The sequence below is a fragment of the Pseudomonas cavernae genome (assembly GCF_003595175.1).
GTDB classification, from domain to species: Bacteria; Pseudomonadota; Gammaproteobacteria; order Pseudomonadales; family Pseudomonadaceae; genus Aquipseudomonas; species Aquipseudomonas cavernae.
Window position 1 is genome coordinate 3,243,515 of record NZ_CP032419.1, and the last position, 57,013, is coordinate 3,300,527.

Here is a 57,013-nt window from a genome sequence, read left to right on the forward strand (position 1 = left end):
GCCTGGCTCTGGGACCTCGACAGCGGCCAACTCAGCTGGTCGCGCGGCGCCAAGGCGCTGTTCGGCTTCGACCCGCGGCGCCCGCTGCCGACCCGGATCGACTATCTCGCGCTGGTTCCGGTCGAGGAGCGGCCCGCCGTGCAGCAGCTCTTCATGGACGTCCAGGCCGGCAAACCGCGCAACCCGACCTTCAGCCACCGCATTCGCTGGCCGGATGGCAGCCTGCGCTGGGTGGAGATCAGCGGCAGCCTGCAATACGACGCCAATGGCCAACAGCTGGTGATTGGCGTTGTCCGCGATATCACCGAGCGCAAGCAACGCACCGAAGCACTGCGCAGCAGCGAAGAAAAGTTCAGCAAGATCTTCCTCAACAGCCCCGACGCGGTGGTGATCTCCGAGCACGACAGCGGGCGCTTCATCGACTTCAACCCAAGCTTCGAACGCCAGTTCGGCTGGAGTCGCGAGGAGGCCCTGGGGCGAACCCCGCATGACCTGAATATCTGGACCGACCCGCAGGATCGCCAGCGCCTGCTCGACACCCTGGATCAGGAGGGGCAAACGGACGGGCTGGAAGTCTGCCTGCGCAGCCGCGACGGCAGACTCAGTACCCACCTGCTGTTCGGCAGCGTAATCGAGCTGCATGGGCAGATCTGTCTGGCCCTGACGGCACGCGACATCACCCAGCTACGCGCCCAGGAACGCGCCCTTAAAGACAGCGAAGAGCACCTGACCCTGGCCCTGCAAGCTGCCAACCTGGGAACTTGGGACCTGCATATTCCCAGTCAGACCCTGCAGTTCTCGGCGCGCGCCGCGGAACTGCACGGGCTGCCCATATACCCGCTGCACGATACCCTGCCGGCGTTCCTCGGCAGTTTGCCGGAGGAAGATCGCAGCAACCTGAAGCAGGTCTACTGCGACCTGATGCTAGGCAAGCGCCCGGACTATCACCTGGTCTACCGGAGCAAACTGGCCAGCGGCGAGACCCGCTACCTGGAAAGCACCGCCCGCCTCTACCGCGACGCCGCCGGCAAGCCGCTGCGACTGGTCGGCATACTGGCCGACATCAGCGAGCAAGTACTGCGCGAGCTACGCCTGGCGGCCTCCGAAGAGAAGTTTTCCAGCCTGTTCCAGACCATCCCCTACCCTGTCTGCGTGGTCCGCGCACGCGACAATATCTGCATCGAGATCAACCCTGCCTTCACCGCGACCTTCGGCTGGACACCCGAAGCCGTGAATGGCCGCGCGGGCATCGAAATCGGCATCATGCCGGACCAGCACCATCGCCTCGAACTGCACCGACGCATGTTTGCCGAGCGCGAGCTGGACAACGAGGAAACCCACCTGGTGACGAGGGATGGACGTCCACTCGTCTGCACCATCTCCTGCCGCTACATCCAGGTCGACGGGGAGTCCTGCATCACCACGACCTTCCGCGACGTCACCGAACAGAAGCGCGCCGAAGCCGAACTGCGCGCCAGCGAAGAGAAGTTCGCCCGGGCCTTCCACTCCAGCCCCGACGCCATCACCATCACCGCACGCGAGAGCGGCCGCTATCTGGAGGTCAACGAAGGCTTCTGTCGACTGACCGGCTATCGCGCCGAGGAAGTGCTCGGCCGCTCGCCCGCCGAACTGAACATCTGGGCCGGCGGCTTCGACCGCCAGCGCATGCTCGAACGCCTCGAGCGCGACGGCCATATCCGCCACCACGAACTGGCAATGCAGCACCGCGACGGCAGCACCCGCCTGGTCGATGCCTCCATCGAGCCCCTGGAGCTCAAGGGCCAACGCTGCCTGCTGCTGACCGCCCGCGACATCGGCGACCTGAAGGACGCCCAGGCACAGATCCACCACCTCGCCTACCACGACCCGCTGACCAACCTGCCCAACCGTGCCTTGCTGATGGACCGCCTGACCCAGCAGATCGCCCTGCTGCAGCGTCACCAACTGCGCGGTGCCCTGCTGTTCCTCGACCTCGACCGCTTCAAGCACATCAACGACTCGCTCGGTCACCCGGTCGGTGACGCGGTGCTGCAGATGATCAGCGCCCGCCTGGCAGCCAGCGTGCGCCTGGAGGACACCGTGGCGCGCCTGGGTGGCGACGAGTTCGTCATCCTGCTGACCGGACTGGAAGGCAAACGCTCGCAGGTGACCCGCCAAGTCCGCCAGGTTGCGGAAAAACTCCGCAAGCTGCTGGCCGAGCCGATGCTGCTCGACGGCCATCGCCTGCAGGTCACGCCGAGCATTGGCATCGCCCTGATCCCCGATCATGGCAACGCCCCGGCCGATCTGCTCAAGCGCGCCGATATCGCCCTGTATCGGGCCAAGGATTCCGGGCGCAACACCATCCAGCTGTTTCGCACCACCATGCAGGCGGCGGCCAGCGAGCGCCTGCGCCTGGAGAACGACTTGCGCCAGGCCTTGCAGCGCGGCGAGTTCGAACTGTATTTCCAACCCCAGGTCGACGCCCGCAACGGCCAGGTGATCGGCGCCGAAGCCCTGCTGCGCTGGCAACACCCGACGCTCGGGGTGCAATCGCCGGTGCACTTCATCCAAGTGCTGGAAGACAGCGGGCTGATTCTCGAGGTGGGCGACTGGGCGCTGAGCGAGGCCTGTCAGGTGTGCGCGCAACTGCTCGATGACCAGCTGATCGGCGCCCAGGACTTCAGCCTGTGCGTCAACATCAGCCCCCAGCAGTTCCGCCAGAGCAACTTCGTCGAACAGACCGCTGCCCGCCTGCGCGACACCGGTCTGCCGCAAGCCATGCTGAAGCTGGAGATCACCGAAGGCATCGTCATCCAGAACCTCGACGACACCATCGCCAAGATGCACCGTTTGAAGAAGCTCGGCGTCAGCTTCGCGATGGACGACTTCGGCACCGGCTATTCCTCGCTGACCTACCTCAAGCGCCTGCCGGTCAACGTGCTGAAGATCGACCAGTCGTTCGTTCGCGACGCCACCAACGACCCCAACGATGCCGAGATCATCCGCGCCATAGTCGCCATGGCCCGCAGCCTGTGCCTGGAAATGATCGCCGAAGGGGTGGAACAGCAAGAGCAACTGGACTTCCTCCAGCAGCAGGGCTGCCACCTGTATCAGGGTTACCTGTACAGCAAGCCGTTGCCGCTGGTGGAGTTCCGCGCCCTGCTCGCCCACGCCCGGCAGCGGCCGGCCTGAACGAAACAGGGCGCCCGAAGGCGCCCTGCTCGACTAGCGCGGAGCCTCGTCTCAGCTCTCGAGCGCCGGCCGCTCGGTGCTGATCGGAATGCGCTTGGCCTTCGCCTCCTCCGGCACGATGCGCAGCAGATCGATGCTGAGCAGACCGTTGGCCAGCCCGGCGGACTTCACCTCGATATGGTCGGCGAGGCGGAACGATAGCTTGAAGGCGCGCTGGGCGATGCCCTGGTGCAGATAGGTGACGCCTTCGGCGCTCCTGGCGCGCTTGCCGCCGGTGACGGTCAGCACCCCACGCTCGACTTCCAGCTCCAGATCGCCGTCCTGGAAACCGGCCGCGGCGATGACGATGCGGTATTGGTCGTCGCCATGCTTCTCGACGTTGTAGGGTGGGTAGGAACTACCGGCTTCGTTACTGCGCAGGGCCGACTCGAACAGATCGTTGAAACGGTCGAAACCGATGGACTGACGGAACAGCGGAGCCAGGGAAAGGACATTGCTCATAAAAATCTCCTGAGATTCAGCGAGTGATTAAGTGCGGGACCCGACTTCGGCATCCCGACGCTTAACTAATTAAGGTCGCGGCAAGAGATTTCAAGGGTGTCCAAACTGGCCGCAGCGGCTCAGGCGTTGGCCGCTGCCTCGAACTCGCCCCGCACGGGCTCGTTCCAAGCCACTCCGAGCAAGGCATCGATGCGCCGGCAATCGTTCTCGCGGCGGATCGCGTCGAACAGCCCCACCGCCTCGGGATAGCTGCGGGTCAGCAGGCCGACCCACTGCTTCAGCCGCCCCGGCGCGTAGCGTGGCGACAACTTGCGCCGCGCCTGCAGCCAGAAGTCATGCAGCAGCGGCAGCAATTCGGCCCAGCCCATCGCCACCACCGCCGTGCCGGCGCGGGCAGCGGCGATCTGCCGGGCCAGGTCCGGGCGCGCCACCAGGCCGCGGCCGAGCATGATGTCCTCGACCCCGCTGACCTCGCGGCAGCGCCGCCAGTCCTCGAGGCTCCACACCTCGCCATTGGCGAACACCGGCACTTTGACCGCCTCCTGCACCCGCGCCACCCACTCCCAATGCGCCGGCGGCTTGTAGCCCTCGACCTTGGTGCGCGCATGCACGACGATCTGCTGCGCGCCGCCGTCGGCCAGGGCGCGGGCGCAATCCAGGGCATCGTCCTTGTGGTCGAAGCCGAGGCGCATCTTCGCCGTCACCGGAATCGCCGCCGGCACGCTGCGGCGCACCTCGCGGACGATGGCATGCAGCAGTTCCGGCTCCTTGAGCAGCACCGCACCGCCGCGGGACTTGTTCACCGTCTTGGCCGGGCAACCGAAATTGAGGTCGACCACCGGCGCCCCCAGCTCGGCGGCGAAAGCCGCGTTGTCGCCCAGGCACACCGGATCGGAGCCGAGAAACTGCACGCGCAACGGCGTGCCGGCGGCGGTCTGCGCACCGCCGAACAGCTCGGGGGCGAGCTTCCGGTAGGTGGAGGCTGGCAGCAGGCGCTCGGTGACGCGGATGAACTCGGTCACGCACCAGTCGATGCCGCCGACGCGGGTCAGCACATCGCGGAGGATCTCGTCGACCAAGCCTTCCATCGGCGCCAGGGCGATTTGCATGGAATAGGGCTTCCCAGGAAAAGGCGCGCAGTTTACCCGCCTTCCCCGCCGCAGGCGAAACCCGTGGCAAAGACCGGCGCCGGGTTAGCCACTCCCGTCTATGGCCGTCAGAGCTGCAGCGGATAGGGCTCCAGCACCGCCCGGCCATAGCCCTCGAGGAACTCCTCCGGCATGCGCTTGGGTTTGCCGCTGGACAGCTCGATGCAGACGAAGGTGGTCTGCGCGCGCAGCAGCGTGGTCGCATCGGCCGGGCGGACCAGCTGGAAGCGCCGGGTCATCTTCAGCCGCTGGTCGGATTCGATGATCCAGGTGCCGACCTGCAACTCGTCGTCCTCATAGGCACTGGCCAGGTAGTCGATCTCGTGGCGCAGTACCGCCATGGCGCGGTCCAGGCGGCGGTATTCGGTCAAGTCCAGGCCCAGGCTCTGCGAATGGCGCCAGGCGCAGCGCTCCATCCAGGTCACGTAAGCGGCGTTGTTGGCGTGACCGAGGCCGTCGATATCGTCGGCGACGACCTTGAGGTCGATGGTGAAGGGGGTGGGCAGGTCCCAGCTCATGCGTGGTGCTCCAAGCTGCTAGCGAGTTCACGGGCCTCGGCGGCCAGTTGAGTGATCTGGTCCCAGGCGCGAGCGCGGATCAGGTTGGCCGGGGCGATCCAGGTGCCGCCGACGCAGGCGACATTGGGCAGTCGCAGGAAGCTCAACAGGTTGTCCGGCGTCACCCCGCCGGTGGGGCAGAAACGGATACCGGTGAACGGGCCCTTGAAGCTCTTCAGCATCTTCACGCTGGTGTTGCCATTGGCCGGGAACAGCTTCAGCGAGCGGTAGCCGTATTCCAGCGCCAACAGCACTTCCGAGGGCGTCATCACTCCCGGCAGATAGGGCAAGCCGGAGTCCTCCGCCGCCGCCGCCAAGCGCTCGGTGCAGCCGGGGCTGACGGCGAACTGGGCGCCGGCCTCGCGCGCCTCGACGAACTGCTCGGTGTGGATCAGGGTGCCGGCACCGATCAGCAGCTCCGGCAGCTCCTTACGGATCGCCGCCACGGCATCCAGGGCCCGCGGCGTACGCAGGGTCACTTCCAGCACGCGAATACCGCCAGCGTGCAGCGCACGCGCCAGGTCGAGCGCCAGGCTGACATCCTCGATCACCAGCACCGGCAATACCGGGCGGGCCTGTTGCAGCACCACATCCATTCTCAGGTTCACGTTCTTCACTCCAGGCTATCCCACAACAACGCCGTCGCGCCCTGGTCGGCCGGACCGACCAACTGGCGCTGCGCCGCAAACAATTCCAGGCCGAAACCGGCGGCCAGCCCGTGGCTGGCAACGGCTGCCTCGCGGGCCTGCAATACGCCCTCCTCGACCTCCACCCGCAGCACGCTCTGGCGCGCATCGAGCTCGATCCAGTCGCCGTCGCGCAGCTTGGCCAGCATGCCGCCGCGCGCGGCTTCCGGGGTCAGGTGCAGAGCACCGGGCACCAGCCCGGAGGCGCCGGAGAGACGCCCATCGGTGACCAACGCCACCTGCTGGCCGGCCTGCTGCAGATTGGCCAGCAGCGGCATCAGCTTGTGCAACTCGGGCATGCCGTTGGCGCGTGGGCCTTGGAAGCGCACCACCAAAACCAGGTCACCGGTCAGCTCGCCGCCGGCATAGGCGGCCTGCACCGCCTCCTGGCTGTCGAACACCCGCGCCGGCGCACGCACCCGCCAATGCGCCGGATCGACCGCCGAAGTCTTGAGCATGGCCCGGCCGAGGTTGCCGCGCAGCAACACGAAGCCGCCGTCGGCGACGAAAGGCTGCTCGACGCGGCGAACGATGTCCGGAGCCGGGCTTGCCTGCGGCAGTTCGCGCCAAGCCAGCCGCCCCTCCTCCAGCCAGGGCTCGCGCGCATAGTCCTGTAAACCTTGGCCGGCGACGGTCGGCACGTCTGCATGCATCAGTCCGGCGCCGAGCAGCTCGCGAATGATCCAGGCCGGTCCGCCAGCCGCCTGGAACTGATTCACGTCGGCCGCGCCATTGGGATAGACCCGCGCCAGCAGCGGCACCACGCGGGACAGCTCGGCGAAATCCTCCCAGGTCAGCTCGTAACCGGCGGCGCGGGCGATGGCCGGCAAATGCAGGCCATGATTGGTCGAACCGCCGCTGGCCAACAGCGCGGCCACGGCATTGACCAGCACCCGCGCATCGATCTGTTCGCCGAGCGCCAGGTAGCGTTCGCCCTGACGACTGTTGCGCGCCACCAGGCGCGCGGCCTCGTCGGTGATCGCCTCGCGCAGCGGCGTGTGCGGATGCACGAAGGCGCTGCCCGGCACGTGCAGGCCCATGGCCTCCATCAGCAGCTGATTGGTGTTGGCGGTGCCGTAGAAGGTGCAGGTGCCGTCCTGGTGATAGGCGGCCTGCTCGGCGGCCAGCAGTTCGTCGCGGCTCGCCTCGCCGCGCACGAAGCGCTGGCGGATCGCCGCTTTCTCCTTATTCGCCAGCCCCGAGTGCATCGGCCCGGCCGGCACGAATACCGCCGGCAGATGGCCGAAGGTCAGGGCGCCGATCAGCAGACCGGGGACGATCTTGTCGCACACGCCGAGGTACAGGCCGCCATCGAAAATGGCGTGGGTCAGGCCGATGGCCGTGGCCTGGGCAATCAGGTCGCGGGAGAACAGCGACAGCTGCATACCCGCCTCGCCCTGGGTGATGCCATCGCACATGGCCGGCACACCGGCGGCGAACTGCGAAGTGGCACCCACCCTAGCCAGTGCCGTCTTCAGCCGCTCCGGGTACTCGCGCAGCGGCGCATGGGCCGAGAGCAGGTCGTTGTAGCTGGAAACGATGGCGATATGCGGCGCGCCACCCTGCGTCATGATCAGCCGCGCGTCATCCGCCTGCGCAGCGAGGGCATGGGCAAGATTGGAACAACCCAGCTTGCGCCTCGGCTCACGTTCGGCCGCCCTGCGCAAACGCTCCAGATAGCGCTTGCGGCGTGCGGCAGAACGCTGCTCCAGCGCAGCAGTGACCTGTTCGATGACGACATGCAGCATGGTGACTTCCAAATCGCGACCCACTCTATTTGCCAGTGTAACGGCTTAGAGCCTGTTCAGGACCTCGCGAGCCAAGGCCATTTTTAACGCCATATGGCCGACGCGCAGCAGACCCTGGGCAGGTTCTCAAGGCGCCCAATAGATCCTCAATGACTGGCGGCCCTGCCAGGCCAGCGCATGCACCGGCCAAGCGCGGCTATGCGGCTGATCCGCCAGAACCGCATCGAGCAACCGGCGTTTGCCCTCGCCGAAAGCCAGCAGCCCCAACCAAGCACTGTCGCACAGCATCGCCAGATTCAATGACAGACGCTGGCGCGGCTCGCTGGGGGCCAGACCGAGCACCGCGGCCGGCACGGCCTGCGGATCCAGCGCCGCCGCCAATCCAAGCATCTCGGGAAACAGCGAAGCGAAGTGACCGTCCTCGCCCATGCCCAGCAGCACCGCAGCGAAGGGCCGCCAGTCCGCCAGTTGCCGCGTCCAAGCACTGACCGCGGCCTCAGCTGTCGCCGCCTGACGCGGATCGAGGCTGGCGGCTTGCGGTAATCCGGCCTGGAGCAAACGCCAATTGCTCTGTGGGTCGTCGCTGGGCACCCAGCGTTCGTCAGTCGGGCTCAGGTATACCCGCGCCCAGTCCAGCGTCTGTTCGCGCAATTGCGGCAGCAAGGTTTGCGGGCTGCTGCCACCCGGCAGCAACAGGCTCGCACGCGCCTGGGTTGCCAAGGCCTGGCGCAACTGCGCCGCCAGATCGACCGCCAACTGGCTGACGCAGTCTTCGCGCCCGGGAAACGACAGCAATAGGGGGGAGTTCATGGCACCAGCCGATCATCGTCGCGGTAACAGCCGACATGATGCGCCAATGCCGTCTTGCGCCCAAGCCAGATGACGAGTCAGACACTAGGCCCGCTGCACCAGCGATTGCCAAAAGCGAAATGGGGCCGCAGAAAAACAAAAGGGCCATTCCGTGAAGAATGGCCCTTCTAAAGTCCCGCAAAGCAGGAAAAATGGCGTCCCCTAGGGGACTCGAACCCCTGTTACCGCCGTGAAAGGGCGGTGTCCTAGGCCACTAGACGAAGGGGACGAAACCTTCGAAGAACAAGGCCAGCACTAGGCTGGCCTTGTTTAGTGATTGGTGGAGCTAGACGGGATCGAACCGTCGACCTCTTGCATGCCATGCAAGCGCTCTCCCAGCTGAGCTATAGCCCCGAATTTAACGTCTCTCGACAAGTAACGCCGAGGCGTTACTGCTGGAATAATGGCGTCCCCTAGGGGACTCGAACCCCTGTTACCGCCGTGAAAGGGCGGTGTCCTAGGCCACTAGACGAAGGGGACGCAAACCCTTCTGAAACATCAGCCAGCCTTACGACTGACCGTGGCACCTCTCATTGAGAAGTGGTGGAGCTAGACGGGATCGAACCGTCGACCTCTTGCATGCCATGCAAGCGCTCTCCCAGCTGAGCTATAGCCCCGTCTCGAGGACGGGGCGCATATTAGGGGTGAGCCCGCAGGCTGTCAACAGAATTTTTCCGCACCACCTGAAAATTTTCATCGCAAGAACAATCACTTACCCCAATACAGCGGCGGCCGCACTTGCGACACGCGGCCGGCGCACAACTCAAGGAATGGCTGCGTAGAGCTTTTCCCACTCCTTGGTTTCTTTCTTCGACACCCCACCGAGCAGCTCGATGGCCTGGCGCAGGCGGAACCGAGTGAGATCGGGGCCGAGTATCTCCATGGCGTCCAGCACCGATACCGAACTGGCTTGGCCGGTGATGGCGGCGAACATCAACGGCATGGCATCACGCAGTTTCAGCTCTAGATGCTCGACCACCGCTTGAATGCAGGCGGTGATCTTGTCCTTCTCCCACTGCCGCAGCGCCTCCAGCCTCCACAGGATCAACTGCATCACCTGACGCACCTGCTCTGCTGCCAGCTTCTTGTGCTCGAACAGCTTGGCATCCAGCTCCAAGGCGCCGGAGAAAAAGAAACCGGCCAACGGCGCGATCTGACTGAGGGTTTCCACTCGCCCTTGCACGTGCGGGGCGATCTTCAGCAAGTATTCGGGATTCAGCGCCCACTTCTGCACTTCGGCGGCGAACGTTTCGACGCTCAGCTCGCGCAGCCACTGGCCATTGAGCCAGGACAGCTTCTCCAGGTCGAAGATCGGGCCGCCGAGGGAAACGCGCTGGACATCGAAGTTCTCGATCATTTCCGCGAGGGTGAACTTCTCCCGCTCGTCCGGCATCGACCAGCCCATGCGACCGAGGTAGTTGAGCATCGCCTGCGGCAGGAAGCCCATACGTTCGTAGAAGGTGATCGAGGTGGGATTCTTGCGCTTGGACAGCTTGCTCTTGTCCGGATTGCGCAGCAGCGGCATGTAGCACAGCTTGGGCTGCTCCCAGCCGAAGTATTCGTAGAGCTTGATCAGCTTGGGCGCCGACGGCAGCCACTCCTCGCCACGCAGCACGTGGGTGATGTCCATCAGGTGGTCGTCGACGACATTGGCGAGGAAGTAGGTCGGCAGGCCATCGGTCTTCATCAGCACCTGCATGTCCATGCGATCCCAAGGGATCTCGACGTCGCCGCGGAGCATATCCGGCACCACGCAAACACCCTCGCTCGGCACCTTCATCCGCACCACATGGGCCTCACCAGCGGCGATGCGCTGCTGCGCCTCGGCTGGAGGAATATGTATGCAGTGGCCGTCGTAGCGCGGAGTTTCCTTGTTCGCGGTCTGCTCGGCACGCAGCTGATCGAGACGCTCGGCGGAGCAGAAACAGGGGAAGGCATGGCCCTTGGCGACCAGTTCGCCGGCGTACTTCTTATAGATTTCGCCACGTTCGCTCTGCCGGTAGGGGCCGTGCGGGCCACCCACGTCCGGGCCCTCGTCCCACTCGATGCCGAGCCAGCGCAGGGCGTCGAAAATCTGTTGCTCCGACTCGCGGGTCGAACGCAATTGATCGGTATCTTCGATACGCAAAATGAACTGACCACCGTGCTGTCGCGCGAAACACAGGTTGAACAGGGCGATGTAGGCGGTGCCGACGTGCGGGTCACCGGTCGGCGACGGCGCGATACGGGTACGAACGGTAGTCATGAAGGTCTCGAATCAGCAGAACAATCGAAGAGGACGCGGACGACGAGGGCCCGACATCAAAGGCCCAATGTTAGCAGGCGTGCGGTTGTGGGCTCCAGCAACTCCCCCTCCTCCAGCGGTATCTGGCTCATAAGAAAGTCCAGAAAGGATTTCACCTTCATCGCCTGGAAGCGCCGCGACGGATACACCGCATACACCTCGCTGACCGGCAGGCGCGCCTCCGGCAACAATTCGATCAGCTCGCCGCGCTGCACCGCGTACTCGCTGATCATCACCGGCAACCCAGCGATTCCGGCGCCGGCGCGCACCGCCTCGCGGGCGAAGGTGATGTTGTTGCACGATAAAACACGCTGACAGGCGATGCTCTCCCCCAGCAACGGCCAATAGCGTGGAGAATCCGAGAGCAATAACACGGCGCGATGATTAACCAGTTGCTCGATCGTCTCCGGTACGCCATGGATCGCCAGGTAGTCCGGACTGGCGCACAGGCGTCGGCGGCTCTCGAACAGCTTGCGCGCGATCAACGTGGAGTCCTGCGGGCGCCCGACCAGAATGGCGATATCCACCCCCTCCTCCACCGGATCGACGTGTCGCGAGGTGAGCTCGACCTCGGCGCGGATCTCCGGGTACTGGCGCATGAAGGCCCCCAGGACCTTGCCGAGAAACAACTGGCCGAACTCAATCGGCACGCTGATCCGCAGCAGCCCCGACGGCTCCTGCTGCAGCTGCATGACCGCATGCTCGGCCTCGGCGAAGTCCAGCATGATCTGCCTGCAGCGCTCGTAATAGGCCTGCCCCACCTCGGTCAGGCGCAACTTGCGGGTGGTGCGATTGAGCAAGCGCACCCCAAGACGCTCTTCCAGCAAGGCGATGCGCCGGCTGACGGTGGACTTCTGCATGCCCAGCCCTTGAGCTGCCAAGGTGAAACTGTGGCACTCCACCACCCGGGTAAAGACCAGGGCATCATCCAACCCCATTATTGTTCCCCATAAGCAACAAAGTTTCCGGAGTGTAGCTTCTATATAGTTGCAGGGAACACTGTTAGATTTGCTTACAGTTTCGCCTGCCCTTAGAGCCTCCGCATGCCCGCCAAACTCCAACGTCGCCTGTTTATTTTCCTCGCCCTTGCCGGTCTGGTCGTTGCTGCTTTCTTTGCCCACTGGTGGCTGATTGGGCGTTTCGTCGAATCCACCGACAACGCCTATGTGCAGGGAGAGATCACCCGCCTGTCCAGCCAGCTCGGTGCGCGCATCGACCAGGTACGGGTCGAAGACAACCAGCACGTGGAGAAAGGCGAATTGCTGGTGGTGCTGGAGGCCGACGACTTCAAGCTCGCCGTCGAGCGCGCCCGCGCCACCCTGGCCACCCGCGAGGCGGAACTCGCCCAGGCACAGAGCAAGCTGACCCAGCAGGCCAGCATGATCGCCGCCAGCCGGGCCGATGTCGCCGCCAGCCAAGCCACCCTGGGGCGCACGCAGATCGACCTGTCGCGCGCGCAGACCCTGCGCAAGCCGGGCTACGTCTCGGAAGAACGGGTCACCACGCTGACCGCCGACAGCCGTGTGGCGCGCTCGCAGGTGACCAAGGCCGAAGCCGACCTGAGCGCTCAGCGCCAGCAGGTCGATACTCTCAACGCCGAGATCAAGCGCCTGGATGCGCAGATCGCCAATGCCCGCGCGGAGCTCGCGCAGGCCGAGCTGAACCTGGCGCGCACCGAGATTCGCGCCCCGATCAGCGGCATAGTCGGCCAACGCGCCGCCCGTAACGGCCAGTATGTGCAGGCCGGCGCCTACCTGTTGTCGCTGGTACCGGACCAGGACATCTGGGTGCAGGCCAACTTCAAGGAAACCCAGATCGGCAAGATGCAGCCCGGCCAGAAAGCCGAGCTGGAGTTCGACGCCTACCCCGACACCCCCATCGAAGCCCGGGTCGACAGCCTGTTCGCCGCCTCCGGTGCACAGTTCAGCCTGCTGCCACCGGACAATGCCACCGGCAACTTCACCAAGGTGGTACAGCGCATTCCGGTGAAGCTCACCTTCGCCGCCGACAACCCGCTGCAGGGCAAGATCCGTCCGGGCATGTCAGTGACCGTCAAGGTCGCGCTCGGCTCGTCCAGCCATGGCGGCTGATGCGCTGATCCGCCCCACCGCCGAGCCCAGCCGCCGCGACTGGATCGCGGTGATGAGCATGATGCTCGGCGCCTTCATGGCGATCCTCGATATCCAGATCACCAACTCGTCGCTGAAGGACATCCAGGGCGCGCTGTCGGCCACCCTGGAGGAAGGCTCGTGGATCTCCACCTCCTATCTGGTGGCCGAGATCATCATGATCCCGATGGCCGCCTGGCTGGTGCAGCTGCTCTCGGTGCGCCGTCTCGCGACCTGGGTGTCGGCTGGCTTCATCGTCTCCTCGCTGCTCTGCTCGATGGCCTGGAGCCTAGAGAGCATGATCGTGTTCCGCGCCCTGCAAGGCTTCACCGGCGGCGCGCTGATCCCGCTGGCCTTCACTCTGACGCTAATCAAGCTGCCCGACCACCACCGTGCCAAGGGCATGGCAATGTTCGCCATGACCGCCACCTTCGCGCCGTCCATCGGCCCGACCCTGGGCGGCTGGCTGACGGAAAACTGGGGCTGGGAATACATCTTCTACATCAACGTGCCCCCCGGCCTGCTGCTGATCGCCGGGCTGCTCTACGGCCTGGAGAAAAAACCGTCGCACTGGGAGCTGCTGAAAAACACCGACTACGCCGGCATCGCCACCCTCGGCATCGGCCTCGGCTGCCTGCAGGTATTCCTCGAGGAAGGCCACCGCAAGGACTGGCTGGAATCGCAACTGATCGTCGGCCTCGGCGGCATCGCCCTGGTCAGCCTGATCACCTTCGTCATCGTGCAGCTCTCCAAACCCGCCCCGCTGATCAATCTGCGCATCCTGCGCGACCGCAATTTCGGTCTGTCGAGCATTTCCAGCCTCGGCCTGGGCATGGGCCTGTACGGCTCGATCTATTTGCTGCCGCTGTATCTCGCGCAGATCCAGAATTACAACGCGCTGCAGATCGGCGAAGTGATCATGTGGATGGGCGTTCCGCAGCTGTTCATCATTCCGTTGATTCCCAAGCTGATGAAGCTGGTTTCGCCCAAGCTTCTTTGCGCTCTCGGATTTGGCCTGTTCGGCCTCGCCAGTTTCGCCTCCGGGGTCCTCAACCTGGACTTCGCCGGGCCGCAGTTCAACCAGATCCAGCTGATTCGCGCCCTCGGGCAGCCGATGGTGATGGTGACCATCTCGATGATCGCCACTGCCTACCTGCTGCCGGAGGATGCCGGATCGGCCTCCAGCCTGTTCAACGTGCTGCGCAACCTCGGCGGCGCCATCGGCATCGCCCTGCTCGCCACCCTGCTGGATAGCCGCGCCAAGGTGTATTTCGATTACCTGCGCGAAGCGCTGGTGCCGAGCAATCCGCAAGTCGCCGAGCGCCTGGCGCTGCTCACGGAAAAGCTCGGCAGCGAGCAGGCCGCCCTGGGCAAGCTGAGCGAAACCGTGCACCAGCAGGCGATGATCATGGCCTACAATGACGCCTTCCATTTGGTTGGCATCGTGCTCGGCATCAGCATGCTGGCGGTGCTGCTGACCCGCGCGCTTCCGGCAGGCATGCAAGACAGCGCCGCTGCTCACTAATCACCTGCCGGCCCGCCCGGCAGGTTTCGTTTCAGGCCCGACATGACTGTTACCGCCGCCCGCACCCGCTCGCTGCTGATCATCGCTGCCTTCGCCGCCATCTATATCGGCTGGGGTACCACCTACCTGGCCAACCATTTCCTCCTGCGCGAGCTGCCGCCTTTTGCCATCGCCACGCTGCGCTTCGCCTTCGCCGGCGGCCTCGCACTCGCCTGGGCCCTGGTCAGCGGCCGGGCCCAGTTGCAACGCAGCGACTGGGGCAGCGCCGTGATCGGCAGTTTGCTGCTGATCAGCATCGGTCAGGGCGCCCTGCTGTATGCCAATCAGTACCTGCCGACCGGTCTGCTGGCGATGCTCTACACCACCCTGCCGTTGTGGAGCGTGGCGCTGGAGTGGCTGCTCGGCGACCGCCCGCCGCTCTGGGTGCTGTGCGGTCTGGCCCTGGCCTGCGCGGGCATCGTGCTACTGATGAACAAGGGCCTGGGCACCGCGGCCACGGGCCAGCAATGGTTCGCCGGCAGCCTGGTGGTGGCCGCCACGCTGCTGTGGGCGATCGGCGCCTGGTGGATAAGCCGACGCCCGCCCTTCGCCTCTAGATCGCTGGGGCTGAGCCTGCAAATGCTGATCGGCGCTGTACTGCTGGGGCTGTTCGGGCTCTGGCACGGCGACTGGCAGGGCGTGCAGCTGCACAGTCTGTCCGGACCTGGCTGGCTATGGCTGGCCTATCTCGTGCTGCCGGTTAGTCTCGGCGTCTACCCGGCATATTTCTGGCTGCTGCGCGAAGTGCGCCCGAGCCTGGTGTCGACCTTCGCCTTCGTCAACCCGCTGGTCGCCCTGCTGCTCGGCTATCTGCTGCTGAACGAAACCCTGAGCCTGTCCGCCCTGCTCGCCTGCCTGGCGACTCTGGCGGGGGTGACGCTGATTATCTTCGGCAGGCGCTGAGAGCCTGCTCAATAGCTACGCACTTGCTCAGGCGGCGTTGAAAACAGGCCCCTACACCTGCAGCAGCCGCTCGCGCAGCTTGTGGATCTCATCCCGCAACTGCGCGGCGGCCTCGAACTCGAGGTCGCGCGCCAGTTGGAACATCTTCTCTTCCAGTTGACGGATGCGCTTGGCGATCTCGCTCGGCGAGCGCAATTCGCTTTCGTAACGCGCACTTTCTTCCGCCGCCTTGGCCATGCCCTTGCGCTTGCTGCTGCGCGAACCTGGCACATGGGCGCCTTCGAGGATGTCCTGCACATCCTTCTTCACCCCTTTCGGCACGATGCCGTGGGCTTCGTTGAAGGCCTCCTGCTTGTGTCGGCGCCGCTCGGTCTCGCCGATTGCCCGCTCCATCGAGCCGGTCATCCGATCGGCATAGAGAATCGCCCGGCCGTTGAGGTTGCGCGCGGCGCGGCCGATGGTCTGAATCAGCGAGCGCTCGGAGCGCAGGAAGCCTTCCTTGTCGGCATCGAGAATCGCCACCAGCGACACCTCGGGCATGTCCAAGCCCTCGCGCAGCAGGTTGATGCCGACCAGCACATCGAAGGCGCCGATGCGCAGATCGCGGATGATCTCGACCCGCTCGACGGTATCGATATCCGAGTGCAGATAGCGCACCCGCACACCGTGGTCGGCCAAGTAATCGGTCAGGTCCTCGGCCATGCGCTTGGTCAGGGTGGTGACCAGCACCCGCTCCTCGACCGCCACGCGCTTGTGGATTTCCGACAGCAGGTCGTCGACCTGGGTGCTGGCCGGACGCACCTCCACCGCCGGGTCGACCAGGCCCGTGGGCCGCACCACCTGCTCGATCACCCGCCCGGCATGTTCGGCCTCGTAGGGCCCCGGGGTGGCGGAAACGAAGATGGTCTGCGGGCTGATCGCCTCCCATTCGTCGAAGCGCAGCGGCCGGTTGTCCAGCGCCGAGGGCAGGCGGAAACCGTATTCCACCAGGGTTTCCTTGCGCGAGCGGTCGCCTTTGAACATGGCGCCGACCTGCGGCACGCTGACGTGGGATTCGTCGATCACCAGCAAGGAATCGGCCGGCAAGTAGTCGTACAGAGTCGGCGGCGGTTCGCCCGGGCCGCGACCGGAGAGATAGCGCGAGTAGTTTTCGATGCCGTTGCAATAGCCCAGTTCGAGGATCATCTCCAGATCGAAGCGGGTGCGCTGCTCCAGGCGCTGCGCCTCGACCAACTTGTTGTTGGCGCGCAGGTACTCCAGGCGCTCCACCAGTTCCAGCTTGATATTGTCCACCGCCTCCAGCAGTTTCTCCCGCGGCGTGACGTAGTGGCTCTTGGGATACAGGGTGTAGCGCGGCAGTTTGCGCAGGACCTCACCGGTGAGCGGGTCGAAGGCGGCGATGCTCTCGATTTCGTCGTCGAACAGCTCGACGCGGATCGCCTCGAGGTCGGATTCCGCCGGAAAGACGTCGATCACATCGCCGCGCACGCGAAAGGTCGCACGGGCGAACTCCATGTCGTTGCGAGTGTATTGCAGATCGGCGAGACGACGCAGCAGCGCGCGCTGGTCCAGCTTGTCGCCTCGATCGAGGTGCAACACCATCTTCAGGTACGACTCGGGATCGCCCAAACCGTAGATGCACGAGACGGTGGTGACGATGATCGCGTCCGGCCGCTCCAGCAGCGCCTTGGTTGCCGACAGGCGCATCTGCTCGATGTGGTCGTTGATCGAGGCGTCCTTCTCGATGAAGGTGTCGGAGGACGGTACGTAGGCCTCGGGCTGGTAATAATCGTAATAGGAGACGAAGTACTCCACCGCGCTATGCGGGAAGAAGCTCTTGAACTCGCCATACAGCTGCGCGGCCAGGGTCTTGTTCGGCGCCAGCACCAGCGTCGGGCGCTGCACCTGGGCGATCACGTTGGCGATGCTGAAGGTCTTGCCGGAGCCCGTCACACCGAGCAGGGTCTGGTGCGACAGCCCGGCCTCCAAACCCTCCACCATCAGCCGGATGGCCTCCGGCTGATCGCCGGCCGGCTTGAAGCGGGTGACGAGTTGAAACTGGGACATGTCTAACCTCGACAAACGGCTGTGACGCTACTTAAAGGCCTGCGTCAAACCCGGTGAAATGCATGCGGCGATATCGCCGCACGCAACCTTGACCGCTATACTACCGGCCGTTCGCGCAACCCCCTAGCGCCAGTAGCTGAAGGGTTGCTAAGCCTTCCACTTCTCTTCTTCGAGCTCCCGCCCCATGAGTTTGTTCTCTGCCGTCGAAATGGCTCCGCGTGACCCCATCCTCGGTCTCAACGAAGCGTTCAACGCCGACACCCGCGCCACTAAGGTCAACCTTGGCGTCGGGGTCTATTACAACGAAGAAGGCCGAATTCCGCTGCTGCGCGCCGTCGCCGAAGCCGAGAAGGCGCGCATCGAAGCCCATGCGCCGCGCGGCTACCTGCCAATCGAAGGCATCGCCGCCTATGACAGCGCCGTGCAAAAACTGCTGTTCGGTGCCGACTCCGCCCTGCTGAGCGAAGGCCGCGTGGTCACCACCCAGGCCGTGGGCGGCACCGGCGCACTGAAGACCGGCGCCGACTTCCTCAAGCGCCTACTGCCCAATGCTGTGGTCGCCATCAGCGACCCGAGCTGGGAAAACCACCGCGCGCTGTTCGAGTCCGCCGGCTTCCCGGTGCAGAACTACCGCTACTACGACGCCGCCAGCAATGGCGTGAACCGTGCCGGCCTGCTGGAAGACCTGAAAGCCCTGCCGGCCCGCTCGGTCGTGGTGCTGCACGCCTGCTGCCACAACCCCACGGGCGTCGATCTCAACCTGGACGACTGGAAGGCCATCCTCGAGATCCTGCGCGAACGCGAGCATGTGCCCTTCCTCGACATCGCCTATCAAGGCTTCGGTGACGGCATCGAACAGGATGCCGAGGCCGTGCGTCTGTTCGCCCAGTCCGGACTGAACTTCTTCGTTTCCAGCTCGTTCTCCAAGTCCTTCTCACTGTATGGCGAACGTGTTGGCGCACTGTCTATCGTCACCGACTCGAAGGAAGAAGCGAGTCGTGTGTTGTCGCAAGTCAAACGCGTCATCCGCACCAACTACTCCAACCCACCGACCCACGGCGCCACCGTTGTCGCCTCCGTGCTCAACAGTCCGGAACTGCGCGCCATGTGGGAAGCCGAGCTGGGCGAGATGCGCGAGCGCATCCGCAGCATGCGCATGGCCATGGTCGAACAGCTCGCCAGCCAGGGGACCAAACGCGACTTCAGCTTCGTCGCCCGCCAGCGCGGCATGTTCTCCTACTCCGGCCTGACTGCCGCGCAGGTGGAACGCCTGAAAAACGAGTTCGGCATCTACGCCGTCAGCACCGGCCGCATCTGTGTCGCCGCGCTGAACAACAACAACCTCAATGCCGTTACCAGCGCCATCGCCCAGGTGCTGTAAAGGCGACAAAGGGAAGTCGGCAAAAGCTTGACTTCCCCTTCCTAATCAGTAGGATACGCAGCATTGTTCCGCGATAGCTCAGTCGGTAGAGCAAATGACTGTTAATCATTGGGTCCCTGGTTCGAGTCCAGGTCGCGGAGCCAAATAATAAGCCCCAGCCATTGGCTGGGGTTTTGCTTTTCTAGCGATCCAGAATGCAAAAAGGCCGGTCATGACCGGCCTTTTTCACAGCGTCTCGCGACTAGTTGATGCTCAGCTTTTCGCGATTTTTCTCCAGCGTTGCCGCCCCGATACCCTTCACCTCCAGCAACTCATCCACCGAAGCGAACGGACCATTGGCTTCCCGATAGTCGACGATGGCCTTGGCCTTGACCTCACCAATGCCTATCAGCTCATGCTGAAGAGTCTCGACGTCGGCAGCATTGAGATTCACTTTGCCTTCGACCGCAGCTTCCTTCGCTGGCTGCGTCGCTGAAGCAACAGGCTTGCTGGTCTGGCTTTTAGGGGATTCAGCCGCTACAGCAGCCACGGACAGGCTGGCGAAAACGGCAAACAGGAGGGAGGAAACTCGTCCTTTAAGCATCTTGAAGCTCCATTTGGTTGGGTAGTCCGCGGTACATCCTTGCCCCGCGCCCCAAACTTAGCCTCAACTGAGCGCCTATCAAAGCTCCGAGTTCTGGAACTTTGAACCACGTTGCAGATGAACCCAGTCGGTGATCTCTCTTTCCGGAGAGCATCCACTGACCGGTTCGCGGTTTTCCAGCATGAAGACCGGCGTGCCGAACATCACCAATAAAAGACCAGCACCAAGCAACACGCTCTTAACTCCCCCGACTCAACCGGCGCAAGCCCCCTCCTTTACTCCTCGTTGACGCGATCACGCAATTCCTTGCCGGGCTTGAAGTGCGGTACGAATTTTCCATCCAGGCGTACGGACTCACCGGTCTTCGGGTTGCGCCCTACCCGTGGAGCACGAAAGTGAAGGGAAAAACTACCGAACCCACGGATCTCGATGCGATCCCCAGTTGCGAGGGCCTGCGACATCTGCTCCAACATCGTCTTGATAGCCAGCTCTACATCCTTAGACGAAAGCTGCCCCTGATGAGTGACGATTCGTTCGATCAACTCCGACTTGGTCATAAGTTTTCCCTTCTTTTTCAAGCGGCTAGATCAGCTCTAGGGTGGTTTTAGCATGACCGACCAGCTTTGAACAGCCCGACATTGAGCCAAGAGAAAACCTGAAAAACAAAAAGGGCGACCGAAGTCGCCCTTTCCTATGGATCAATCAGGAATCAGCCCTGATTCTCCATTTGCGCACGAATCAGATCACCAATGGTGGTTGGACCAGTGCTTTCTACTTCCTGCTTACGCAGCTCTTTCAGCGCGTCCTTCTCGTCTTCAACGTCTTTCGACTTGATCGACAAGCTGATCACGCGACTCTTGCGGTCGACGCTGATGATTTTGGCTTCGACTTCGTCACCTTCTTTCAGCACGTTGCGCGCGTCTTCAACGCGATCACGGCTGATTTCGGAGGCTTTCAGCACTGCTTCGATATCGCCGCCCAGGCTGATTACAGCGCCCTTAGCGTCGACTTCCTTGACAGTGCCACGAACGATGGAGCCTTTGTCGTTCAGGGATACATAGCTGGAGAACGGATCGTCTTCCAGTTGCTTGATGCCCAAGGAAATGCGCTCACGCTCCGGATCAACGGAGAGGATGACGGTTTCCAGCTCATCGCCCTTCTTGAAGCGACGCACGGCTTCTTCGCCCTGCTCGTTCCAAGAAATGTCGGACAGGTGAACGAGACCATCGATGCCACCGTCCAGACCGATGAAGATCCCGAAATCGGTGATCGACTTGATGGTGCCGGAGATCTTGTCACCCTTATTGAAACGACCGGAGAAGTCTTCCCATGGGTTGGTTTTGCACTGCTTGATACCCAGGGAGATGCGACGACGCTCTTCGTCGATGTCCAGAACCATAACTTCCACTTCGTCGCCAACCTGTACGACTTTCGACGGATGGATGTTCTTGTTGGTCCAATCCATCTCGGAAACGTGCACCAGACCTTCAACGCCCTCTTCCAGCTCAGCGAAGCAACCGTAATCGGTCAGATTGGTAACACGCGCGGTTACGCGGGTGTTTTCCGGATAACGAGCCTTGATGGCAACCCACGGATCTTCGCCCAGCTGCTTCAGACCCAGGGAAACGCGATTACGCTCGCGATCGTACTTCAGCACTTTCACATCGATCTCATCGCCAACATTGACGATTTCCGACGGATGCTTGATGCGCTTCCAAGCCATGTCGGTGATGTGCAGCAGGCCATCGACGCCGCCCAGGTCCACGAATGCGCCGTAGTCGGTGAGGTTCTTGACAATACCCTTGACTTGCTGGCCTTCCTGCAGGGATTCCAGCAGAGCTTCGCGCTCGGCACTGTTCTCGGCTTCCAGCACACTGCGACGGGAAACGACAACGTTGTTGCGTTTCTGATCGAGTTTGATGACTTTGAACTCGAGCTCTTTGCCTTCCAGGTGGGTGGTATCACGCACCGGACGCACATCGACCAGGGAGCCTGGCAGGAACGCGCGAATGCCATTAACGTCAACGGTGAAGCCACCTTTGACCTTGCCGTTGATAATGCCCTTGACCACTTCTTCAGCGGCGAAAGCAGCTTCCAGAACAATCCAGCTTTCTGCACGCTTGGCTTTTTCACGGGACAGTTTGGTTTCACCGAAACCATCTTCAACCGCGTCCAGCGCAACGTGGACTTCATCACCAACCTTGATGGTCAGCTCGCCTTGTTCGTTGTAGAACTGCTCGAGCGGGATGACGCCTTCGGATTTCAGACCTGCATGGACAGTAACCCAGTCACCATCGATGTCGACAACGATACCGGTGATGATCGCACCCGGCTGCATATCGAGGGTTTTTAGGCTTTCTTCAAAAAGTTCTGCAAAGCTTTCGCTCATGTTGATTCCTGAATTGATCAAGGACGAGAATCCGTCCATCTTCCACATCCCAGACAATGTGGGTTCGTTAAGTAATAGAAGACCGCCGGGACTATGACTGGTTTCCCGTACGCCTCCTTAGTCATCCCGCGAGGTCGCGATCAGCGACTTCACTCAAGATGCGTTCCAGCACCTGCTCGATCGACAACTCGGTGGAATCCAGCAGGATTGCATCGGGAGCCGGCTTGAGAGGAGCGACCGCGCGTTGAGTATCACGCTCGTCGCGCTCACGAATCTCGTCGAGCAGACTCGCGAGATTAACATCATCCCCCCTGCCCTTCAACTGCAGATAACGACGGCGGGCACGCTCTTCGGCGCTGGCGGTGAGAAATATCTTCAGCGGCGCATCGGGAAAGACCACCGTGCCCATGTCGCGACCATCGGCCACCAGGCCCGGCGCCTCGAGAAAGGCGCGCTGGCGCTGCAGCAGGGCCTCGCGCACAGCCGACAGCGCCGCGACCTGCGAAGCGCCGGCACCGACCTGTTCATTGCGAATGGCGTCGGAAACATCGTCACCTTCAAGGATGATGCGCTGCGGCTGACCATTGGCGGCAGCGATAAACTGCACATCCAGATGAGCTGCCAGGACCTTCAAAGCCTCTTCGTTGGTGAGATCGACGCCATGATTGCGCGCCGCAAAGGCCAACAACCGATATAGCGCGCCCGAATCCAACAGCCTCCAGCCCAGTCGTTTCGCCAATAAACCGGCAACAGTGCCTTTTCCAGAACCACTGGGACCGTCGATGGCAATGACTGGAGCCTGGGTACTCATCACTTGCTCTCCTCGGCGACACGAATGCCAACCTGAGCAGCCAGCCCAAGGAAGTTCGGGAAAGACGTCGCCACGTTGGCACAGTCATGAATACGGATTGGCGCAGTGGCGCGCAGCGAGGCAACGCTGAAGGACATGGCAATACGGTGATCGCCATGACTATAGACTTCGCCACCACCGATCGACCCGCCGTCAATGATGATGCCATCTGGAGTCGGTTCGGCCTTGACCCCTAGGGACTGCAGACCATCAGCCATAACCTGAATGCGATCGGACTCCTTGACCCGCAACTCCTCGGCGTCACGCAGCACCGTGCGCCCTTCGGCGCAGGCGGCGGCTACGAACAGCACCGGAAACTCGTCAATGGCCAGCGGTACGAGGTCTTCCGGAATGTCGATGCCTTTCAGCTTGGCACTGCGCACGCGGATATCCGCGACCGGCTCACCGCCGACTTCGCGCTGGTTCTCCAAACTGATATCGGCGCCCATCAGCTTGAGGATGTCAATCACACCGGTGCGCGTCGGGTTGATGCCGACATGCTCGAGCAGCAACTCGGAACCTTCGGCAATGCTCGCCGCGACCAGGAAGAAGGCGGCGGAAGAAATATCCGCCGGCACTTCGATATGGCTAGCGGTCAGCTTATGGCCAGACTCGACGATCGCGGTATTACCATTTACCGCCACCGGGTAGCCAAAGCCACGCAGCATGCGCTCGGTGTGATCACGGGTCGGCGCCGGTTCGGTGACCGCGGTTTCCCCGACAGCATACAGACCGGCAAGCAGCAGACAGGATTTCACCTGGGCGCTGGCCATCGGCATTTCGTAGTTCATGCCAGCCAGGCGTTGGCCGCCCTTGATCTGCAGCGGCGGACGCCCCTCCGGACCGGTCTCGATCACCGCGCCCATCTCACGCAGCGGTTTGGCCACGCGGTTCATGGGCCGCTTGGACAGCGACGCATCACCGGTCAGGGTGGTGTCGAACGGTTGCGCGGCGAGCAGGCCGGACAGCAGGCGCATCGAGGTACCGGAGTTGCCCAAGTAGAGCGGCCCCGGAGGCGACTTCAGGCCGTGCAGACCGACACCATGAATGGTCACCCGACCATGGTGCGGGCCTTCGATGACCACGCCCATGTCACGAAACGCCTGCAGCGTTGCCAAAGCATCCTCGCCCTCGAGGAAGCCCTCCACCTCGGTAGTGCCTTCGGCCAGTGAGCCGAGCATGATCGAGCGGTGGGAGATGGATTTGTCGCCGGGCACGCGAATGCGCCCGGACAGGCTGCCACCGGGATTGGCGAGGTAAATCAGGTCGTTCGAGTGCATGGCGTCCACATAGGCCCGACGGGCCAGGATTTTGCTGAAATGCTCGCGGGCCACCCGGGCGCGGGTGAACACGCCCAGCAGTTGATGCCCGTCCCCTACGTCGACCGCGTCGCGCAGGGCGTCGAGGTCATCGCGAAACGTATCCAAGGTACGCAGCACAGCCTCGCGATTGGCGAGGAAGATGTCGTGCCACATCACCGGATCGCTGCCGGCAATCCGCGTGAAGTCACGGAAACCACCGGCGGCGTAACGAAAAATCTCCAGGTTCTCGCTGCGCTGGGCCAGCGAGTCCACCAGGGTGAAGGCCAGCAAATGCGGCAGATGACTGGTGGCCGCCAGCACCTGATCATGATGCTCGACCTGCATGTGCTCGACATCCGCACCCAGTTCACGCCAGAGCCGGTCGACCAGCACCAAGGCCGCCGAATCGGTTTCCTCCAGCGGTGTGAGAATCACCTTGTGACGACGGAACAGCGTGGTCTTGGCCGCCTCCACGCCGCTCTGCTCGGAACCCGCAATCGGATGCCCAGGCACGAAACGCGCCGGCATGCCGTTGAACGCCTGGCGCGCGGCGCACACCACACTACCCTTGGCGCTGCCAACATCGGTGAGCACCGCATCGCCCAGCTCCAGCTTGGCTAGCTGCGCCAACAGCTTCTCCATGGCCAGAATAGGCACTGCCAGCTGGATCACATCGGCACCACGACAGGCGGCCGCCAGGTCGGTTTCGCAGCGATCCACCACCCCCAGCTCGACGGCCAGACGCCGCGACTCGGCGTCCAGATCAACGCCGACCACCTCACGGAATAGATGCTTGGCGCGCAATCCCTTGGCAAACGAGCCACCAATCAGGCCCAGCCCGACGACCACCAGACGGCCGAAGATAGGCGCATCCGATTGCAATGGCATGACCTCAGCCACGAGCGAGCACCTTGGTTAGCGCCGTCAGGAAGCGTGCGTTTTCCTGCTCGGTGCCGATGGACACGCGCAGGAAGGTAGGCATGCCATAGCCAGCCACCGGACGCACGATCACGCCATCTTGCAGCAGCGCCCGGTTGATCGGCGCCGCATCACGACCGAAATCCACGGCGATGAAGTTGCCGCGCGAGGGAATCCAGCTCAGTCCCAGGGCGCGGAAACCCTGCTCCAGCTGCGCCATGCCGGCATCGTTGACGCGCCGGCTGGCGGCCAGATAGTCGGCATCATCCAGCGCTGCACAGGCAGCCGCCAGAGCCAGGCTGTTGACATTGAACGGCTGACGCACACGGTTGAGCACATCGGCGACCTGCGCCGAGGACACGCCATAGCCGACCCGCAGCGAAGCCAAGCCATAGGCCTTGGAGAAGGTACGCGAGACCAGCAGATTCGGGTATTGCGCCAGGTAATTCAGGCCATCCGGCAATTCGTCGCCTTCGGCATACTCGATATAGGCCTCATCCAGCACCACCAGCACATTGCCCGGCACTCGTGCGAGAAACTCGGCCAGCGCCTGCGGGCCGAACCAGGTGCCGGTCGGGTTGTTGGGGTTGGCGATGAACACCACACGGGTGTTGGCGTCGATTGCGGCCAGCATGGCTTCGAGGTCATGACCGTAGCCCTGGGCCGGCACCACCTTGCCTTCGGCACCTACCGCCTGAGTGGCGATCGGATAGACGGCAAAGGCGTACTGGCTGAACACCGCGTTCAGCCCTGGCGCCAGGAAGGCGCGAGCAACCAGATCGAGGATGTCATTGGAGCCATTGCCCAGAGTCACCTGCGCCGGCTGCACACCACAACGTGCGGCCAGCTTGCGCTTCAGCTCAAAACCGTTGCCGTCCGGGTAGCGGGTCAGCTCGGCCAGCTCCGCGCGGATCGCCTCCAGCGCTTTCGGGCTGGGGCCCAGCGGGTTTTCGTTACTGGCCAGTTTGACGATGCCGACCGGATCGAGATTTAGCTCGCGGGCCAACTCATCGACCGGCTTGCCCGGCACGTAGGGCGAAAGTTTTTGCACGCCCGGCACTGCACGGGCGAGGAAGTCGCAACTCATGGGCGCTCCTTGGGAATCGCTGGGGCTCAGAGAACCGCCTTCGGATAGGAGCCCAGCACCTTCAGTGCCACGGCTTCCTGATTGATCTTCTCCAGCACATCCTTGATCAGCGGGTCACGGTGATGGCCGACGAAGTCGATAAAGAACACATAGGTCCACTTGCCACTGCGCGACGGGCGGGTCTCGATGCGGGTGAGGTCGATGCCATTGGTATGGAACGGTACCAATAGCTCATGCAGCGCACCCGGCTTGTTGCGCATGGAGACGATGACCGAGGTCTTGTCGTCGCCGGTCGGTGGTACTTCCTGGCTGCCGATGATGAGGAAGCGCGTGGAATTGTCCGGGCGGTCCTCGATTTTCTCGAAGAGCTTGGTCAATCCATAGAGATTCGCCGCCATATCGCCGGCAATCGCCGCCGAGTTCCACTCGCTTTTCACTCGCTTGGCCGCATCGGCGTTGCTGGAAACCGCCACGCGCTCGACGTTTGGATAATGCGAGTCCAGCCACTTGCGGCACTGTGCTAGCGACTGGGCATGGGAATAGATGCGGGTGATGCGGTCGGTCTTGGTGGTATCGCCGACCAGCAGGTGGTGGTGAATACGCAACTCGACTTCGCCGCAAATGACCATGTCGTGCTCGAGGAAGCTGTCGAGGGTGTGGTTGACCGCCCCCTCGGTGGAGTTTTCCACCGGCACCACGCCGAAGTTCACCGCGCCGGCGGCGACCTCGCGGAACACCTCGTCGATCGCCGCCATTGGCGTGCTGATCACCGCATGGCCAAAATGCTTGAGTGCGGCGGCCTGGGTGAAGGTGCCTTCAGGACCGAGATAGGCGACCTTGAGCGGCTGCTCCAGGGCTAGGCAAGACGACATGATCTCGCGGAACAAACGGGCCATTTCCTCATTGCCCAACGGCCCCTTGTTCAGCTCCATGATGTGCTTGAGCACCCAGGCTTCACGCTCGGGACGGTAGAACACCGGCGTCTCGCCTTCGCCCAGGGTCTTCATCTTGACCCGCGCCACTTCCTGCGCGCAGCGGGCGCGCTCGCTGATCAGACCGAGGATCTGCTCGTCGAGGCTGTCGATGCGCACGCGCAGGGCTTTGAGTTCCAGCTCGGACATCAGCCGTGCTCCTTCTCGAACTCAGCCATGTAGGCCACCAGGGCTTCCACGGCGTCGAGACCGACCGCGTTATAGATCGAAGCACGCATACCGCCGACCGAACGATGCCCCTTGAGATTAAGCAGGCCACGCGCCTCGGCACCGACCAGGAACGGTTTGTCCAGGCGCTCGTCGGCGAGGCGGAACGGCACGTTCATCCAGGAGCGGGCACTCACTGCGATCGGGTTGCTGTATAGCCTGCTGCTATCGATGGCCTTGTACAGCAGCTCCTGCTTGGCGCGGTTGCGCTGCTCCATGGCGGCCACGCCGCCCTGCTCCTTCAGCCACTCAAACACCAGGCCGGCGAGGTACCAGGAGAAGGTCGCCGGGGTGTTGTACATCGAGCCGTGGTCGGCGGCGACCTTGTAGTTGAGCATGGTCGGGCAGCTGGAGCGAGCACGGCCGAGCAGGTCTTCACGGACGATGACCACGACCAACCCGGATGGGCCGATATTCTTCTGTGCGCCGGCGTAGATCAGGCCGAACTTCGACACGTCGACCGGGCGCGAGAGGATGTCCGAGGACATATCCACTACCAGCGGCACGTCGCCAACCTCGGGTATCCAGTCAAACTGCAGGCCGCCGATGGTCTCGTTGCTGGCGTAGTGCAGGTAGGCCGCGTCTTTCGACAATTGCCACTCATTCTGCGCCGGGATGGCGAAGTAGTCGGAGCCCTTGGCACTGGCAGCGACATTGACGCTGCCGAAGCGCCGCGCCTCTTCGAGGCTCTTCTTCGACCAGATGCCGGTGTCGATGTAGTCGGCCACGCCGCCTTCCGGCAGCAGGTTGAGCGGAATCTCGGCGAACTGCTGGCTGGCGCCGCCCTGCAGGAACAGCACCTTGTAGTTGGAGGGAATGGACAGCAAGTCGCGCAGATCCTGCTCGGCCTTTTCGGCTATCGCCACGTACTCGTCGCTGCGATGGCTCATCTCCATCACCGACAGGCCTTTGCCCTGCCAGTCGAGGAGTTCCGCCTGGGCGCGTTGCAGAACGGCTTCGGGAAGCGCGGCCGGGCCGGCGCAGAAGTTATAGGCTCGCTTGCTCACATCCACTCTCACTAAGGTAAGGCGAACGACACTGCGTCATTCGCCGCTATTGCCTGCCACTGCGGATCGCGCGGAGCGTGATCCGCCCTACCCTTACTCCTCGCCAGCCGGAACCTCGGGCACCACTTCCACCGCGACCTCGCCGGCTTCGCGGCTCTCGTCGCCTTCCAGATCGTCGCCCTCGACTTCCGACGGCTCCTGCACACGCTCCAGGCCGACCAGGGTTTCATCGCTGGCCAGCTTGATCAGGGTCACGCCCTGAGTGTTGCGCGACAGGCTGGAAACCTCGTCGACGCGGGTGCGCACCAGGGTGCCCTGGTCGGAAATCAGCATGATTTCTTCACCGTCCAGCACCTGGATGGCGCCGACCAGCCTGCCGTTACGTTCGTTGCTGACCATGGCGATCACGCCCTGGCCGCCGCGCCCGCGCTTGGGGAACTCGTCCATGGCCGTGCGCTTGCCGTAACCGCGTTCGGACGCCGTGAGAATCTGTGCGCCCTGCTCGGGAATCAGCATGGAGATGATGTGTTGCCCCTCGGCCAGACGCATGCCGCGCACGCCACGGGCAGTACGCCCCATGGTGCGCACCTTGCTCTCCTTGAAGCGGATAACCTTGCCGCCATCGGAGAACATCATCACTTCACGGGCACCGTCAGTCACGGCGGCAGCGATCAGGGTGTCGCCCTCTTCCAGCCGCAGCGCGATCAGACCGGAGCTGCGCGGCTTGCTGAACTGCACCAGCGGAGTCTTCTTCACGGTGCCGTTAGCAGTGGCCATGAAGATATAGGCGCCGGTAGTCTCATCCTTATCTTCTGCGCCTTCAGCCTCGTCGCCGTCTTCGTCGTCAGCCAGATCCTCGACTTCGTCCTGCTCGACCAATACACCCTCAATATCATCCTGCTCTTCGCCTTCCAGCGCCTGCTGGCGCAAGGCTTCCAGATCCACCTGCAGCATCGCGGTGATGCGCTCGCCCTCGTCTAGCGGCAGCAGATTGACCATCGGGCGACCACGCGCGGTACGCGAGGCTTCCGGAATCTCGAAGGTGCGCAGCCAGTAGACCTTGCCCTTGCTGGAGAACAGCAACAGCGTGGCGTGGCTGTTGGCGACCAGCAGGTGCTCGATGTAGTCCTCGTCCTTCACCCCGGTGGCCGACTTGCCTTTGCCACCCCGACGCTGGGCCTGATAGGCCGCCAGCGGCTGGGACTTGGCGTAGCCACCATGGGAAATGGTGACCACGCGCTCTTCTTCGGTGATCAGATCGGCGATGGTCAGGTCGACCTGGGAGGCGACGATCTCGGTACGACGATCATCACCGAAGTCAGCCTTGACCTGCTCCAGCTCCTCGCGGATGACCTCCATCAGACGCAACGGGTTGGTCAGGATGCGGATCAGCTCGCCGATCTGGGTGAGGATCTCCTGGTACTCGGTCAGCAGCTTCTCGTGCTCCAGACCAGTCAGGCGGTGCAGACGCAGCTCGAGGATCGCCTGGGCCTGATCGGGCGACAGGTAGTACTTGCCTTCACGCAGGCCGAATTGCGGATCGAGGTCCTCCGGGCGGCAGGCTTCAGCCCCGGCGCGCTCGACCATGGACTCCACGGCGCTGGATTCCCAGGCGGTGGCGATCAGGCGTTCCTTGGCCTCGGCCGGCGTCGGCGAGGTCTTGATCAGCTCGATCACCGGATCGATGTTGGACAGCGCGACGGCCTGACCTTCGAGGATGTGGCCACGCTCGCGGGCCTTGCGCAACTCGTAGACGGTCCGCCGAGTCACCACTTCGCGGCGGTGACGGACGAAGACCTCGAGCATGTCCTTGAGGTTCAGGGTGCGCGGCTGGCCATCGACCAGAGCCACCACGTTGATGCCGAACACACTCTGCATCTGGGTTTGGGCATAGAGGTTGTTGAGCACCACCTCGCCTACTTCGCCACGGCGCAGCTCGATGACCACGCGCATGCCGTCCTTGTCCGACTCGTCGCGCAGTTCGGTGATACCTTCGAGCTTCTTCTCCTTAACCAGCTCGGCGATCTTCTCGATCAGCCGCGCCTTGTTCAGCTGATAGGGCAGCTCGGTGACGATGATCTGCTGGCGACCACCGACCTTGTCGATGTCTTCGATCTCGGCACGGGCGCGCATATAGATGCGCCCACGGCCAGTGCGATAAGCCTCGATGATGCCGGCGCGACCGTTGATGATGCCCGCGGTAGGGAAATCCGGACCGGGGATGTACTGCATCAACTCATCGACGGTCAGCTCCGGGTTGTCGATCAGCGCCAGGCAGCCGTCGATCACTTCGCGCAGGTTGTGCGGCGGAATGTTGGTGGCCATACCCACGGCGATGCCGCTGGAACCGTTGACCAGCAGGTTGGGAATCTTGGTCGGCATGACCGCCGGGATCTGCTCGGTACCGTCGTAGTTGGGCACCCAGTCGACGGTTTCCTTGTCGAGGTCGGCCAGCAGCTCATGGGCCAGCTTGGCCATGCGCACTTCGGTGTAGCGCATGGCCGCGGCGTTGTCGCCGTCCACCGAACCGAAGTTGCCTTGACCGTCCACCAGCAGGTAACGCAGCGAGAATGGTTGGGCCATTCGCACGATGGTGTCGTACACCGCGGTGTCGCCGTGCGGGTGGTACTTACCGATCACGTCACCGACCACACGGGCGGACTTCTTGTAGGGCTTGTTCCAGTCGTTGCCCAGCTCGCTCATGGCGAACAGCACGCGCCGGTGCACCGGTTTCAAACCATCGCGCGCATCCGGCAGCGCACGACCGACGATCACGCTCATCGCGTAGTCGAGGTAAGACTGTTTCAGCTCGTCTTCGATATTGACCGGTAGAATTTCTTTGGCCAGTTCGCCCATGAGAAACCTGGTTCCTTTTTCTAGTGAAACTTCACACCGCCCTTCCTGAGTGGCGCGAAGCTCGCCATTGCCAGCCAATAGCCAGCAACGACTCACGACAAATCAACGAGTTAAGCCATGGATCTGCGCAGTTGGGAAGACCAAAGTCGGCCCCCTTGAGAACTGCCGGAGATTACCATAAACGCCGCCCCCGCACCTAGCCCGGCCGACACCGGCAAGAGCGGCTGCAGATCGCCTCAGTGCAGGCGTTTACGACACATCAATTGCGCCATTTTCGCCGCATCGGGACGCTCGACCACGCCCTTCTCGGTGACGATGTAGTCGATCAGATCGGCCGGAGTGACATCGAACACCGGATTGACCGCCTCCACCTCGGCCGCCACCCGCTGCCCGCCGAGCTCAAGCAACTCGCTGCCGGCACGTTCCTCGATGGGGATGTCATCGCCACTTTCCAGATTCATGTCGATGGTCGAACTGGGCGCCACCACCATGAAGCGCACGCCGTGGTGCATGGCGTTGACCGCCAGCTGATAGGTGCCGATCTTGTTGGCCACGTCGCCATTGGCGGTGATGCGATCGGCGCCGACTATGACCCAGGTAATACCCTTGGTCTTCATCAGGTGAGCCGCCGCCGAATCGGCATTCAGGCTGACAGGAATGCCTTCGTTGATCAGCTCCCAGGCAGTCAGCCGCGACCCTTGCAGCCAGGGCCGGGTTTCGTCGGCATAGACGCGCTCGACCAGTCCATCCAGATAGGCCGCACGGATCACCCCCAGCGCCGTGCCGAAGCCGCCGGTGGCCAGGGCGCCGGTGTTGCAGTGGGTCAGCAGGGCCTGGGGATTACCCTGATGCTTGCGAATCAGGTCGACACCGAGTTGGGCCATGGTCAGATTGGCCTCGCGGTCGCTGAGATGGATGGCCACGGCCTCCGCCTCCAGCGCCAGCAACGGATCCTCGCCCGGCTTCAGGCGCCCCAGGCGCTCGCGCATGCAATTGAGCGCCCAGAACAGGTTGACCGCAGTCGGCCGCGACTCGGCCAGCCGCTGAAAGTCCTCCTCCAGCGCCGCCTGCCAGTCACCGCCAGCAGCCAGCCGCGCACGCACACCCAACGCCACCCCGTAAGCAGCACTGATGCCAATAGCCGGCGCACCGCGCACCACCATGCTCCGGATCGCCTCAGCTACCGCCTCTGCGGACTCGTAGGCCAGCCAGCGCTCTTCGAGCGGCAGCAGGCGCTGATCGAGCAGATACAGTACGCCACCCCGCCAATCGATGGCCTTCACCTTCTCCGCCGCCAACAATTGCTCGCGCATGGCCTACCCCCCTCAGAAACAAAAGCCGCGGATTATAGCGAGCCGCCCTGCGAGGCGCTCGGGTATACTGCGACCTCCGCAGAATACCCCGCTGGAAACCCATCATGCCTGACCCGTCTGCCCCACTCGACCTGCTGCTGCTGCCAACCTGGCTGGTACCGGTCGAACCGGCGGGCGTGGTCTTGCAGGATCACGGCCTGGGCATCCGCGACGGGCGCATCGCCCTGATCGCCCCGCGCGCCGAGGCGTTGCGCCAGCCGGCCAAGGCCATCCGCGAACTGCCAGGCAGCCTGCTCACCCCCGGCCTGATCAACGCCCACGGCCATGCGGCGATGAGCCTGTTCCGCGGCCTGGCCGACGACCTGCAACTGATGACCTGGCTGCAGGAGCACATCTGGCCGGCGGAGGCCAAGTGGGTGGATGAGAACTTCGTCCGCGACGGCACTGAACTGGCCATCGCCGAACAGCTGAAAGGCGGCATCACCTGCTTCGCCGACATGTACTTCTTCCCGGAAATCGCCAGCGAACTGGTGCACAAGAGCGGCATTCGCGCGCAGATCAGCATCCCGGTGCTGGACTTCCCCACCCCCGGCGCGCGCGATGCCGACGAGGCGCTGCGCAAGGGCCTGGCGCTGTTCGACGACCTGCGCCTGCATCCGCGGATCAAGGTGGCGTTCGGCCCCCACGCCCCTTATTCGGTGAGCAACGACAAGCTGGAAAACATCCGCGTGCTGGCCGAGGAACTGGACGCCGGCATCCATATGCACGTGCAGGAAACCGCCTTCGAGGTGCAGCAGAGCCTGGAACTGCACGGTGAACGGCCGCTGGCGCGCCTCGCTCGGCTCGGCCTGCTCGGCCCGCGCTTCCAGGCCGTGCACCTGACTCAGGTCGACGACGACGACCTGGCCCTGCTGGTGGCAAGCAACAGCAGCGTGATCCACTGCCCGGAATCCAATCTCAAGCTGGCCAGCGGCTTCTGCCCGGTGGAGCGTCTATGGCAGGCCGGCGTCAATGTGGCGGTCGGCACCGACGGTGCAGCCAGCAACAACGACCTCGACCTGCTTGGCGAAACCCGCACCGCGGCCCTGCTGGCCAAGGCCGTGGCCGGCTCGGCGACCGCCCTGGATGCCCATCGCGCCCTGCGCATGGCCACCCTCAACGGCGCCCGCGCCCTCGGCCTGGATGAAGAAACCGGCTCGCTGGAAGTCGGCAAGAGCGCCGACCTGGTCGCCTTCGACCTCTCGCGCCTGGCCCAGCAACCGGTCTACGACCCGGTGTCGCAGCTGATTTATGCCAGCGGCCGCGACTGCGTGCAGCACCTCTGGGTCGGCGGCAAGCAGCTGCTGGATGCCGGCCAGCTGACCCGCCTGGACGAGCAGCGCATTACCGCCACTGCCCGCAGCTGGGGCGAGCGCATCGCCGGGCAGCGCGGCGCCGGCCACTGAATTTCGTTTCATAGGAGCCTTTATGAGCAACGTCGATCACGCTGAAATCGCCAAATTCGAGGCCCTGGCCCACCGCTGGTGGGACCGCGAGAGCGAATTCAAGCCGCTGCACGACATCAACCCGTTGCGCGTCAACTGGATCGACGAGCGTGCCAAGCTGGCCGGCAAGAAAGTGCTGGACATCGGCTGCGGCGGCGGCATCCTCAGCGAGGCCATGGCCCAGCGCGGCGCCACCGTCATGGGCATCGACATGGGTGAAGCGCCGCTGGCCGTGGCCCAGTTGCATCAGCTGGAATCCGGCGTCGAGGTCGAGTACCGGCAGATCACCGCCGAGGACCTGGCCGAGGAAATGCCCGCGCAGTTCGACGTGGTCACCTGCCTGGAAATGCTCGAGCACGTGCCCGACCCGGCTTCGGTGATCAGCGCCTGCCAGCGCCTGGTCAAGCCCGGCGGCCAGGTGTTCTTCTCCACCATCAACCGCAACCCCAAGGCCTACCTGTTCGCCATCGTCGGCGCGGAATACCTGATGCGCCTGCTGCCACGCGGTACTCACGACTTCAAGAAGTTCATCCGCCCCTCCGAACTAGGGGCCTGGAGCCGCGCCGCCGGCCTGCAAGTCAAGGACATCATCGGCCTGACCTACAACCCGCTGACCAAGCACTACAAGCTGGCCGCGGATGTCGACGTCAACTACATGATCCATACGCTCAAGGAGGAGTGATGCGTCTACAAGCAGTACTTTTCGACATGGATGGCACCCTGCTCGACAGCGCGCCGGACTTCATCGCCGTGACCCAGGCCATGCGCGCGGCTCGCGATCTGCCGCCGCTGGCTGACAAGGTGATCCGCGATCAGGTGTCGGGCGGCGCCCGCGCCATGGTCGCCACCGGCTTCGCCATCGACCCGCAAGATCCGGCCTTCGAGGCCCTGCGCCTGGAGTTCCTGGAACGCTATCAAGACCATTGCGCGGTGCTGACCCGGCCGTTCGACGGCATTCCCGAGCTGCTCGCCGACATCGAACAGGCCAAGCTGATCTGGGGCGTGGTGACCAACAAGCCGGTGCGTTACGCCGAGCCGATCATGCAGCAACTGGGCCTGGCGCAGCGCTCGGCGGTGCTGATCTGCCCGGACCATGTGACCAACAGCAAACCCGATCCGGAAATGCTGCTACTGGCCTGCCAGCAGCTGGACCTGGACCCGGCCAGCGTGCTGTTCATCGGCGACGACCTGCGCGACATCGAGGCCGGCCGCGCCGCCGGCACCAAGACCGCGGCGGTCACCTACGGCTACATCCACCCGGACGACAATGTCCGTCACTGGGGCGCCGACGTCGTCGTCGACCATCCGTTGGAGCTGCGCACGGTGCTCGATCAGGCGCTGTGCAGCTGCTGAGTGCCCAAGCGTAGGGTGGAAAACCGCAAAGCGTTTTCCACCAAGTGCCGGTGGATGCAAGAGCGGCATCCACCCTACCCATGAGAGAGATTTTGTGATGTTCGACTATTCCGCCCGCCCCGACCTCCTGCAAGATCGAGTGATCCTAGTCACCGGCGCCGGCCGCGGCATTGGCGCGGCGGCGGCCAAAACCTTCGCCACCCATGGCGCTACCGTCCTGCTAGTGGGCAAGACCGAAGAAAACCTCAACCAGGTCTACGACGAGATCGAGGCGGCCGGCCATCCGCAGCCGGTGGTCATTCCCTTCAACCTGGAAACCGCGCTGCCGCACCAGTACGACGAGCTGGCGGCAATGATCGAAACGGAGTTCGGTCATCTCGACGGCCTGCTGCACAACGCCTCCATCGTCGGTCCGCGCACGCCCATCGAACAGCTCTCCGGTGAAAACTTCATGCGCGTCATGCACATCAACGTCAACGCCATGTTCATGCTGACCAGCACCCTATTGCCGCTGCTCAAACTGTCCAAGGATGCCTCCGTAGTGTTCACCTCCAGCAGTGTTGGTCGCAAGGGCAAGGCTTACTGGGGCGCTTATGGCGTGTCCAAGTTCGCCACCGAGGGCCTGATGCAGACCCTCGCCGACGAACTGGACGGCACCAGCGCCGTGCGCGCCAATAGCATCAACCCCGGCGCCACCCGCACCAGCATGCGTGCCCTGGCCTATCCCGGGGAGAACCCGGCGAACAATCCACTGCCCGAGACCATCATGCCGGTCTACCTCTACCTCATGGGCCCCGACAGCCAGGGCGTCAACGGCCAGGCCTTCGACGCGCAATAACCCGGCACTGCACAACCTCTCGCGCCAAAACCTTCGGCAGCGCTAAGCCCACCACCACCCTGGGCTTAGCCTGTCAGCGCCTCTTCCTCCGACGCACACTGCACCGGCCCACGAGCAGCCCGGCCAACGCCGGAAAACCGGCAACTCACTTATGTGACCGGCATCACATTGCCAGCATTTCGCCAAACAACCGGCAAAAGATAGCCGCCAGCCACCCTGCATTAGCAGCAAGTCATTGAAATTCATGAATTTTAATAAAATTGAACCGACTGGCACGGAATTCGCTCTAACCCCGTTGTCGTCGCGCGATGCGCCAGAGGTTCTACATTCATGGTTCCCCCGAGCAAAACCAACACCATCGATTTCGATGCCGCCAAGCTGCAGCGCCTGGGCTTTGCCGGCACACGCACGCCTTCGCTGCGACCGATCAGCCTGGGCCAACTGCGCCAGCAACTGAACCTGCAATTGCAGACCAGCCTGGAAATCGAAAAGATCCTCGCAGTGCTCTTCCGCGAAGTGCAGCGCCTGATCCCCCTGGCGGCCCTGGCCTACCAACAGCCGGCCAGCAACCTGCGCCTGGAACTCGGCGAGCGCGCCACCCACTCGGCCGGCTACCACCTGAGCCATGAGGGCGAATACCTTGGCGAACTGATTTTCCGCCGTAACCTGCGCTTCAGCGACGACGAACTGGGCCAGCTCGAGTCCCTGCTCGCCAGCCTGCTGTTCCCGCTGCGCAACGCCCTGCTCTACCGCACCGCCCTGCAGAGCGCCCTGCGCGACCCGCTGACCGGCACCGGCAACCGCATCGCCATGGACCAGGCCCTGCAGCGCGAGGTCGACCTGGCGCGGCGCAACCTGCAGCCACTGTCCTTGCTGATGATCGACATCGACCACTTCAAGCGAATCAACGACAGCTACGGCCACAGTATCGGTGACGAGGTGCTCAAGGCCGTGGCTGCGACCCTCAAGGGCCAGCTGCGCAATATCGACATGGTGTTCCGCTTCGGCGGCGAAGAGTTCCTTATCCTCCTCTCCAATACCAACCGTGAAGCCGCCGCCCTGGTCGGTGAGCGCCTGCGCCATGGGGTGTTGAAGCTGCAATGCGCGGTACAGGAACAGGTGCTCGAACTGTCCGTCAGCCTCGGCTGCGCTACCCTGCTGCCCGGCGAGTCAACCGACAGCCTGCTGCGCCGCGCCGACAATGCGCTGTACGTCGCCAAGCGTGACGGCCGCAACCGCCTGACCATGGCGGGCTGAGTTCAGCCAAAGCCGAAGCCAATAAAAAAGGGACTCGACGAGTCCCTTTTTTATTCATTGCCGGTTTATTCCGGCTTGCGCCCACGGCCAAAGCCCGGCCGCTGCCCTTCAGCCGCCGGCGGCCGGCGCTTGGCCGGTGCTGGCTTGCGTGCCGGACGATCGGCCAGCTCCACCGCCGGACGCCCGGCCTTGCCGCCGCCCGAACGTTTCTTGTTCACGTCAGCAGGCCGCTCAGCCACCGGCGTGCCACGCTTGCCGGCCGGTCGTGGGGCGCGCTCGGCCGACTCGCCGCGCTTTGGATTACGTGACGGACGCTGCTCGGCGCCGTCACGTGGTGCGCGAACCGGACGCTCAGCGCCATCACGTGGCGCACGAACCGGACGTTCGGCACCGTCGCGCGGTGCGCGCGCCGGACGCTCGGCGCCATCACGCTGCGGACGCGCCGGACGCCCGCCTTCGGCACGCGGGCCGGCACCAGGGCGCAAGGTGCGCTCCGGACGCGCGGCACGACCGACCGGCTTGGCCGATTTGCGCTGTAGACGATCGAGCTTGTCGCGGGCCTTTTCCTTCATCGCCGGCAGCTCTACCGCCTCCAGGCCGACTTCGGCGCTGAGGATGTCGATTTCACGCTGCCCCATCTCGCGCCAGCGGCCCATGCTCAGGTCGGAGGTGAGGAACACCGGACCGAAGCGCACGCGCTTCAGGCGGCTCACCACCAGACCCTGGGACTCCCATAGGCGGCGCACTTCGCGGTTGCGGCCTTCCATCACCACGCAGTGATACCAGTGGTTGAAGCCTTCGCCGCCGGGTGCTTGCTGGATATCAGTGAATTTCGCCGGACCGTCTTCGAGCATCACGCCGGTCTTCAGGCGCTCGATCATCTCGTCGTCGACCTCGCCGCGCACGCGCACGGCGTACTCGCGGTCCATCTGGTAGGACGGGTGCATCAGCCGGTTGGCCAGTTCGCCGTCGGTGGTGAACAGCAGCAGACCGGTGGTATTGATGTCGAGACGGCCGATGTTGATCCAGCGCCCTTCCTTCGGCTTCGGCAGGCGATCGAACACGGTCGGCCGACCTTCCGGGTCGTCGCGGGTGCAGATCTCGCCATCGGGCTTGTTGTAGATCAGCACGCGGCGCACGGTCTCGCGCTGCTCCTCGCGCTTGAGCAGGCGGCCATCGACGGTGATGGCGTCATGCAGATCGACGCGCTGGCCCAGGCCGGCGACCACGCCGTTGACCTTGACCCGGCCTTCGCTGATCCAGGCTTCGGCGTCGCGACGCGAGGCGAGGCCGATGCGGGCCAGGACTTTCTGCAGTTTTTCCCCGCTGGGGCTGTATTCGGACTCACTCATGCTAGGCACCTCCCGGTGTGTCAATCGGTGAAAGGGCGCGCATCATACGCGGATCACTGTCACGGCGCACGCGACAACGGACATGGGGTGAGGCTAGTCGAGCGCCTGCGGCCTGTCAGCCCTGGCGCCGGCCGCTGGTGGCCAGTTCCTCAATGCTGCGTTGCCGGCGTCTCGTCCTCGTCCGGCGCCAACGGCTCGGCGGGCTCGGCCAGGTCGTCGAAGTCGGTCCTCAGGTCCTGCTCCATGGCATCCAGTTCGGCCAGCAGACTGCTGAAGCTGAGCTCATCGCGCGGTAGCACGTCGGCCTCCGGCGCGCTGAGGTCGGCCCGCGCCTGCAGCGCCTCCGGCACCGGCAGATCCTCATCGAAGCCCAGCACCGGCTCGGGCTCCAGCTCACGCAGAACGGCCAGCGGCGGCAGTTCGTCGAGATTCTTCAGGTTGAAATGGTCGAGAAACACCTTGGTGGTGGCGAACATCGCCGGCTTGCCGGGCACATCGCGATAGCCGACCACGCGGATCCACTCGCGCTCGATCAAGGTTTTGACGATATGGCTGTTGACTGCGACGCCACGGATATCCTCGATCTCCCCGCGGGTGATCGGCTGGCGATAGGCGATCAGCGCCAAAGTTTCCAGCAGGGCGCGGGAATAGCGCTGCGGGCGCTCCTCCCACAGCCGCCCGACCCAGGGCGCGAAGCTCTCGCGCACCTGCAGACGGTAGCCGGAGGCGACCTCCTTCAACTCGAATGCCCGCCCTTTGCAGGAGCGGCCGAGAATCGCCAGGGCCTCCTTGAACAGCGCCGGCTCCGGCCGCTCGCCTTCTTCGAACAGCTCTTGGAGACGCTCCAGCGATTGCGGTTTGCCGGCGGCGAGGAGAATGGCTTCCAGCAGCGAGGCCAGTTGCTTGGGATCTGAAAGGTTCATCATTCCACTCGTGCCCGCACGTGGATGGCTGCAAAGGGCTCATTCTGCACCAGCTCGACCAGCGATTCCTTGATCAGCTCGAGCACCGCCATAAAGGTCACCACCACGCCGAGACGCCCTTCCTCGGCCAGGAACAGCTCGACGAAAGGCACGAAACCGCCGCCCTTCAGGCGTTCGAGCACTTCGCTCATGCGCTCGCGGGTGGACAGCGCCTCGCGGGTAACCTGGTGGCTCTCGAACATGTCGGCGCGGCGCAGCACTTCGGCCATCGACACCAATAGCTCCTCCAGGCTGATTTCCGGCAGCAGCTTGCGCGCCCGCGCCTCCGGGGCGTCCAGGCGCGGCACATTGAGGTCGCGGCCGACCCGCGGCAGCAGGTCGAGGCCCTCGGCCGCCACCTTGTAGCGTTCGTATTCCTGCAGACGGCGAATCAGCTCGGCGCGCGGGTCATCCTCTTCCGCCTCCACCTCGGCGGAGCGCGGCAGCAGCATGCGCGACTTGATCTCGGCGAGCATGGCGGCCATCACCAGATACTCGGCGGCCAGCTCCAGGCGCACCGACTTCATCAGCTCGACATAGCCCATGTATTGGTGGGTGATGTCCGCCACCGGAATGTCGAGGATATCGATGTTCTGCTTGCGGATCAGGTACAGCAGCAGGTCGAGTGGCCCTTCGAAGGCTTCGAGAAAGACCTCCAGGGCGTCCGGCGGGATATACAGATCCTGCGGCAGCTCGGTGACCGCCTGGCCATAGACCAGGGCGAACGGCAGCTCCTGCTGGGCGCCGGCCTGGCTCGCGGAAGGGTCGTCGGGCGAAATGTCCTGCATGGCGTTCTCGTGCTCAGGGTGGCCGGCAAGCGGCACTACTCATGGAGGAACCGCCTGAGCGGTGTCGGGGTCAACCGTAAGAGCGTCGCTGCAACATTCTATCGACTTAAAAGAATTGCTGTCGCCGCACTCGGTGCCAAACTACATATGTCGTAATAAGTCGTAAGAGTCCTGATCGCAACTGAGGGTGATCATGATGAAAACCTTAGCTATGACGTTCGTCGCTTTACTGCTGTTGACTTGTTTGACCGCCTCCCTGCCGCTGCCGGCAGAGGCGGCGATGGTTTCCACGCAGGAGGCCGTGGCCGCCCAGATGCTGCAGGAAGACCGCGATAAAGTCCGTGACTTCCTCGACCGGGCGACCGTGCAGGAAAAAATGAAAGTCATGGGTATCGATGCGACCCTGGCCAAGAGTCGGGTCGACGCTTTAACGGCACAGGAACTGGCGAGCCTGGCGCAGCGCATCGATACGCTGCCGGCAGGCGGCGCGCTCAGCACGATGGATATCGTCATCATCCTGCTGATCGCCATCCTGATTGCGATAGCGGTCTAGCCCGGCCTTATCAGTCAGGCGACTCCAGGCGCGGTGTTGCTGCGCCTGGAGCCTGATCGTGCTCTACACCAGCTCGGCGAAGGGCGCCGGATCACCGCAGCCGACGCGGATCACCTCTACCTCGTCATTCACCAGACCGATCACGGTGGAGGCTTCCAGACCGCCGAAACCGCCATCGATGATGAGATCGACGTGGTGTTCCAGCACCTGGCGCATGTGGTGGGGGGCACTCATCGGCAGGCTTTCGCCGGGGAGAATCAGGCTGCTGCTGATCAGCGGTTCGCCGAGTTCGGTCAACAAAGCCTGGGCGATCGGGTGGGCCGGCACGCGCAGGCCGATGGTGCGGCGCTTGGGATGCAGGAGCATGCGCGGCACTTCGCGGGTGGCATTGAGAATGAAGGTGTAGGGCCCCGGGGTATAGGTCTTGAGCAGGCGGAAAGCCACGGTATCCACCTTGGCGAACAAGCCCAGCTGCGACAGATCACTGCAGACCAGAGTGAAATTGTGCTTGTCGTCCAAGCGGCGCAGGCGGCGAATGCGCTCTACCGCGGTCTTCTCGCCGATCCGGCAACCCACCGCGTAGGACGAGTCGGTCGGATAAACGATCACCCCACCGGACTTGATGATGTCCACGGCCTGTTTGATCAGGCGCGCCTGGGGATTTTCCGGATGAACCTGGAAGAATTGACTCACGGTGACTCCCTGTTCAGCAGGCAGCAAGGCGGCTGTGGCCATGATCAAAACGCGTCCAGAGCGGCAGCAGATCATCTGGCAAGGGCCGATACATGCCCAACTCAGACCAGTCTCCCGGCGCATGAAAGTCACTGCCGGCAGTCACCAGCAGGCCGAACTCCCGCGCCAGGATGGCCAGGCTGCCGACCTGCTCGGCCGGCTGCATGCCATTGACCACTTCCAGCGCCTGACCGCCCGCCGCGACGAAGTCCGCAATCAGCTTGCGTCTCTTGCTGCGGGTGAAGTCGTAGTGCCAAGCGTGCGCCAGGCTGATCCAGGCGCCCGCCTCTCTCAGCGTAGCAACCGCCTCGGCCAATGTCGGCCAATGTTGTTTGACGTCGCCGAGCTTGCCGGCGCCCAGCCACTTGCGAAAGGCCTCGGCGCGGTCGCGCACATGCCCGGCGCGCACCAGGAATTCGGCGAAATGTGGCCGCGCCGGCGCATTGCCGCTGTCACCCAACTCCTGCTGCACCGCCCGCGCACCGTCGAAAGCCCCGGGCATGCCTTTGGCCGCCAGGCGCGCGCCGATTTCCTCGGCCCGTAGCCAGCGGCTGTCGTGCAACTCGGCGGTGGCCTTGAGCAAGGCCGGGGCATCGGCGGCGAAGGCGTAGCCGAGCACATGGATGGTCGCCCCGCCCCAGGTACAGGACAGCTCGATACCGTTGATCAGGCGCATATCCAGTGCTTGCGCCGCGGCCTGGGCCTCATCCAGACCTTCGAGGGTGTCGTGATCGGTCAGTGCCAGCACACGTACACCGCGGGCATGCGCACGCGCCACCACCTCGGCAGGGGCCAGGGCGCCATCCGAAGCAGTGCTGTGGCAGTGCAGATCGACATCCATGGGGGGCCGCCTTCGCTTCTGGTTTACGGCTTTCGCCGTCGGGGTTGTTTGTTATTATGCCGGCACATCCCGCTCCTGGCTGCCACTGTGAAACAATTCATCGACTTCATCCCGCTCATCCTGTTCTTCATCGTTTTCAAGCTCGATCCCCGCACCGTCGAACTGGCTGGCCACAGCTACATGCTCGGCGGCATTTTCAGCGCCACTGCGATGCTGATCGCCAGTTCGGTGGTGGTCTACGGCACCCTCTTCCTGTTGCAGCGCAAGCTGGAGAAGGGCCAGTGGCTGACCCTGGTCGCCTGCCTGGCATTCGGCACCCTGACCCTGGTGTTTCACAACGAAACTTTCCTCAAGTGGAAGGCCCCGGTGGTCAGCTGGCTGTTCGCCATCGGCTTCGCCGCCAGCCATTTCATCGGCGAACAGCCGCTGATCCAGCGCCTCATGGGCCATGCGATCCAGCTGCCGCAGGCAATCTGGACGCGCCTGAACATCGCCTGGATCCTGTTCTTCCTTATCAGCGGCGCCGCCAACCTGTTCGTCGCCTTCACCTTCCAGAGCATCTGGGTCGACTTCAAGGTGTTCGGCAGCCTGGGCATGACCCTGCTGTTCCTGCTTGGCCAGGGCATCTTCCTCGCCCGCCACATGCACGATGGCGACGGCCAAACCACTCCCTCCGTGACCAGACCCAAGGACTGACATGCTCTACGCGATCATTGCCACCGATGTAGCCAATTCCCTGGAAAACCGCCTGGCCGCCCGCCCCGCGCACCTGGCCCGGCTGGAACAGTTGAAAACCGAAGGCCGTCTGGTGCTGGCCGGCCCGCATCCGGCAATAGACAGCAACGACCCGGGCGCCGCCGGCTTCACCGGCAGCCTGGTGGTAGCCGAGTTCGACTCGCTGGCCGCCGCCCAGAGCTGGGCCGAGGCCGACCCTTATCGCGCCGCTGGCGTGTATGGCGCGGTGGTGGTCAAGCCGTTCAAGCTGGTGCTTCCGTAACAGCCAACTGCAGTGCGCAACACGCCGATGACAACCTGCTGGAAATAGGAGTTCCGATGCGTCAAGGTCCGCTGTCCCTGTTGTTCGCTGCTCTGCTGCTGAGCCAGCCGCTGCAAGCCGAAGAGGCCGCACCGATCAGCCCTGAAAATACCGTGCCTGCCATTGCCTCTCCCGATGCCACTGCGCTTGCCGCGCTGGAGCAGCGTTTGGCGGAAAGCGAGCAGCAGCGCGCCGAGCTGGCCAGCCAGCTGCAAAACAATGCCGGCGAACGCGAAAGCGCCCAACTGAGCCGCCTGCGCCAGGAAAACCAGCGTCTCAAGCTGCAGCTCAACCAGGCCCTGGCCGAACAACCGCCGCAGCTGCTCGGTGAACAGCAACAATGGTTTGCCGCCGGCGGCGGCGTCGGTCTGCTCGGTGTGCTGCTCGGCGTTCTGCTGCGCGGCCGGCGCAAAGCCCGCCGCGAATGGCTGAACTGAAGCGCGCATGAGCGATTTACTGCTGATCGACGACGACCGCGAGCTGTGCGAACTGCTGGTCAGTTGGCTGACCCAGGAAGGCTTCCGGGTCAGCGCCTGCCATGATGGCGGCAGCGCCCGAGCCGCCCTCGCCGCCCAGTCCCCGGATGCCGTGGTGCTGGACGTCATGCTGCCCGACGGCAGCGGCCTGGAACTGCTCAAGCAGCTGCGCAGCGATCACCCGGAACTGCCGGTGCTGATGTTGTCGGCCCGCGGCGAACCGCTGGATCGCATCATCGGCCTGGAGCTGGGCGCCGACGACTACTTGGCCAAGCCCTGCGATCCCCGCGAGCTGACCGCCCGCCTGCGCGCCGTGCTGCGCCGCAGTCAACCGCCGGCGAGCTCCGGCCAGCTGGAGCTGGGCGACCTGTGCTTCAGCCCGGCCCGCGGCGTGGCGACTATCGGCGAGCATGAGGTGCTGCTGACCGTCTCCGAGGGGCGTCTGCTGGAAACCCTGCTGCGCCAGCCCGGCGAGCCGCTGGACAAACAGGAACTGGCGCAACTGGCGCTGGGCCGCAAGCTGACCCTCTACGACCGCAGCCTGGACATGCACGTCAGCAATCTGCGCAAGAAGATCGGCCCGCACCCCGATGGCCGTCCGCGCATCCTGGCGCTGCGCAGCCGCGGCTACTACTACAACCCCTAGGGCCTGTATGAAAAGTCAGCCGAGCGAAGGTCAGGCAAGGCGCAATGCAGCGAAGCGGAATAACAGCCGAAGGCTGGCCCGCAGGGCGAGCGCAGCGAGTCAAATGGTGAGGAAGCGGAGTTTACGAGCTGTAAATGAGCATTCCGAACCACTTTTTAACGCAGCATCACTGAGCGCAGGCACTTTTCGTACAGAGCCTAAAGCGCGGCTGACACCGGCCCAACAGCCCTTTACCCAAGCTTTACCCTGGCCTGACTGCCCTTGACCTTGGCATCCCTACACTGGGCTCATCCGGCGCCTGGCCGGAATCGAGACAAGGAGATAGACCATGCGCAAGACCCTGATCGCCGCACTGTTCGCGGCCGCCCTGCCGACCATTGCCCTGGCCATGCCCGACGCCGGCCCGCACCACGGTGGCCAGCACGGCCCGCGATTCTTCAAAGAGCTGAACCTGAACCAGGAGCAGCGCCAGCAGATTGGCCAACTGATGCGCGAGCAGATGAAAGGCCGCCACGCCATCACCGAGCGCTACCTGGAAAAACTGCCGGCCGCCGAGCAAAAGGCCATGCAGGACGAGCTCAAGGCCCAGCAGGACAAGACCCAGAGCGCCATCCGCGCCAAGCTGACCCCGGAGCAGCAGAAGCAATTCGACGAATTGCAGAAGAAAATGGCCGAACGCCGCGCCGAACGCGCCGAGTTCGAAGCCTGGAAAGCCGAGAAGGCGCAGAAAGCCCAGTAAGCGCCGCGCCAACCACCCGCCCATCGGTCCCCGGACCGATGGGCTTTTTGCCGTTAAGGAGAGCTTGTGCGTTCACTGTTCTGGCGCATCTTCGCCAGCTTCTGGCTGGCCATCGCCCTGGTCGCCGGGCTGTCGCTGCTGTTCGGCCGCGCGGTCAATCAAGACGCCTGGATCGTCGCCCGCCACCCCGCGCTCAAGGACCTGGCCAGCGACTGGGCCGCCGTCTACGAACAACGCGGCGCAGCGCAGGCGCAACGACTGCTGGAGCAGCGCAAGCACCACTTTCGCATCAATATCCAGGTGCTCGACGACAACGGCGAGGCGCTGGTGCAGGGCACTTTCCCCCCACGCGCGGCGGCCTACGAGGCGCGCCATGGTGAGCGGCGCCTGCCGTGGCGGCGGCTGACCGAGGAATACCAGAGCCCGAGCGGCGAGTCCTACCTGTTCATCTACCGCATTCCCTACCCGGAGCTGGACGCCTGGCACCGCAGCAGCCTGCTCTGGCCGCTCAGCGCCTTGGCCATCGCCCTGGTGGTGCTGACTGCCTTCAGCCTGTTGCTGACCCTCTCCATCACCCGCCCGCTGGATCGCCTGCGCCGCGCCGTGCATGCGCTCGGGCGCACCGCCTATCAACAGAACAGCCTGGAGCGCCTGGCCAAGCGCCGCGACGAGCTGGGCGTGCTGGCCGGCGACTTCAACCGCATGGGTCAGCGCCTGCAAGGCCTAATCGGCAGCCAGCGCCAGCTGCTGCGCGATGTCTCCCACGAGCTGCGCTCGCCCTTGGCGCGCCTGCGCATCGCCCTGGCCCTGGCCGAGCGCGCCGACCCCGAGCAACGCGAGGCGCTGTGGCCGCGCCTGAGCCAGGAGTGCGACCGGCTGGAGGCGCTGATCGCCGAAATTCTCGCCCTCGCCCGCCTCGACGCCGAGCCCGGCGCCGCGCAGCCGATCGACCTGCAGGAGCTGCTGCGAGACCTGCGCGAGGATGCGCTGCTGATCGCCCCGCAACAGGAGATTCGCATCGACTGCCCCGCCGACCTGCAGCTGCAGGGCTGGCCGGACATGCTGGGCCGGGCGCTGGACAATCTGCTGCGCAATGCCCTGCGCTTCAATCCGCCGGGCCAGGCCGTGGACGTCAGCGCCCAGGCCGACAACGGGCGGATCTGCATCCAGGTCCGCGACCACGGCCCGGGGGTGGCACCGGAGCATCTGCCGCAGCTTGGCGAACCGTTCTTCCGCGCCCCGCAGCAGGCGGCGCCCGGACATGGCCTCGGCCTGGCCATCACCCGCCGCGCCATCGAACGGCACGGCGGGCGGTTGGAGCTGGCCAATCACCCGAACGGCGGCTTTATCGCCCGCCTGGAATTGCCGCGGCTCCCCGCCGGCTATGCCAGCGCACCGGCTTAGAACCTGTTCGCACGCTCGGTAACTCACCTCTCCCTCTCCCCAGCCCTCTCCCGTAAACGGGAGAGGGGGCAAAAGCGGCTTCTACGCGCCCTATAACTCCACTCTGGATATGGCTCAAAAGCTCGTGAACAGGCTCTTAGCTCCAGACCTGGACAAAATCCGCCGGCTCCAGCGCCGGCGGGCTGCGCCGTTCACCCTCCACATTGCCGAGGTAGATGAAGCCCACCACCTGCTCGTGCGCGTCCAGCCCCAGGCCCGCGGCGACATGGCGGTCATAGGCCATCTCGCCGGTGCGCCACATCGCCCCTAATCCCTGGGCATGGGCGGCCAGCAGGATGCCATGGGCGGAGCAACCGGCGGAGAGCAGCTGCTCGCCTTCCGGCACCTTGGGATGGGCCTGCAGGGTGGCGACCACCACCACCATCAGCGGCGCCCGCAGCGGCATGGCGCGGGCCTTGGCCAGAGCCTCCGGAGTGGCCGCCGGATTCTTCTGCAGCAGCGCCGAGGCGAACAGCTCGCCGAGCTTGTCCCGCGCCGCGCCCTCGATGCTGAGAAAGCGCCACGGCCGCAGATAGCCGTGATCCGGCGCGCGCAAGGCGGCACGGAACAACAGCTCACGCTGCGCGGCAGTGGGCGCCGGCTCCCGCAATCGGGCCAGAGATACACGGTTGAGCAGAGCGTCGAGAGCCTCCATCGGCCACCTCCTGAAACTGACGAGGCGGCCATGATAGCCGATCAGGCCAGTCGATCCGGGCGCAAATGCGCTTGTTACGGCGGGCTGCGCTGGAGCTGAGCGAACGCGGCCTGAAGTAACGCCGAGATGAACACTTCAGGCGACTATTCTATTTAGCGCGACCCACCCGTTAAGCCCCACTCACTGTGATTTACAGGCGAACTGCCACGAGTAGAATGGCACCCTTTTCGCCCGCACGATCGAGCCCCGTCCATGCCTCTGGCAACCCTACGCATCATCGGCTTCATCCTCGGGATCTTTCTCATCACCCTGGCCGTCAGCATGGTCGTGCCGATGCTGACCCTGCTGGTGTTCGAGCGCACCGATGACCTCAATGCGTTCCTTTGGTCGAGCCTGATCACCTGCATCGCCGGCCTCGCCCTGCTGCTTCCCGGCCGCCCGCAACACCTGCACTTGCGTCCACGCGACATGTACCTGCTGACCACCGCCAGCTGGGTCGTGGTGTGCTGCTTCGCCGCCCTGCCGATGGTGATCATCCAGCGCATCAGCTACACCGACGCCTTCTTCGAGACCATGTCGGGTATTACCACCACCGGTTCCACCGTGCTTACCGGTCTGGATAGCGCCTCACCGGGCCTGCTGATCTGGCGCTCGATGCTGCACTGGCTGGGCGGCATCGGCTTCATCGGCATGGCGGTGGCGATCCTGCCGCTGCTGCGGGTCGGTGGCATGCGCCTGTTCCAAACCGAGTCCTCGGACTGGGGCGAGAAGGTCATGCCGCGCTCGCACATGGTCGCCAAGTACATCCTGTGGACTTACCTCGGCCTGACCCTGTTCGGCTGCCTGGCCTTCTGGCTGGCCGGCATGACCCCGTTCGAGGCGTTCAACCATTCGATGTCGCTGATTTCCACCGGTGGCTTCTCCACCTCAGACGCCTCCCTGGCGCACTGGCCGCAGCCGGCGGTGCACTGGGTCGCGGTGGTGATCATGATGCTCGGTAGCCTGCCCTTCACCCTGTTCGTCGCCACCGTGCGCGGCAACCGCCAGGCGTTGCTCAGGGATCACCAAGTCCGCGGTTTCGTCGGCTTCCTGCTGCTGACCTGGCTGCTGTTCGGCACCTGGTTGTGGCAAAACTCCGAGCACGCCTGGCTGGACGCGGTGCGCATCGTGGCGGTCAACGTCACGTCGGTGGTCACCACCACCGGTCTGGCCCTGGGCGATTACACCCTGTGGGGCAGCTTTTCCATGCTGCTGTTCTTCTACCTGACCTTCGTCGGCGGCTGTTCGGGCTCCACCGCTGGCGGCCTGAAGATCTTCCGCTTCCAGGTCGCCTTCATCCTGCTCAAGGCCAGCCTGCAGCAGCTGATCCACCCGCGCGCGGTGCTCAAACAGCAGTACAACGGCCACACCCTCGACGACGAGATCGTCCGCTCGCTGATCACCTTCACCTTCTTCTTCACCATCACCATCGGCGTGATCGCCCTCGGCCTGGCCCTGCTCGGCCTGGACTGGACCACCGCGCTGACCGGCGCGGCCACCGCGGTGTGCAACGTCGGCCCCGGCCTCGGCCCGATCATCGGCCCGGTCGGCAACTTCGCCAGCCTGCCGGATGCGGCCAAGTGGCTGCTGACCATCGGCATGCTGCTCGGCCGCCTGGAGATCCTCACCGTGCTGGTGCTGTTCACCCGTCCGTTCTGGCGGCATTGAGGCGGCGCCTTTGGTGACCGCCAGCCGCCTCCACTAGAATGCCGTCCATCGCCCCTTAGAGCCCGACTTCATGGCCCTGCCGACCCTGCGCACCATCGGCTTCATCATCGGTATCTTCCTGATCACCCTGGCCATCAGCATGGTCGTGCCGATGCTCACCCTGCTGATCTACGAGCGCACCGGCGACCTCAACGCCTTCCTCTGGTCGAGCCTGATCACCTTCGTCGCCGGCCTTGCCCTGGTAATCTCCGGCCGCCCGGAGAAGATTCACCTGCGCCCGCGCGACATGTACATGCTGACGGTCAGCAGTTGGGTGACGGTGGGCCTCTTCGCCGCCCTGCCGTTCCTGTTCGCCCATCGCCTCAGCTACACCGACGCCTACTTCGAGAGCATGTCCGGCATCACCGCCACCGGCGCCACCGTGCTGTCGGGGCTGGACAACATGTCGCCGGGCATCCTCATCTGGCGCTCGCTGCTGCACTGGCTCGGCGGCATCGGCTTCATCGGCATGGCGGTGGCGATCCTGCCGATGTTGCGCATCGGCGGCATGCGCCTGTTCCAGACCGAGTCATCGGATCGCACCGGTGACAAGGTCATGCCACGCTCGCACATGGTCGCCAAGTACATAGTGCTCAGCTACGTCGGCATCTCGCTATTCGGCACCTGGGCGTTCTGGGCCGCCGGCATGAACCTGTTCGACGCCATCAATCACGCCATGTCGGCGATCTCCACCGGCGGCTTCTCCACCTCCGACCAGTCCCTGGCCAAATGGCAGCAGCCGGCCGTGCACTGGGTGGCGATCCTGCTGATGATCCTCGGCAGCCTACCGTTCGCCCTCTACGTCGCGACCCTGCGCGGCAATCGCTGGGCGCTGCTCAGGGACCAGCAGGTCCGCGGCCTGCTCGGTCTGCTGTTGTTCACCTGGCTGGTGATGGGCACCTGGTACTGGCTGACGACTCAGCTGCACTGGCTGGAGGCCGTACGCCACGTGGCGTTCAACGTCACCTCGGTGGTCACCACCACCGGCTTCGCGCTCGGTGACTACAGCCTGTGGGGCAATTTCTCGCTGATGATCTTCTTCTACCTGGGCTTCATCGGCGGCTGCTCCGGCTCCACCGCCGGCGGCATCAAGATCTTCCGCTTCCAGGTCGCCTACATCCTGCTCAAGGCCAACCTGTACCAGTTGATCCACCCGCGCGCGGTGATCAAGCAGCAGTACAACGGCCATCGCCTGGACGAGGATATCGTCCGTTCGATCCTGGCCTTCTCGTTCTTCTTCACCATCACCATCGCCGCCATCGCCCTCGGCCTGGCCCTGCTCGGCCTCGACTGGATGACCGCGCTGACCGGTGCGGCCAGCTCGGTCTGCGGGGTCGGCCCCGGCCTCGGCGAGATCATCGGTCCGGCCGGCAACTTCGCCACCCTGCCGGACGGCGCCAAGTGGCTGTTGACCCTGGGCATGCTGCTCGGCCGGCTGGAGATCGTCACCGTGCTGGTGCTGTTTATGCCGACGTTCTGGCGGCACTGACCAGGCCGCTGAAAAACTACTGCACTCGGCTATGCAGCGTTGCAACGCAGCGAAGCGGAGTAACAGCCGAAGGCTGGCCCACAGGGCGAGCGAAGCGAGTCAATCAGCCTCAGAAAGCGGCTTGCCGCTAACGCGCTTTAGCGCGACCCGAAGGGCGAGTGCAACGAGTCATGCTCATTTACAATTCGTAAACTGCGCTTCTTCGGCTGATTTCGTCTTGCCTAGCCTTCGCTCGCTACGTTTTTCAGCGGCCTGTCATATGCAGTCACAGGCGCGCGCGGTACTCGCCCGGGGTCTCGTCGAACCAGCGGCGGAAGGCACGGAAGAAGTTGCTCGGGTCGGCGAAGCCGAGCAGGTAGGAGATTTCCAGCAGCGTCAGGTTCGCCTGCGCCAGGTACTGCACAGCCAGTTCGCGGCGGGTGTCGTCGAGCAGCTGCTGGAAGCTGGTGCCCTCCTCCTGCAGGCGTCGCTGCAAGGTGCGCTGCGACAGGTGCAGGGCCATGGCGACCGCATCACGCTTGGGTTCGCCCTGCGGCAGCAGGCGGCACAGCACCTGCCGGGCCTGATGGGTGACCCGACTGCCGGAGAAGCGCGCCAAGTAGTCGCCGGCGAAGCGGTCGTGCAGTTGCGCCAGCGCTTCGTTGGCACTGGGTAGCGGCGTCTCCAGGTCGGCGCGCTCGAAAATCAGCGCGTAATGCTCGGCGTTGAACTTCAGCGGCGCCTGGAACACTTGCTGATAGGGCGCCAGATCGGCGGGCGGATCGCCCTGGAAGAGCACCTGGCGCGGCCGCAGCGGCGTGCTGGTCATCCAGCGGCAGAAGGCCAGGGTGTAGGCCAGCGAGGCCTCGGCACTCTGTCTGGCTGGCGCCAGACGATCGCCGTGGATCGCCAGGATCAGCGCATAGCTGTCCCCCAGCGGCCGAAAGCTCAGGTCGGCGCCTTCGGCGATGATCCGCTGGTAGCGCACCAGACGGGCGAAAGCCTCCTTCAGGTTGCGGCTGGACATCGCCGCATACCCCACCACATGGAAGGACGCCGGACGTACCACGCTCGCCATGTTCAGGCCGATCGCCGGATTACCGGACAGCTGTACGGCGCGCTCCCACAGGCGGGTCATGCCATCCTGGGGGAAGCGCGCATCCGGGTCACTCAGCGCGGCGTAATCCAGGCCCAGTTCGGTGAACAGCAGCCGGCAGTCCACGCCGCCCATTTCCAGGGCCTGCACTATGCCCAAGGCCCAACTAGAGGAGGTGGTACGTTCGCTCATGGCGTCTTCTTATGTTCGGCGGATCAACGGCCCCAGCGGCGCCAACCTGGCGGCGCAAGGATACTAAACTGGCACTTAATGTCACTGGCTGGGCGGGACACTCGCCCTAGACTGCCAGAACCATAACGACAAGAGGTGTGTGATGAGCACGCAAGCCGCCGAGCGTTTCCACAGCTTCGCCGAGTTCTACCCCTACTACCTGCAGGAGCACAGCAACGACGTGTGCCGCCGCCTGCACTACGTCGGCAGCCTGTTGGTCCTGAGCATCCTCGCCTACGCCCTGTTCACCCAGCAATGGTTGTGGCTGCTGGCCGTGCCGTTCGCCGGCTACGGCTTCGCCTGGGTCGGCCACTTCTTCTTCGAGAAGAACCGCCCGGCCACCTTCAAATACCCGCTGTACTCCTTCCTCGGCGACTGGGTGATGCTCAAGGATGCCTTTACCGGGCGCATCAGGTTCTAGGCTGCGCCAGCGCGATGACTCGGGCCGGCATTGCCGGCCTTTTTGTTCCGGCGCGGCACCCAAGGCCAGAAGGCTGTCCCGTTCGGTCACTGACGGAAGTCGGCCAGGGCCTAGACTGGAGAGGTCCCACAACCCTCACAAAAGGACGCCCTGATGAACGCCCACGCCCAATTCACCCATATGGAAGACGGCACGGCCGAAGACTGGCGCATCATTGCCCAGGACTTCAGCCAGTACGCCGCGCAATTGCCCGACCGCATCCTCACCCACCTCAAGCTGTTGGACGGTGACTTCGGTGGCTTCCCGGTGGACCGCCTGACCCACTCGCTGCAGACCGCCACCCGCGCCTACCGCGACGGCAAGGACGAGGAATATGTGGTCTGCGCCCTGCTTCACGACATCGGCGACACCCTCGGCTCGTACAACCACCCGGACATCGCTGCGGCCATGCTCAAGCCCTTCGTCAGCGCGGAGAACCACTGGATGGTGGAGAAGCACGGCATTTTCCAGGGCTACTACTTCTTCCACCATCTGGGCATGGACCGACACCTGCGCGAGCAATTCAAGGACCACCCGCAGTACCAGGCGACCATCGAGTTCTGCGCCCGCTACGACGCCGCCGCCTTCGACCCGCAAGCCGAGACCCTGCCGCTGGAGTTCTTCGAACCGATGCTGCGCCGGGTATTCGCCCAGCCCAAGCAATCGATTTACAAGGCGGCCATGGAGCAGAACCACAGCTGACGCAGGCGCTGCACTCCCTCCGTGCGGCAGCCTACTTGGCTGCCACACGGATGCTGGTTATGATCCCCAGACAGTCAAAATATTGTCCCTTTCGGGGCAGCCAGGCGCTCGGCAGAAGCGTCAGAAAATCAGCAGGGATCGTCTCAGCCCCATGAAGTCAGCCAGCGCCATCGCCTCCAGCGGCCTTCCCACCCCGTCGCTGCGCGAGTACTACTCGCGCGTGCTGGCCTACATCAGCACCGCGGCGACCGTCGCAGCCGGCACCTATGCCCAGTACTTCGGCTACGAGATCCTCTGGCTGGTGCCTTACACCCTGCTCTACCCGCATCTGGCGCACCAGCTGAGCCTACGTTTCAGGCGGGACTATCCGCAGCAGACCACCCTCGGCCTGCTGTCCGTCGATGCCCTGCATGCCGGGGTCGGTGCCGCACTGCTGGGCTTCTCGGTGGTGCCCTGTCTGATGAGCCTGCTGATCCTCAGTTTCAGCTCGCTGTTGATCGGCGGCCTGCGCTACTTCGGGCTGTCGTTGCTGCTCGCCCTCAGCGGCACGCTGCTCGTCGGCGTCACCCTGCAACCGGAGCTGAAGAACGGCACGCCGGCGCTGGTAGCGCTGGTGAGCATCCTGTTCAGCACCCTGTTCATCGCCATCACCGCCTATTTCATGCACCAGCAGGGCCTGCGTCTGGCCCAAGCGCGCAGCGAGATCAAGCGCGAGCAGGAAAAGGCCGCGCGCCTGGCGCGCAACCTGGCCAAATACCTGTCGCCGCAGGTCTGGGAATCGATCTTCAGCGGCAAGAAGAGCGTGCGCCTGGAAACCCAGCGCAAGAAGCTCACGGTGTTCTTCTCCGACATCAAGGGCTTCACCGAGCTGTCCGAGGAGCTGGAAGCCGAGGCGCTGACCGACCTACTCAACAACTACCTCAACGAGATGTCGAAGATCGCCCTCAAGCATGGCGGCACCATCGACAAGTTCGTCGGCGACAGCGTCATGGTGTTCTTCGGCGACCCCAGCAGCCAGGGCGCTAAGAAGGACGCGGTAAACGCGGTGTCGATGGCCATCGTCATGCGCAAGCACATGAAGGTGCTGCGCCAGCAATGGCGCGCCCAGGGCATCACCAAGCCGCTGGAGATCCGCATGGGCCTCAACACCGGCTACTGCACGGTGGGCAACTTCGGCGCCGATACGCGCATGGACTACACCATCATCGGCCGCGAGGTGAACCTCGCCAGCCGCCTGGAAAGCGCGGCGGAAGCCGGCGAGATCCTGATCTCCCACGAGGCCTACTCGCTGGTCAAGGACGTGATCATGTGCCGCGACAAGGGCCAGATCACGGTCAAGGGCTTCACCCGTCCGGTGCAGATCTACCAGGTGGTCGACTTCCGCCGCGACCTCGGCGCCACCTCCAGCTACCTCGAGCACGAACTGCCGGGCTTCTCCATGTACCTGGACACCAACGGCATCCAGAACTACGACAAGGAGAAGGTGATCCAGGCGCTCAACCAGGCCGCCGACAAGCTGCGCGACAAGATCATTCTCTGAACAGGCCCCACGGATTGCCGGCTAAGCCAGCGAACGGCCAGGCGAAATTGAACTTTCCATTCGCCCAGCAAGCGACCAACAGCGCTATGGCCCCCAACCCAATCTTGTCTATCCGTCTGTAGCCGGCCCGGAAACCCCAGCGGCTCAGTGCTGCAGATGGCCGTACAGTCTGGCATAGAGCCCGCCTTCGGCGATCAGCTGCTGGTGATCGCCATCCTCGGCGATATGCCCGCCATCGAACACCAGCACCCGATCCGCCTGTTTCACCGCCGACAGGCGGTGGGCGATGATCAGCGTGGTGCGGCCGTTGAGGAAGCGGCCGAGGGCCTGGTGCAACGCGTATTCGGTGGCGGCATCGAGGGCCGAGGTGGCCTCGTCGAGGATCACCACCTTGGGTTCGGCCAGCACCATGCGGGCAATCGCCAGGCGCTGGCGCTGGCCGCCGGAGAGGCGCACGCCGGAACGCCCGACCACGCTGTCCAGGCCCTGCGGCAAGGCATGGATGGTGTCCGCCAGCTGGGCGATTTCCAGCGCGCGCCAGCAGGCCTCGTCACTGCGTGAGCGGCCCAGGGTCAGGTTGGCGCGCACGCTGTCGTTGAACAGGGCCGGATGTTGCAGCACCACCGCGACGTTGTCGCGCACCCGCTCCAGGCCGATCTCCTCGAGGCTGCTGCCGCCGAAACGGATGGTGCCGACCTGCGCGCTGTAGAGCCCCAGCAGCAGTTGCACCAGGGTGCTCTTGCCGCCGCCGCTGGCGCCGACTATGGCGACCTTCTCGCCCGGCGCGATGGCCAGACCGAGGTCCTCCAGCACCGGCTCGTCGCGATAGGCGAACGTCAGCCCACGCACCTCGATACCCACGGTTTCGCGGCCCTTGAACGGGTCGACTGTGCCGGCATGCTGCGGCTCGTCGGCACGCGCCAGCAGCTCGTTGATGCGCGCGAGCGCACCACCGGCGGCGTAGAAGGCGTATTGCAGGCTGAGCAGCTGCTCGACCGGGCCGATCATGAACCACAGGTAGCTGAACACCGCGAGCATCTGGCCGATGGACAGGTCGGAGAACAACACGGTGAGCATCGCCGCGGCGCGAAACACGTCGATGCCGAACTGGAACAGCAGGCCACTGGCGCGCGCCGCCGCATCGCTTTTCCACATCGAAGCCACGGCATAGTCGCGCACTTCCTGGGCGCGCAGACCGAGGCGGCCGAGGAAGAAACCCTGGCGGTTGCCGGCACGCACTTCCTGGATGGCCTCGAGGGTTTCCGTCAGTGCCTGGGTGAAGCGCGCGGTGCTGTCGTTCTCCAGCTTCTTCAGGTGTTTGACCCGCTTGCCCAGTTGCACCGTGGCGTAGATCACCAGCGGATTGAACAGCAGGATCAGCAGCGCCAGTTGCCAGTGCATCCACAGCAGGATGGCGGCGGTGCCGGTCAGAGTCAGCACGGCGACGAGGAAGCGGCTGAGGGTTTCGCCGACGAACTTGTCGAGGGTGTCGAGATCGGTGACCAGGTGGGTGGTCACGGTGCCGCTGCCGAGGCTCTCGTACTCGCCGAGGGAGATGCGCTTGAGGCGCTCGATCAGGCGGATGCGGATGCGGTAGACGATGTCCTTCGACAAGCGCGCGAACAGGCGCGCCTGCAGCACGTTGAAGACCAGGGCGCTGCCGCGCAGCAATAGGGTCAGCGCCACCATCAGGCCGATATAGCCGACTGCGCTCTGCCAGCTGGCGGGGAGGAAATGGTCCATGACCTTGAGCGCCGCATCGCCCTGCTTGAGCAGCACTTCGTCGACCAGCAGCGGCAGCAGCAGGGGAATCGGCACGCTGCACAGGGTCGCCAGAACGGCAACGGCGTTGGCCAGCAGCAGGGCTTTCTTGTGGCGCAGGGCCAGGCGACGGATTTCCGCCCAGCTCAGGCGATCACGCATGGGCGCCGCGCTCCAGCCAGCGCGCCAACAGCGGTGCCAGTTCGTCGAGCGGCTGGTAGCCGTTGGTCAGCAGGGCCAGCTGGCCGTTGCGCTCGGCCAGCAGGGTGGGAAAACCGGCGATGCCGAGATCCTGCGCCCAGGAGAAATCGGCGGCGGTGGCCGCCCGTTGCTCGGAGCGTTCGAAGGCATCGACGAACACGATCCGCGGCAAGCCGACCG

General features: G+C 64.1%; 50 protein-coding genes, 5 tRNA genes and 1 pseudogene (2 of these 56 cut by a window edge). 23 read left to right on the forward strand and 33 right to left on the reverse strand.

What is annotated here, in order from left to right:
* A protein-coding gene (locus D3880_RS14740; RefSeq protein ID WP_119894194.1) for a sensor domain-containing protein crosses the window boundary here: on the forward strand, positions 1 to 3,174 show its 3' portion. The gene continues 126 nt to the left of window position 1, outside the view; only the last 3,174 of its 3,300 coding nucleotides appear in the window; its start codon lies beyond the left edge, outside the window; it ends in the stop codon at positions 3,172 to 3,174.
* Between the two features lie 51 nt (positions 3,175 to 3,225).
* Here the strand turns inward: D3880_RS14740 and D3880_RS14745 are convergent, their stop codons facing one another.
* From D3880_RS14745 to D3880_RS14800, 12 genes are all read right to left on the reverse strand, one after another.
* A complete protein-coding gene (locus D3880_RS14745; RefSeq protein ID WP_119894195.1) occupies positions 3,226 to 3,675 on the reverse strand; it encodes an Hsp20 family protein in 450 nt (149 codons plus the stop codon).
* 119 nt (positions 3,676 to 3,794) lie between these two features.
* Positions 3,795 to 4,784, reverse strand: coding sequence for a tRNA dihydrouridine synthase (locus tag D3880_RS14750; RefSeq protein ID WP_119894196.1), 990 nt, complete (start codon positions 4,782 to 4,784; stop codon positions 3,795 to 3,797).
* Positions 4,785 to 4,891: 107 nt separating this feature from the next.
* Positions 4,892 to 5,341 (reverse strand): acyl-CoA thioesterase, encoded by a 450-nt coding sequence (locus D3880_RS14755; RefSeq protein WP_119894197.1) that lies wholly within the window; start codon positions 5,339 to 5,341, stop codon positions 4,892 to 4,894.
* Positions 5,338 to 5,976, reverse strand: coding sequence for a bifunctional 4-hydroxy-2-oxoglutarate aldolase/2-dehydro-3-deoxy-phosphogluconate aldolase (locus D3880_RS14760; protein WP_420800874.1), 639 nt, complete (start codon positions 5,974 to 5,976; stop codon positions 5,338 to 5,340). The genes D3880_RS14755 and D3880_RS14760 overlap by 4 nt, the downstream gene beginning before the upstream one ends.
* Positions 5,977 to 5,993: 17 nt before the next feature.
* Positions 5,994 to 7,811, reverse strand: coding sequence for a phosphogluconate dehydratase (edd, locus tag D3880_RS14765; protein ID WP_218567613.1), 1,818 nt, complete (start codon positions 7,809 to 7,811; stop codon positions 5,994 to 5,996).
* A 129-nt stretch (positions 7,812 to 7,940) separates the two neighbouring features.
* Positions 7,941 to 8,624 (reverse strand): 6-phosphogluconolactonase, encoded by a 684-nt coding sequence (gene pgl / locus D3880_RS14770; protein ID WP_119894199.1) that lies wholly within the window; start codon positions 8,622 to 8,624, stop codon positions 7,941 to 7,943.
* 192 nt (positions 8,625 to 8,816) lie between these two features.
* A tRNA-Glu gene (locus D3880_RS14775) sits at positions 8,817 to 8,892 on the reverse strand.
* A 49-nt stretch (positions 8,893 to 8,941) separates the two neighbouring features.
* Positions 8,942 to 9,017: transfer RNA gene (locus tag D3880_RS14780), tRNA-Ala, on the reverse strand.
* A gap of 50 nt (positions 9,018 to 9,067) precedes the next feature.
* Positions 9,068 to 9,143 (reverse strand) — tRNA-Glu (locus D3880_RS14785).
* A gap of 61 nt (positions 9,144 to 9,204) precedes the next feature.
* Positions 9,205 to 9,280, reverse strand: a tRNA-Ala gene (locus D3880_RS14790).
* A 146-nt stretch (positions 9,281 to 9,426) separates the two neighbouring features.
* Positions 9,427 to 10,908 carry a glutamate--tRNA ligase gene (gene gltX, locus D3880_RS14795; RefSeq protein ID WP_119894200.1) on the reverse strand — a complete coding sequence of 494 codons (1,482 nt, stop codon included), beginning with the start codon at positions 10,906 to 10,908 and terminating at the stop codon, positions 9,427 to 9,429.
* A 56-nt stretch (positions 10,909 to 10,964) separates the two neighbouring features.
* The gene (locus D3880_RS14800) at positions 10,965 to 11,885 is read right to left on the reverse strand and encodes a LysR family transcriptional regulator (RefSeq protein ID WP_119894201.1); all 921 of its coding nucleotides are present in this window, start codon (positions 11,883 to 11,885) and stop codon (positions 10,965 to 10,967) included.
* 105 nt (positions 11,886 to 11,990) lie between these two features.
* On the opposite strand from D3880_RS14800, the gene D3880_RS14805 reads away from it, so the two are divergent.
* The 3 genes from D3880_RS14805 to D3880_RS14815 are packed head-to-tail and all read left to right on the forward strand — an operon-like array spanning position 11,991 to position 15,522.
* Positions 11,991 to 13,037 (forward strand): HlyD family secretion protein, encoded by a 1,047-nt coding sequence (locus tag D3880_RS14805; protein WP_119894202.1) that lies wholly within the window; start codon positions 11,991 to 11,993, stop codon positions 13,035 to 13,037.
* Entirely contained in the window at positions 13,027 to 14,580 is a 1,554-nt protein-coding gene (locus tag D3880_RS14810; protein ID WP_119894203.1) for an MDR family MFS transporter, read from the forward strand. The genes D3880_RS14805 and D3880_RS14810 overlap by 11 nt, the downstream gene beginning before the upstream one ends.
* Before the next feature lie 42 nt (positions 14,581 to 14,622).
* A complete protein-coding gene (locus tag D3880_RS14815; RefSeq protein ID WP_119894204.1) occupies positions 14,623 to 15,522 on the forward strand; it encodes an EamA family transporter in 900 nt (299 codons plus the stop codon).
* 51 nt (positions 15,523 to 15,573) lie between these two features.
* Here D3880_RS14815 and uvrB read toward each other — a convergent pair whose 3' ends face one another.
* Positions 15,574 to 17,589 carry an excinuclease ABC subunit UvrB gene (gene uvrB, locus D3880_RS14820; RefSeq protein WP_119894205.1) on the reverse strand — a complete coding sequence of 672 codons (2,016 nt, stop codon included), beginning with the start codon at positions 17,587 to 17,589 and terminating at the stop codon, positions 15,574 to 15,576.
* A 184-nt stretch (positions 17,590 to 17,773) separates the two neighbouring features.
* On the opposite strand from uvrB, the gene D3880_RS14825 reads away from it, so the two are divergent.
* Together D3880_RS14825 and D3880_RS14830 are read left to right on the forward strand one after the other, a co-directional pair.
* Entirely contained in the window at positions 17,774 to 18,970 is a 1,197-nt protein-coding gene (locus D3880_RS14825) for an amino acid aminotransferase (protein ID WP_119894206.1), read from the forward strand.
* A 67-nt stretch (positions 18,971 to 19,037) separates the two neighbouring features.
* A tRNA-Asn gene (locus tag D3880_RS14830) sits at positions 19,038 to 19,113 on the forward strand.
* 98 nt (positions 19,114 to 19,211) lie between these two features.
* On the opposite strand, the gene D3880_RS14835 is transcribed toward D3880_RS14830, so the two are convergent.
* The 11 genes from D3880_RS14835 to mtnA all read right to left on the reverse strand — a co-directional run bounded on the left by D3880_RS14835 (position 19,212) and on the right by mtnA (position 32,473).
* Positions 19,212 to 19,553: a ComEA family DNA-binding protein gene (locus tag D3880_RS14835; protein WP_119894207.1), complete on the reverse strand. Its 342-nt coding sequence runs from the start codon at positions 19,551 to 19,553 to the stop codon at positions 19,212 to 19,214.
* Between the two features lie 78 nt (positions 19,554 to 19,631).
* On the reverse strand, positions 19,632 to 19,787 hold the full coding sequence (locus tag D3880_RS22785) for a hypothetical protein (protein WP_162935006.1): 156 nt from the start codon (positions 19,785 to 19,787) through the stop codon (positions 19,632 to 19,634).
* A 41-nt stretch (positions 19,788 to 19,828) separates the two neighbouring features.
* A complete protein-coding gene (gene ihfB / locus D3880_RS14840) occupies positions 19,829 to 20,110 on the reverse strand; it encodes an integration host factor subunit beta (RefSeq protein ID WP_119894208.1) in 282 nt (93 codons plus the stop codon).
* 152 nt (positions 20,111 to 20,262) lie between these two features.
* Positions 20,263 to 21,942 carry a 30S ribosomal protein S1 gene (rpsA, locus tag D3880_RS14845; RefSeq protein ID WP_119894209.1) on the reverse strand — a complete coding sequence of 560 codons (1,680 nt, stop codon included), beginning with the start codon at positions 21,940 to 21,942 and terminating at the stop codon, positions 20,263 to 20,265.
* Between the two features lie 121 nt (positions 21,943 to 22,063).
* On the reverse strand, positions 22,064 to 22,753 hold the full coding sequence (cmk, locus tag D3880_RS14850; protein ID WP_119894210.1) for a (d)CMP kinase: 690 nt from the start codon (positions 22,751 to 22,753) through the stop codon (positions 22,064 to 22,066).
* Positions 22,753 to 24,981, reverse strand: a complete 2,229-nt coding sequence (locus D3880_RS14855; protein WP_420800832.1) for a bifunctional prephenate dehydrogenase/3-phosphoshikimate 1-carboxyvinyltransferase — start codon at positions 24,979 to 24,981, stop codon at positions 22,753 to 22,755. The genes cmk and D3880_RS14855 overlap by 1 nt, the downstream gene beginning before the upstream one ends.
* 4 nt (positions 24,982 to 24,985) lie before the next feature.
* Positions 24,986 to 26,098: a histidinol-phosphate transaminase gene (gene hisC, locus D3880_RS14860; protein WP_119894212.1), complete on the reverse strand. Its 1,113-nt coding sequence runs from the start codon at positions 26,096 to 26,098 to the stop codon at positions 24,986 to 24,988.
* Positions 26,099 to 26,124: 26 nt separating this feature from the next.
* A complete protein-coding gene (gene pheA / locus D3880_RS14865) occupies positions 26,125 to 27,219 on the reverse strand; it encodes a prephenate dehydratase (RefSeq protein ID WP_119894213.1) in 1,095 nt (364 codons plus the stop codon).
* Positions 27,219 to 28,304, reverse strand: coding sequence for a 3-phosphoserine/phosphohydroxythreonine transaminase (serC, locus tag D3880_RS14870; protein WP_119894214.1), 1,086 nt, complete (start codon positions 28,302 to 28,304; stop codon positions 27,219 to 27,221). The genes pheA and serC overlap by 1 nt, the downstream gene beginning before the upstream one ends.
* Positions 28,305 to 28,397: 93 nt before the next feature.
* The gene (gene gyrA / locus D3880_RS14875; protein WP_119894215.1) at positions 28,398 to 31,160 is read right to left on the reverse strand and encodes a DNA gyrase subunit A; all 2,763 of its coding nucleotides are present in this window, start codon (positions 31,158 to 31,160) and stop codon (positions 28,398 to 28,400) included.
* A 236-nt stretch (positions 31,161 to 31,396) separates the two neighbouring features.
* Complete coding sequence (mtnA, locus tag D3880_RS14880; protein WP_119894216.1) at positions 31,397 to 32,473, reverse strand: S-methyl-5-thioribose-1-phosphate isomerase; 1,077 nt, start codon at positions 32,471 to 32,473, stop codon at positions 31,397 to 31,399.
* 104 nt (positions 32,474 to 32,577) lie between these two features.
* Between mtnA and D3880_RS14885 the strand changes: the two genes are divergently transcribed.
* The 5 genes from D3880_RS14885 to D3880_RS14905 all read left to right on the forward strand — a co-directional run bounded on the left by D3880_RS14885 (position 32,578) and on the right by D3880_RS14905 (position 37,405).
* Positions 32,578 to 33,918, forward strand: a complete 1,341-nt coding sequence (locus tag D3880_RS14885) for a TRZ/ATZ family hydrolase (RefSeq protein WP_119894217.1) — start codon at positions 32,578 to 32,580, stop codon at positions 33,916 to 33,918.
* Positions 33,919 to 33,940: 22 nt separating this feature from the next.
* Positions 33,941 to 34,639 (forward strand): bifunctional 2-polyprenyl-6-hydroxyphenol methylase/3-demethylubiquinol 3-O-methyltransferase UbiG, encoded by a 699-nt coding sequence (gene ubiG / locus D3880_RS14890; RefSeq protein WP_119894218.1) that lies wholly within the window; start codon positions 33,941 to 33,943, stop codon positions 34,637 to 34,639.
* A complete protein-coding gene (gene mupP / locus D3880_RS14895; protein ID WP_119894219.1) occupies positions 34,639 to 35,310 on the forward strand; it encodes an N-acetylmuramic acid 6-phosphate phosphatase MupP in 672 nt (223 codons plus the stop codon). The genes ubiG and mupP overlap by 1 nt, the downstream gene beginning before the upstream one ends.
* A gap of 97 nt (positions 35,311 to 35,407) precedes the next feature.
* Positions 35,408 to 36,148 carry a YciK family oxidoreductase gene (locus D3880_RS14900; RefSeq protein WP_119894220.1) on the forward strand — a complete coding sequence of 247 codons (741 nt, stop codon included), beginning with the start codon at positions 35,408 to 35,410 and terminating at the stop codon, positions 36,146 to 36,148.
* Positions 36,149 to 36,478: 330 nt separating this feature from the next.
* Positions 36,479 to 37,405, forward strand: a complete 927-nt coding sequence (locus D3880_RS14905) for a GGDEF domain-containing protein (protein WP_119894221.1) — start codon at positions 36,479 to 36,481, stop codon at positions 37,403 to 37,405.
* Between the two features lie 65 nt (positions 37,406 to 37,470).
* Here D3880_RS14905 and rluB read toward each other — a convergent pair whose 3' ends face one another.
* The 3 genes and pseudogenes from rluB to D3880_RS14920 all read right to left on the reverse strand — a co-directional run bounded on the left by rluB (position 37,471) and on the right by D3880_RS14920 (position 40,378).
* Positions 37,471 to 38,757: a 23S rRNA pseudouridine(2605) synthase RluB gene (rluB, locus tag D3880_RS14910; RefSeq protein WP_119894222.1), complete on the reverse strand. Its 1,287-nt coding sequence runs from the start codon at positions 38,755 to 38,757 to the stop codon at positions 37,471 to 37,473.
* A gap of 173 nt (positions 38,758 to 38,930) precedes the next feature.
* Positions 38,931 to 39,680 (reverse strand): annotated as a pseudogene (gene scpB / locus D3880_RS14915) (SMC-Scp complex subunit ScpB); the annotation flags it as partial.
* Complete coding sequence (locus D3880_RS14920; protein ID WP_162935053.1) at positions 39,680 to 40,378, reverse strand: segregation and condensation protein A; 699 nt, start codon at positions 40,376 to 40,378, stop codon at positions 39,680 to 39,682. The pseudogene scpB and the gene D3880_RS14920, both read right to left, overlap by 1 nt.
* Positions 40,379 to 40,700: 322 nt before the next feature.
* Here D3880_RS14920 and D3880_RS14925 point away from each other — a divergent pair, with 322 nt between their 5' ends.
* Positions 40,701 to 41,060 (forward strand): PA2779 family protein, encoded by a 360-nt coding sequence (locus D3880_RS14925; protein ID WP_177412176.1) that lies wholly within the window; start codon positions 40,701 to 40,703, stop codon positions 41,058 to 41,060.
* A gap of 63 nt (positions 41,061 to 41,123) precedes the next feature.
* Here D3880_RS14925 and D3880_RS14930 read toward each other — a convergent pair whose 3' ends face one another.
* The gene (locus tag D3880_RS14930; RefSeq protein WP_119894225.1) at positions 41,124 to 41,753 is read right to left on the reverse strand and encodes an L-threonylcarbamoyladenylate synthase; all 630 of its coding nucleotides are present in this window, start codon (positions 41,751 to 41,753) and stop codon (positions 41,124 to 41,126) included.
* A 13-nt stretch (positions 41,754 to 41,766) separates the two neighbouring features.
* Positions 41,767 to 42,633: a PHP domain-containing protein gene (locus D3880_RS14935; RefSeq protein WP_119894226.1), complete on the reverse strand. Its 867-nt coding sequence runs from the start codon at positions 42,631 to 42,633 to the stop codon at positions 41,767 to 41,769.
* 87 nt (positions 42,634 to 42,720) lie between these two features.
* Here D3880_RS14935 and D3880_RS14940 point away from each other — a divergent pair, with 87 nt between their 5' ends.
* The 6 genes from D3880_RS14940 to D3880_RS14965 all read left to right on the forward strand — a co-directional run bounded on the left by D3880_RS14940 (position 42,721) and on the right by D3880_RS14965 (position 46,934).
* Positions 42,721 to 43,329 carry a septation protein A gene (locus tag D3880_RS14940; protein WP_218567577.1) on the forward strand — a complete coding sequence of 203 codons (609 nt, stop codon included), beginning with the start codon at positions 42,721 to 42,723 and terminating at the stop codon, positions 43,327 to 43,329.
* Position 43,330: 1 nt separating this feature from the next.
* The gene (locus D3880_RS14945) at positions 43,331 to 43,630 is read left to right on the forward strand and encodes a YciI family protein (RefSeq protein WP_119894228.1); all 300 of its coding nucleotides are present in this window, start codon (positions 43,331 to 43,333) and stop codon (positions 43,628 to 43,630) included.
* Between the two features lie 56 nt (positions 43,631 to 43,686).
* Positions 43,687 to 44,106, forward strand: coding sequence for a hypothetical protein (locus D3880_RS14950; protein WP_119894229.1), 420 nt, complete (start codon positions 43,687 to 43,689; stop codon positions 44,104 to 44,106).
* Between the two features lie 7 nt (positions 44,107 to 44,113).
* On the forward strand, positions 44,114 to 44,791 hold the full coding sequence (locus tag D3880_RS14955) for a response regulator transcription factor (RefSeq protein ID WP_119894230.1): 678 nt from the start codon (positions 44,114 to 44,116) through the stop codon (positions 44,789 to 44,791).
* Positions 44,792 to 45,119: 328 nt separating this feature from the next.
* On the forward strand, positions 45,120 to 45,530 hold the full coding sequence (locus D3880_RS14960) for a Spy/CpxP family protein refolding chaperone (RefSeq protein WP_119894231.1): 411 nt from the start codon (positions 45,120 to 45,122) through the stop codon (positions 45,528 to 45,530).
* 66 nt (positions 45,531 to 45,596) lie between these two features.
* Positions 45,597 to 46,934, forward strand: coding sequence for a sensor histidine kinase (locus D3880_RS14965; RefSeq protein WP_119894232.1), 1,338 nt, complete (start codon positions 45,597 to 45,599; stop codon positions 46,932 to 46,934).
* A gap of 136 nt (positions 46,935 to 47,070) precedes the next feature.
* Here D3880_RS14965 and D3880_RS14970 read toward each other — a convergent pair whose 3' ends face one another.
* Positions 47,071 to 47,628 (reverse strand): nitroreductase family protein, encoded by a 558-nt coding sequence (locus D3880_RS14970; protein WP_119894233.1) that lies wholly within the window; start codon positions 47,626 to 47,628, stop codon positions 47,071 to 47,073.
* A gap of 252 nt (positions 47,629 to 47,880) precedes the next feature.
* On the opposite strand from D3880_RS14970, the gene D3880_RS14975 reads away from it, so the two are divergent.
* Entirely contained in the window at positions 47,881 to 49,335 is a 1,455-nt protein-coding gene (locus D3880_RS14975; protein ID WP_119894234.1) for a TrkH family potassium uptake protein, read from the forward strand.
* A gap of 70 nt (positions 49,336 to 49,405) precedes the next feature.
* Complete coding sequence (locus tag D3880_RS14980) at positions 49,406 to 50,863, forward strand: TrkH family potassium uptake protein (RefSeq protein ID WP_119894235.1); 1,458 nt, start codon at positions 49,406 to 49,408, stop codon at positions 50,861 to 50,863.
* A gap of 265 nt (positions 50,864 to 51,128) precedes the next feature.
* On the opposite strand, the gene D3880_RS14985 is transcribed toward D3880_RS14980, so the two are convergent.
* Positions 51,129 to 52,130: an AraC family transcriptional regulator gene (locus D3880_RS14985; RefSeq protein WP_119894236.1), complete on the reverse strand. Its 1,002-nt coding sequence runs from the start codon at positions 52,128 to 52,130 to the stop codon at positions 51,129 to 51,131.
* A gap of 142 nt (positions 52,131 to 52,272) precedes the next feature.
* On the opposite strand from D3880_RS14985, the gene D3880_RS14990 reads away from it, so the two are divergent.
* From D3880_RS14990 to D3880_RS15000, 3 genes are all read left to right on the forward strand, one after another.
* A complete protein-coding gene (locus D3880_RS14990) occupies positions 52,273 to 52,590 on the forward strand; it encodes an Mpo1-like protein (protein ID WP_119894237.1) in 318 nt (105 codons plus the stop codon).
* 153 nt (positions 52,591 to 52,743) lie between these two features.
* Positions 52,744 to 53,331, forward strand: coding sequence for an HD domain-containing protein (locus tag D3880_RS14995; RefSeq protein WP_119894238.1), 588 nt, complete (start codon positions 52,744 to 52,746; stop codon positions 53,329 to 53,331).
* 151 nt (positions 53,332 to 53,482) lie between these two features.
* A complete protein-coding gene (locus tag D3880_RS15000) occupies positions 53,483 to 54,871 on the forward strand; it encodes an adenylate/guanylate cyclase domain-containing protein (protein ID WP_119894239.1) in 1,389 nt (462 codons plus the stop codon).
* A gap of 144 nt (positions 54,872 to 55,015) precedes the next feature.
* Here D3880_RS15000 and D3880_RS15005 read toward each other — a convergent pair whose 3' ends face one another.
* Entirely contained in the window at positions 55,016 to 56,794 is a 1,779-nt protein-coding gene (locus tag D3880_RS15005; RefSeq protein WP_119894240.1) for an ABC transporter ATP-binding protein, read from the reverse strand.
* A protein-coding gene (locus D3880_RS15010) for a DsbA family protein (protein WP_162935054.1) crosses the window boundary here: on the reverse strand, positions 56,787 to 57,013 show its final stretch. It continues 376 nt past the right edge of the window; 227 of the gene's 603 nt are visible here — the last part of the coding sequence; its start codon lies off the right edge, out of view; its stop codon occupies positions 56,787 to 56,789. The genes D3880_RS15005 and D3880_RS15010 overlap by 8 nt, the downstream gene beginning before the upstream one ends.

Bases quoted from the DNA above. Each gene is read 5' to 3' on its own strand.
- D3880_RS14815 (WP_119894204.1), top strand. From the start codon at position 14,623: ATGACTGTTACCGCCGCCCGCACCCGCTCGCTGCTGATCATCGCTGCC.
- D3880_RS14825 (WP_119894206.1), top strand. From the start codon at position 17,774: ATGAGTTTGTTCTCTGCCGTCGAAATGGCTCCGCGTGACCCCATCCTC.
- D3880_RS14755 (WP_119894197.1), bottom strand. From the start codon at position 5,341: ATGAGCTGGGACCTGCCCACCCCCTTCACCATCGACCTCAAGGTCGTC.
- pheA (WP_119894213.1), bottom strand. From the start codon at position 27,219: ATGTCCGAGCTGGAACTCAAAGCCCTGCGCGTGCGCATCGACAGCCTC.
- mupP (WP_119894219.1), top strand. From the start codon at position 34,639: ATGCGTCTACAAGCAGTACTTTTCGACATGGATGGCACCCTGCTCGAC.
- D3880_RS14955 (WP_119894230.1), top strand. From the start codon at position 44,114: ATGAGCGATTTACTGCTGATCGACGACGACCGCGAGCTGTGCGAACTG.
- D3880_RS14950 (WP_119894229.1), top strand. From the start codon at position 43,687: ATGCGTCAAGGTCCGCTGTCCCTGTTGTTCGCTGCTCTGCTGCTGAGC.
- hisC (WP_119894212.1), bottom strand. From the start codon at position 26,098: ATGAGTTGCGACTTCCTCGCCCGTGCAGTGCCGGGCGTGCAAAAACTT.
- D3880_RS14835 (WP_119894207.1), bottom strand. From the start codon at position 19,553: ATGCTTAAAGGACGAGTTTCCTCCCTCCTGTTTGCCGTTTTCGCCAGC.
- D3880_RS14960 (WP_119894231.1), top strand. From the start codon at position 45,120: ATGCGCAAGACCCTGATCGCCGCACTGTTCGCGGCCGCCCTGCCGACC.
- D3880_RS14975 (WP_119894234.1), top strand. From the start codon at position 47,881: ATGCCTCTGGCAACCCTACGCATCATCGGCTTCATCCTCGGGATCTTT.
- D3880_RS14750 (WP_119894196.1), bottom strand. From the start codon at position 4,784: ATGCAAATCGCCCTGGCGCCGATGGAAGGCTTGGTCGACGAGATCCTC.
- D3880_RS14855 (WP_420800832.1), bottom strand. From the start codon at position 24,981: ATGCCATTGCAATCGGATGCGCCTATCTTCGGCCGTCTGGTGGTCGTC.
- D3880_RS14970 (WP_119894233.1), bottom strand. From the start codon at position 47,628: ATGGAGGCTCTCGACGCTCTGCTCAACCGTGTATCTCTGGCCCGATTG.
- D3880_RS14980 (WP_119894235.1), top strand. From the start codon at position 49,406: ATGGCCCTGCCGACCCTGCGCACCATCGGCTTCATCATCGGTATCTTC.
- D3880_RS14990 (WP_119894237.1), top strand. From the start codon at position 52,273: ATGAGCACGCAAGCCGCCGAGCGTTTCCACAGCTTCGCCGAGTTCTAC.
- D3880_RS14810 (WP_119894203.1), top strand. From the start codon at position 13,027: ATGGCGGCTGATGCGCTGATCCGCCCCACCGCCGAGCCCAGCCGCCGC.
- D3880_RS14995 (WP_119894238.1), top strand. From the start codon at position 52,744: ATGAACGCCCACGCCCAATTCACCCATATGGAAGACGGCACGGCCGAA.
- D3880_RS14945 (WP_119894228.1), top strand. From the start codon at position 43,331: ATGCTCTACGCGATCATTGCCACCGATGTAGCCAATTCCCTGGAAAAC.
- D3880_RS14885 (WP_119894217.1), top strand. From the start codon at position 32,578: ATGCCTGACCCGTCTGCCCCACTCGACCTGCTGCTGCTGCCAACCTGG.
- rluB (WP_119894222.1), bottom strand. From the start codon at position 38,757: ATGAGTGAGTCCGAATACAGCCCCAGCGGGGAAAAACTGCAGAAAGTC.
- uvrB (WP_119894205.1), bottom strand. From the start codon at position 17,589: ATGTCCCAGTTTCAACTCGTCACCCGCTTCAAGCCGGCCGGCGATCAG.
- D3880_RS14935 (WP_119894226.1), bottom strand. From the start codon at position 42,633: ATGGATGTCGATCTGCACTGCCACAGCACTGCTTCGGATGGCGCCCTG.
- D3880_RS14805 (WP_119894202.1), top strand. From the start codon at position 11,991: ATGCCCGCCAAACTCCAACGTCGCCTGTTTATTTTCCTCGCCCTTGCC.
- D3880_RS15005 (WP_119894240.1), bottom strand. From the start codon at position 56,794: ATGCGTGATCGCCTGAGCTGGGCGGAAATCCGTCGCCTGGCCCTGCGC.
- D3880_RS14900 (WP_119894220.1), top strand. From the start codon at position 35,408: ATGTTCGACTATTCCGCCCGCCCCGACCTCCTGCAAGATCGAGTGATC.
- ihfB (WP_119894208.1), bottom strand. From the start codon at position 20,110: ATGACCAAGTCGGAGTTGATCGAACGAATCGTCACTCATCAGGGGCAG.
- D3880_RS14985 (WP_119894236.1), bottom strand. From the start codon at position 52,130: ATGAGCGAACGTACCACCTCCTCTAGTTGGGCCTTGGGCATAGTGCAG.
- cmk (WP_119894210.1), bottom strand. From the start codon at position 22,753: ATGAGTACCCAGGCTCCAGTCATTGCCATCGACGGTCCCAGTGGTTCT.
- rpsA (WP_119894209.1), bottom strand. From the start codon at position 21,942: ATGAGCGAAAGCTTTGCAGAACTTTTTGAAGAAAGCCTAAAAACCCTC.
- ubiG (WP_119894218.1), top strand. From the start codon at position 33,941: ATGAGCAACGTCGATCACGCTGAAATCGCCAAATTCGAGGCCCTGGCC.
- D3880_RS15000 (WP_119894239.1), top strand. From the start codon at position 53,483: ATGAAGTCAGCCAGCGCCATCGCCTCCAGCGGCCTTCCCACCCCGTCG.
- D3880_RS14745 (WP_119894195.1), bottom strand. From the start codon at position 3,675: ATGAGCAATGTCCTTTCCCTGGCTCCGCTGTTCCGTCAGTCCATCGGT.
- D3880_RS14905 (WP_119894221.1), top strand. From the start codon at position 36,479: ATGGTTCCCCCGAGCAAAACCAACACCATCGATTTCGATGCCGCCAAG.
- gltX (WP_119894200.1), bottom strand. From the start codon at position 10,908: ATGACTACCGTTCGTACCCGTATCGCGCCGTCGCCGACCGGTGACCCG.
- D3880_RS14800 (WP_119894201.1), bottom strand. From the start codon at position 11,885: ATGGGGTTGGATGATGCCCTGGTCTTTACCCGGGTGGTGGAGTGCCAC.
- D3880_RS14760 (WP_420800874.1), bottom strand. From the start codon at position 5,976: ATGGATGTGGTGCTGCAACAGGCCCGCCCGGTATTGCCGGTGCTGGTG.
- D3880_RS14925 (WP_177412176.1), top strand. From the start codon at position 40,701: ATGATGAAAACCTTAGCTATGACGTTCGTCGCTTTACTGCTGTTGACT.
- mtnA (WP_119894216.1), bottom strand. From the start codon at position 32,473: ATGCGCGAGCAATTGTTGGCGGCGGAGAAGGTGAAGGCCATCGATTGG.
- gyrA (WP_119894215.1), bottom strand. From the start codon at position 31,160: ATGGGCGAACTGGCCAAAGAAATTCTACCGGTCAATATCGAAGACGAG.
- pgl (WP_119894199.1), bottom strand. From the start codon at position 8,624: ATGAACTCCCCCCTATTGCTGTCGTTTCCCGGGCGCGAAGACTGCGTC.